Below are 56,032 nucleotides of genomic sequence, written 5' to 3' on the forward strand. Positions count from 1 at the left end.
GGGCACGGTGTCGTCGCGGCGGGACGCGTAGTAGATGCGGACCTCGTCGATCAGTCCGGCGTCGTCGAAGCGGTAGACCTCCGTGCCGCGCAGCACCTTGCCGAGGCGCGGCTTGAAGGCGGTCCACTCGCAGACGGCGGCGCGGGTGTGCTCGTCGGCGTAGACGGCGTCCACGGCCCAGTGGGAGGAGTTGGCGCGTACGTCGGCTCCCCAGCGCCGCACGATGGGGTCGATGCCGTGGACGGGTCCTGCCATGCCGTGGGCGAGGTAGTGCACGACCTGTTCGGACAGGACGCCTGCGAACAGGTCGCGGTCGACTTTGTTGCACGCCTCGAAGTACTGCCGCACGGCGGCTTCCATCGTGGCCCGGTCAAGGCTTGCCATGCCTGCTCGTCTCCTCGTCTGTGGTGCGCGGTGCGTGGTTCACAGCTCCGCGGGCGCGAAGTGCAGCGGGGGCAGCGCGGCGAGCCGCTCCCGGGCGCGCAGGAGTGTGCGCTGGTCGTCCGTGAAGGCGTAGCGATCTCCCTCCGCGCCGGGGCGCAGTTGGGTGCGCACCAGTTCCCTGGCCGCCGTGCGGTACTCCGCGGGCGTTTGGACAGCCGCTTCCATACCCTCGATGGTGTCCACCAACTCCCGCAGCGCGTCGATCACCCGGTCGTGGTCCAGACGCAGCGGACCGGTGCCGTCGGCCACGAGTGCCCCGTGCCCGCGCAGCCAGGAGTAGAGGAAGACTCCGGTGCCCGCGTCGAAGTTGCGGACGGCGTGGGCGTCGAGCGGGTACCGGAACATCCGCTCGAGCAGGATCATGGCGATCTGCTCGTCCGCGTAGGGCACGAGGGCGTCGGTGTGGCAGGCGAGGGCGGTCCTTGCGTCGACCTTCAGTTCTTCGAGGAGGCCGATGAACCAGTTCATCTTGAGTTTGACGTGCCGGTCGAGCGGCCACCGGCCCTGGTGGTGGAAGTAGTCGTGCAGATATCCCCAGACGGAACGGGCCTGATAACACACGTCAGGATCGAGTCCGGCGGAATCCTGGGGCACGCTGTCGGGGGTGAGCACGGCCTGTGCGGACGGCAGTGCGAACCGTTCGTGAATTCTGCGGAATTTGTTGAAGAAGAAGATTGCGTACTTCTGTTCGACCACCTTGTCGTGGGCCGCGACATTCTCCGGGAAGAAGACGATGCAGTTGCCCTCGCGCAGCCCTTCGCTGCCCGCGAGCAGCACGGTGGCCTGGCAGTTGTTCCTGGGGTGCGGATAGTGGACGGCGAGCTCGGGCAGCGCGTCGGGTTCCTTGCGGCGTACGAGGAAGAACTCCAGGCGCCGGCCGACCGGCGGGACGCTGTTGGTGGTCTGCACGGGGGCGAGGAACGCGGCCCAGTCGCCGTCCGCCGGCGCGGCGAGGGCGTCGCGGCTGCGGGCGAAGTGCGGTGGCGTGTCGAGTCCGGCGGCCAGCCAGTCCTCGACGTCGGCGGCGAGCGCGTCGGCCTGCGCGCCCCTGCCGTGGGCGGCGAACCAGTCGGCGGCCTCGTCCTTGAGGGCGGCGAGGCCGCGCCGGTCGGCGTCGTCCGGGTCGGGGACGGTCCCGTCGTCGCGCTGGCGGGCGCGGAAGGCGTCGACGCGCGGCACCAGGGTGCGGCCGAGCCTGGCCGCCTCGTCGAGCATGTCGTCCTCGAGCCGGTAGGCGGCGCGCGTCCCGCGCCGGGCGGTGTCCGTCCGGCTCACCGGTCGCTCTCCCGCACGTGGTGGACGGTGAACACCATGGGCACCTCGCCGTAGCTGCGCAGGATCCGCAGGCCGTGGGCGCGGGCGGCGACGACCGTGGTGACGCAGGCGTCGGCCCTGCCCTCGGCGCAGTCGATGGCCGCCTGCGCGTTGCTGGTCACCAGGCGGCGGGTGCTCGTGGGCGGCACGAGCCCGGCAGGGGCGGGGTGGGTGGCCACGGTCCGGGGTTCGGCGGACGCCCCCGGCGGCACGGCGAACACCATCTCGTGGGTGGGCCACAGGAAGCAGTCCACCATGCGGCAGGTGTGCAGGTTGCCGAAGACGAGGGTGTGCAGCTCGGGGTAGACCGCGCAGGCGAGCAAGGCGTGTTCGCCGGTCCTCGGCACGCTCCCCATGGCCTGTTCGAGTGAGGTGTGCAGCACGACCCGGCCCTCGTCCGCGCGGCCCTGCCTGCGGAACCACAGATGGGCCGCCGACTCCAGGTTGGTGCCGGTGGGGCCCAGGGTGTGCAGGTAGCGGATCTCGTCGGTCGGCGGTGGCGTGTGCAGGGGTGCGGGAATCGGTGCGGGCGACGGCGACAGCGATACGAGACTTGCTGATCCCCCCGTGATCATTTCCACTCCCTCTTGAATTTCCCCCGGAATTGTCCGGACGGGACGATATGGGCGGCGGATGTGACGGCGATGGGGCGGCGTTCGGACGGTGCGCCGCGGAAAAGGGTTCGCGTCGGCGATCCTAGGCGGCGGCGACCCGCTGCGGCCAGGTCGTCCGGTGTTCAAGAGCCGGATTTCCGCAGTCTGGCCATTTCGGCTCGCTCGGCCTTCCGGCCCGACGGCGACAAATGCCGTCGGGCCGGGCGAAAGTCCTGGCGCTTTTATCGCCGCTGGGGGGACGGTGGCGTACGCATCGGGTCACGCCGACCGCATGACGCCGGTGCGGCGCATAATGACCCATGGGTAAATGTGACTGCGGTCACCCTGTCATGAGAGGCGTGGGGCGGCCGAGCCCCCTGAGCGGTTGACGTGAACAGGGTGTGCTCGGGCCTCAAGCACGTTCCCGGTCCCGCGTTCCGAAGATCTTGGTCTGGGCGGAGAAGCCGAGTTCGCCCAGACCGGCCTGCTCGGCCGCCGTCATGGTGTCGATGGCGGCCGCGAGGACGCGCCCGTCGTAGCCGTCCTCCCGCAGGGCGGCCAGAGCGAGGCGTGCCCCTGCGGCGTGCGTGGTGAGGGTCGCCTGGTCCGACTCGTGTTCTCCGCTCACGATCGCCGCGGTGACGCCCCCGACCTCGTGGCGCAGCACCTCGACGGCGGCCGCCGTGACCTCGTCCACGACGGCGGCGGGAATCCCCTTCCGCAGTGCGTAGGTCGCGGCTTCGACGTACGCGGTCATCGCGGTGATGAAGAACTCTCCGACCAGTGCGACGTTCAGCAGGTTCGCGGCGGACGGCTGGTCGGCGACGTGGCTGGAGGCCCCGGCGAGGCTCATGAGGGTCTGTTCGTGTGCCGCCCAGGTGGCGGTCGGTCCCGAGTAGAGGACGACCGCCTCCGGGGAGCCGATGTGCTGGGGGTAGCTCAGGATGACGCCGTCCAGGTAGGCGGCACCGCGCGCCTCGGCCCACCGCTGTGCCTCCTCGGCCTGGCCCGGGGTGCCGCTGCCGAGGACGGCGAGGGTTCTGCCGCGCCAGTCGGTTACGGGTTCGAGCACGCTCAGGGTGGTTTCGTAGGTGGGCAGGCAGGCGATGACCAGGGGCGAGGAGCCCACCGCCGCGGTGAGGGAGTCCGCCGGGGTGATGGAGTCGCCGGCCAGTGCGTGGGCGCGCCCGGGGGTGCGGTTCCAGACGGTGACCGAGGACCCGTTCGCACCGAGTGCGCGGGCCAGGGCGGAGCCCATCAGTCCGCAGCCGATGACCGTGACGTCGTGCGTGGTGGACGAACCGTTGGTGTGTGCCATGGCAGCCTCCGTGGGGACGTAGGGGATCAGGTGACGAAGAGGCCGTCGGCGAGCATCTCGTCGAGGCTCTCCTCGAAGGCGTGCGCGATCCGGTCCAGGTGCTCGGTGGTGTGCGCCGCGCTGAGCAGGAACGCGTGCAGCTCCGGCAGGTGGATCCGGTGCTTGCGCATGTAGTAGGCGAGCGCGATGGTGGCCTTGAAGTTGCTCCCAGCCATGCGTTCTCGGTAGAGCCCTGCTTCGCGGTGGCTGAAGTTGAGGGAGAAGAAGGAGTTGCGGGCGCTGAGCCTGCACGCGATGTCCCGTTTGCCGGTCGCCTCGCGCATCATGGCGGCCAGCTCCTGGGTGTGGTCCTCCAGCTGGGTGTAGAGGTGCGGGTTCTCGTCCAGGTGCCGCAGGGTGGCCAGGCCTGCCGCGCAGGTCAGCGAGTTGCCGCTGAAGGTTCCACCGGCGAAGACCTTGTTCTCGTAGTCGTAGAACGGGTCCTGGGAGCTCTTCGCCATGTCGATCAGGTCCGTGCGGCCCACGACGGCGCCGCACGGCAGCCCTCCGCCGATGACTTTCCCGAGGCAGGTGAGGTCGGGGTGGACGTCGGCCATGATCTGCGCGCCACCGTAGGCGGCGCGGAAGCCGCTGACGACCTCGTCGAAGACGAGCGGGACGCCCAGTTCGGTGCACACCGCCCGCAGCTCGGCGAGGAAGGGCACGTCGAGGCAGACGAGTGAGGTGGGCATCGGCTCCAGCAGGACGCAGGCCAGGTCGTCGGCGTGCTCGCGCAGCCGTGCCAGGCCGGCCGTGTCCCCGTACTGGAGGACGAGGGTGCCGTCGACGGTGCCGGGGTCGGTGCCGAGGCACCCGGCGACGGGCGTCGGGTGGCCCCGGTCGCCGGAGAAGCGGAACCAGGAGCTGACCATGCCCTGATCGGAGAAACCGTGGTAGTGGCCCTCGAACTTGGCGACCACGCTGCGGCGCCGGTGGCCGCGGCACATCCGGACGGCGAGCAGGACGGCCTCGGTTCCCGAGTTGCACAGCAGGGCTTTGTCCGCGGCGGGGAACGCGGCGACGAGGTGTTCGGCGAATTCGACCTCGTGGGTGGTGCCGATGCCGTTGACCAGTCCGCCGCACGCGGCCTCGCGGATGGCCTCGGTGATGACCGGATGCGCGTAGCCGAGGAGGTGGGGGCCGTATCCGCCGTGGAGATCGATGTACTCATTGCCGTCGAAGTCACGCAGCCGGCCGCCGGAGGCCTCCCGGACGAAGACGGGGAAGGTGCTGGGGAAGAAGTAGCGGTCGGTGTGCGTGGGGGCCACCAATGTGCGTGCCGCGCGGTCGCGCAGGTCCAGTGAGGCCGGCATCTGCCGGCTGAAGGCCTTGGTGAACCGGTCCTTGACTTCCGCGCTCATGTAGGGCGAGTACCGGTCGGTGAACTTCCGCGCGTTGCCCCAGATGTCCATGTCGGGGTCCAGTTGGGCGGCGAAGCCCTCACCGGACAGGAACACCAGCTCGACCTTGGTGAAGTTGGCGGTGTAGCGCGCGTGATGGCGGCGCAGCACCTTGTTCACGTCGTTGAAGTAGGCGACGGTCGACCACCGGGTGGTGCTGAGGTCGAAGTGGTGGCGCAGCACCTGGGTCAGCTGCTCGACGTACTCCTCGCTCTCCTCGCTGCGTGTGGCGAGTTCGGGGCCTGCCTCCACGAAGTGGCGGGTGAAGCGGTCGACGGCGACGTCCCACTCCTTGCGGCTACAGGCGTAGTAGAAGGAGGACAGGCCCCACTTCTCGTCCTCGCTCAGCTCCACGGTGATGCCGAAGTCGAGGAGGATCAGCTCACCGTCCGGCGTGAACATGATGTTGCCCGGGTGCGGGTCGCCGTGGCTGACCCCGTGCATGTAGAGCATCGTGTAGACGACGTCCTGCAACCGCTGCGCCAGGCGCTCACGGGGGAAGGCGACCTCCTCCACGCGGGTGCCGGGGACGCCGTCCATGAAGTCCATGACGAGCATCCGGTCGGTGACGAGATCGGTCAGCACGGCGGGCACCCGTACATAGGGGTGCTGGGCGAAGTTGGCATGGATACGCTGCTGTCGGCGTGCCTCCTGCCGCATGTCGGCCTGCGGGCGCAGCAGCCGGGCGACCTCGTCGAAGCGCTTGGGCAGCTCCAGGTCCCGGACCTTGGGCACCAAGCGGTGCACCAGTCGCAGTTGGGCGCCCAGGGAGCGCAGGCTTGCCTCGATCTGCTCGGGCACGCCGTTCTTGACCAGCTTCACCGCCACCGTGCGTCCGTCGTGCAGCTCGGCACGGTGCACCTGCGCCACCGACGCGCTGGCCACCGGCTGCATCTGGAAGGTGCGGAAGGTGTCGTCCAGCGGTCCGCCGAGCTCCCGCTCGACCGCGCGGCGTACCGCGTCCGGCTCCATGTACGGGGCCTGGTCCTGGAGCACCCGCAGCGTGGTGACCCACTCCGGTGGCAGCAGGTCCGACCGGGTGGCGGCTATCTGGCCCAGCTTGATGTAGATCGGGCCCATCCGGGTCAGGAACGTCAGGATGGCTGTGGCCCGGCGCCGGTCGCGGGTCTTGGCATCGCGCTCGCGCAGCGAGGTGACCCCGTAGCGCGCCGCGCCCCGGACTGCGCAGGATGCTGCCTTGACGAAGTGGGTGAGCGTGAGCACGCGCGGCCTCCTGGTGGGTTGTCAGAGGACGAAGGAGAAGGCACCGAAGGACATGCCGGCGCTTCCCACCCAGCCGACGGCGAGCTGGCCGGGCCGCAATCGGTCCTCGGTGAGGGCGGACGCGATGGCCGCGGGCACCGACGCCGACACCACGTTGCCGGTCCGGTCGTAGACGTGATGGATGACGGCTCCGAGTCCGGCCTGGTCGGCCGCCGTCTGCCACCAGCGTTTGCTGGACGCGTGGGTGAACAGCGCGGCCACCTCGCCGGTCGGCGGGTCGAGTTGCCGGAACACCGCTTGTGCCTCGCTGTCGCCGGCCTGGTGCATCGCGGAGCCGAAGGAGGTGAAGACGCCGACGCCGTTGCGGGCCAGCTTGTCGGAGGGGTCGCAGTAGCCCTCGTAGCCCTCGAGGGTGACGTTGCACAGCGGCGCGAGATCCGGACGCGAGATGAAGCGGAACCGCCACGGCTCGCTGTCCTCCGCGGTCAGGACGGTGGCGGTGGCCGCCTCGCCGAGGGTGTAGGCGGGCAGGGTGGATTCGAGTTGTTCGGCACGGTCGAGCCGGAACAGATGGGGGACGACCGGGCCGCCGGGGCGCAGGTTGAACTCCGCGTTCACGATCATGGCGGTGCGGTAGGCGCCGGTGCGGAACAGGGACTCGGTGATCTGGACGGCTCTGGTCCAGCTCATGCAGGCGTCGATGACGTCGAAGCAGTGCGCGTGGTCGAGTCCGAGGGCGTGGGCGGCGTGGTAGGCGCCCCCGGGCTCCAGGAAGCCCCGGCCGATCCCCGTGTAGATCAGGACGTCGATCCGGTCGGCGGTGAGGCCTGCCTGGTCCAGAGCGGTGCGCGCCGCGGTGCGCAACAGGTCGATGGGGCGCTCGCCCTGGTCGAGCCAGTAGCGGGTGGCCGACCCGGTGTAGCGCAGGAAGGCGCCGATCCTGCCCAGGGTGTGGTCCAGGTTTCCTGTGAAGTGACGGGCGCTGTGCTCGCCTATCAGCTCCGTGATGTCGGCGTTGGTGACCTGACGCGAGGGAAGGGCGCAGGAGACCGCGCGGAGTTTCATAGCACTCAGCTCGTTTTCTCTCAGGAGTGACAGGGATGCGTACGAGGCGGGCGGCCCGCCGGCCCCCCTTTGCCGACCCCGGGCTCAGTGGCCTGTCCTCGGCAGTGGCCGCAGGATGATCCGCGCCCCGCGGGCGGGTGCGATGGTGACGCTCTTGCTGACCGCCGCCTCGGGCTTCGGCCTGTCGGTGGTGACCGAACGGCGTGACAGCAGCACCCGCAACACCTCGGCGGACTGCATGACCGACAGATGGGCGCCGATGCAGCGCCGCGCTCCGCCGCCGAAAGGGATGAAGGCGTGGGGCGGGATGTCGTCGTGGAGGAAGCGTTCGGGTCTGAACGCCTCCGGTTGCCGGTAGTGCGCGGGGTCCATGTGCACGACCCCGAGCATCGGCATCAGCGTGGCTCCTTTCCGCACCCGGAAGTCCCCGAGGTCGATGTCCTCGGTCAGGGTCCAGATCGACTCGAAGATTCCCGTGCGCCGCCGCATCGCCTCCTTGACGAGCGCCTCCAGGTAGGCGCTGTCGCCGGAGAGCGCGGCCCGCGCGGCGTGCTCCGCCACCGTGGGGTTACGGGCCAGTTCGTGCAGCGTCCAGGCCAGCGCGGTCGCCGTGGGCTCGTGCCCCGCGAACAGCAGCGTGACCGCCTGGTCGCGGACCTCGACCGGACTCAGCCCTTCCGCTTTGCCCCCGGCGCCGACCAGCTGGGACAGGATGTCGGTACGCTGCCCGAGGTCAGGCGCCGACCCGCGTTCCTCGATGGCGTCGTAGAGCAGCGCGTCGATCCTGGCCAGCAGGTTCGATGCCCGCCGCCACGGCCCGACGCGCCGCGCGCGGGCACTGTTGAGCCCCATCAGTACCGCGACGTCCATCACCGGCAGCCGCTCGAGCAGGCCGCGCAGCTCGACGGACCGCACATCGTGGTCGGGTCCGAAGATCACCCGCCAGATGATGTCCAGGCTCAGCTTCCGGATACGTTCCAGACTCGCGAAGGGGCTACCGACGGGCCACGTCTCCACGTCGCGCTCGGTCAGCTCCCGCACCGCGTCCTGGTACCCGCGCACCGCGGTCTTCCCGAACATCGGCGTCATCAGCCTGCGCAGCCGCCGGTGCTCCTCGCCGTCGCTCGTGAGGAGCCCGTGCTCCCCGAACACGGGGGCGAGGATCCGGTTGCCGCTGCCGGAACGGAACCTCTCCGACGGGGAGGCGAACATGGCCGCGATGTGCTCGGCGTCGTTGACGAGGACCACGCGGCCCCAGGGGTAGACCTTCAGCGCGACCACGTCTCCGTACTTCTGCCGCAGCCGCGCCGCCCATACGTGACGCCACCACGTGAAGATCGCTGTCTGTACCGTTCTCGGCAGCCGTGGCCCGGGCGGAGCCGGTAGTGGGGCGCTCGCGCTGTCGACAGATCTGATCAGCATGGTGCTCCTCTCCTTCTGCCTGGCGGGGAAGGCGGGGCCGCATACGTTCGGCAGCGCTTCAGGGGATGCGGACGGCCTGTCCGGCGTAGGCAAGACCGGCGCCGAATCCGACCAGCACGGCCCACTTGCCGCTCTCCAGCCGCCCGGCGTCCAGCAGGCGGTGCAGGGCAAGGGGCACGGACGCGGAACTGGTGTTGCCGGTGAAGCGCACGTCGTCGGCGACCACGACCTTCTCCGGCAGGCCGAGTCCCTTGGCGACGCGCTGGATCAGCTTCCAGTTGGCCTGGTGCGGAACGAAGGCGGCGACGTCGTCCCAGTCGATCCCGGTCACCGAAAGCACCTCGCGTACGACGGTGGCCACCGTGGCGCACGCCCAGCGGGTGATGGCGAGGCCGTCCATCCGCAGCACGGGCGGCGCGGAGACGCCGCGGGCAGCGCCGAGGACGTGCGGCTGCACCTCCAGCGCCACCGCCCGCTCACCGTCCGACCCCCACACCACCGGGCCGACGCCGGCCGGGCCGTCCGTGGCGGTCACCACCGCCGCGCCCGCGCCGTCGGCGAAGACGGGAGCGGTGGCCTTGTCAGTGGCATCGACCAGGTCCAGCATGCGATCCGCGCCGACGACCAGGACGGTGGTGCAGCTTCCGGCGGCGATCAGTGACCTGGCCACGTTCAGGGCGTAACAGAAACCCGCGCAAGCGACGTTCACGTCGAACGCGGCGACGCCCAGGCCGAGCCCCGAGGCGACCTGCGGGGCGATGGACGGGCAGGGCTGTGGGTTGGTGGATGTCGCCACGATCACGGCGTCGACGCTGTCGGGCCGCAGCTGCGCGCTGTCCAGCGCCTGCCGAGCGGCAGCGAGGGCCATGCGGGCCACGGATTCGGCCGGTGTGGCCACGCACCGCGTCTCCACGCCGGTCCGCGTCACGATCCACTCCCGGCTCTCCCCCAGTGGTACGGCGACGCTGTCCGAGTCCACCGCTGCGGGGCGGTAGGCGCCCACGCCCGCGACGCGGCAGAGTCGTACCGCCGGAGCGCTCACGTACCGCTTTCCGTCTCGTGGTCGGCCACGAACGCCAGGATCTTGCGCGGGGTGGTCAGGGCTGACGCCTGGGCGTCGCTGATCTCGATCCGGTAGGTGTCGCTTATCGCTGTCACCAGCTCTGCTCGGGCCAGCGAGTCCACTTGCAGGTCATCGAACGTGCGGTCCTGAGCGTCCCCCGACAAGATGATGCGCTTGTCGGGGGACGCGTCGTCGCCGTGCACGATCGTCGTCAACATCACTTCCAGCTCAGTGCGAGTCATGACTTCCCTTCGGTGCGGCTACGGAGAGATCACGCCGGCCGGACTGCCACTGCCACTGCCACCGTCCCTACGGGTGGTGGCGGACACGACGTCGCGGTCTGCGAGAGCGGGCAATGCTTCATTGCTCGGTTCCGTGCGGAAGGCGGATGTGTCCAGGAGGTGACGGGTGTGTCTGTGAGGTGAAGGGATTTTTCTCTCCTCGGAGCCCCGATAACCCCGCACGGGAGCAACTGCCGGAGCATTGGAGCGCAAAACGACAAGCGCTGTGCACCATCTGCCTCCGGCGCACGCCCCTTCGCCGTGACCCGCCGACCCCCGTCAGGAGCACCGGCCCCTTACTTGTCCCCAGCAACGACCAGCAACGACCAAGGGCCGGTTTCGGGTGTCCCCGAAACCGGCCCTGATCTGCGACTGTCTCCAGTCGGGACGACAGGATTTGAACCTGCGACCCCTTGACCCCCAGTCAAGTGCGCTACCAAGCTGCGCCACGTCCCGTTGCCCGTATGACCTGGGGTTTCCCCTGGCCGAACGCGCACCGAAACAATACCGCACTCGGAGCGGTGATCGCTCACGCCTTCCTCGCGCTTGACCTCAAGTCCGGTTGAAGTTGCACGCTCCTCGCCATGACGACGACAACGGAGCGCACGTACGCCTACGCCGACCTGCCCCATCTGATGAGCCGCATGTCGGGTGACGAGAAGCACGGCCCCGCGGCGACGTCCACACTCGACGCGCTGTGGGTGCTCTACGACCGGGTACTGAGGGTCACGCCGGAGCGGGTGGACGATCCGGCACGCGACCGGTTCCTGCTGTCCAAGGGGCACGGGCCGATGGCCTACTACGCGGTACTCGCCGCCAAGGGCTTCCTGCCGGTGGACTGGCTCGACGGCTTCGGCTCGTACGACTCGCCGCTCGGCCACCACCCGGACCGGGTGCTCGTACCGGGCGCCGAGATCGGCAGCGGGTCGCTCGGCCACGGCCTTCCGCTGGCGGTGGGCACGGCCCACGGCCTGCGGGCCCAGGGCCTCACGGACCCCAGGGTGTGGGTGCTCGTCGGGGACGCCGAGATGGACGAGGGCAGCAACCACGAGGCCGTCGCCTACGCCGGGCCCGCCGGTCTCGAGCAGCTGCACACCCTGGTGATCGACAACGCCTCGGCGAGCTACTCCCGGCCCGGCGGCATCGCCGCCCGCTTCGAGGCGGCCGGCTGGTCGGCCCGCACCGTCGACGGCCGCGATCACGCCGCGCTGTACGAGGCCTTCACGGCACCGCACCCCGGGCGTCCGCATGTGGTCGTGGCCCGGGTCGAGCCCAAGGAGCACCCGGGCGAGCCCGCCTGATCCCGCCCCCTCCCTCCCACCTCCCTCTGCTGTCACTTGCTTTCGGAAGGAAACCCTCATGGAGACCATGCGCGACCGTTTCGCCCCCGTCATGGAACGACTTCTCGACGAGGACCCCCGGGTGGCCGTGGTGCTCGCCGAGATCGGCAAGGACGCCTTCGAGAAGTCGGCGCGCACCCGTCCCGACCGGGTGATCAACGTCGGCATCAGGGAGCAGCTGCTGGTCGGCGCGGGCGCCGGTCTCGCGCTCACGGGGCTGCGGCCCGTCGTCCACACCTTCGCGAGCTTCCTCGTGGAGCGGCCCTTCGAGCAGATCAAGCTGGACTTCGGGCACCAGGACCTGGGCGGTGTCCTGGTCAGCGCGGCGGCGTCCTTCGACTGGCCGGAGGGCGGCTTCACCCACATGTCGCCGGGCGACGTCGCGCTCCTCGACACCCTCGACGACTGGGCGGTGCACGTCCCCGGCCACCCGGACGAGGCCGAGACGCTGCTGCGGCACGCGGTCGCCCCGAACACCGGCACCGACAGCAAGGCGTACGTGCGCCTGTCGACGCAGGCCAACGCCGAGCCGATGCCGGTGGACGGGGAGCACTTCCTCACCGTGCGGGAGGGCGCTCGCGGAGTCGTGGTCGCCGTCGGACCGCTCCTCGACCAGGTGCTGGCCGCGACGGAGGGCCTGGACGTGACGGTCCTGTACGCGACGACGGTGCGCCCCTTCGACGGGGCGGCCCTGCGGCGGGCGGCGGAGGTCGCCGCGGCGGACGTCGTGCTCGTCGAGCCGTACCTGGCAGGTACGTCGGCGGCCGCCGCCAACGACGCCCTCGTCGATGTCCCGCACCGGGTCCTCGGCCTCGGCGTCGGCCGCCGTGAGCTGCGCCGGTACGGCCGCGTCGACGAGCACGTACGGGCGCACGGCCTCGACGCCGCGTCCCTCCGCGAGCGGATCGGCCGCTTCCTGGGGTGACCGCCCCGGCGGGGAGCGCGGAGCCGCCGGTCAGGAGGAGGGGCAGAAGATGCTCTCCACGGCGTCGTCCACGTCGAGCCGCACGTCGTTGGGCTTGACGCTCAAGGTGAACGACAACGCGAGCTGGCGGCGTCCGTCCGCCGAGTAGAAGGTCAGGGCCACGGAGCCGGGGGCCAGCCCGCCGGTGATGTACAGGTCGTCCCCGCAACCGCTGCTGTCGCCGCTGACGCCGCTGTCGCTTGCGCTGCCGCTGTTGTCGCCGTCGCCCCGCGGGTGTGTGGCGGTGGGCAGGCGGTCGGTCAGGACGCGCTGGAGTTCCGGCGGCAGCAGCTCGCCCCGGGTGAACGCCCGGTTGAAGGCGCTCACGTCGTGGGCGGTGGAGACCACCCCTCCTGCGCCCCCGGTGAGGCCGGCGTTGAACCGGTCCACGTCGCGCGGCCTGCCCTCGGTGTCGGGGTAGTAGCCGTGGCCGTGCGGCCCCTTGACGCCGTCCGGCGGCCTGACCATCAGGTAGGTCCTGGTCATCCCGAGCGGTGCGAAGAGGCGTGTGCGCAGCTCGGTGGCCAGGTCACGCCCGGTCACCTTCTCGACGACCATGCCGAGGAGGGTGTAGTTGGTGTTGGAGTAGGTCCACTTCTCGCCCGGCTCCCCGGTCCGGGGCCGACCGCGGCTCCACCGCACCAGGTCCAGCGGCCGGTAGGGGGTCGTGAAGTCGAACACGTCGAACGAGGGCTCTCCCTCGCTCCCGTCCGGGTTCGGCTTCCCGGCGTACCAGTCGGGGATGCCGGAGGTGTGCCGGAGCATCTGCCGCACCGTGATCTCGTCGGCCCGCGTCACCAGGTCCTGCTCCACCACCTCCGGCAGCAGGTCGCCGAGTGTGTCGTCCACTCCCAACGCGCCCTTCTCGACGAGTTTCAGCACCACGGTGGCCACCATCTGCTTGGTCTGCGACCAGATCCGGAAGCGGGCGTTCGGCGGTATCCTGCCGCCCTCGCCGTCCAGCAGCCGGGAGCCGGCGCTGCCGAGACCGAGGGACTTCCCGTCGACGTAGGCCCCGCCCACGACCCCCACGACCCCGGGAATCCTGGCCAGCTCCTCCACCGCCTCCTGCACGTTCCCGCCACTGCGCGCCGGGGCGGCGGTGGCGGGCTCGGTGGGGGCCACCATCAGCATGGCGACACCGGCGGCCAGCAAGGCCTTCCTCAGCCCCGGACGAACGTTCCCCTGCGACTTCCCGTACGACACGGCACATGCCCTCTCGTGAGCACCTTCCAAAGCCTGGGCAGCACGCCCTCGGCGGGGACCTCTGCGGTCCGTGCCGTCAGGGAAACAGGGGGAGGGTTTCGCCGGCGTATGCGTTTGTCGGTACGCGGGTGCCGAGGGACGTGTCGGGGGTGGCGTCCCGTGCTGGGCGCGGCTCAGTCCGCGGCGGGCAGGCCCAACTCCGGGTGCGAGTCGAGGAGTCGGGTGGGCGCGGCCTGCCGCCAGGAGTCGGCGAGGATGTCCTCCAGCTCCTCCTGGTCCAGGCATCTGAGGCGCACCCGCACCCAGGCGAAGTTCGCCTCGTGCTCCGCGATCCAGAACTTGTCCGGCTCGGCGAGCGCGAGCTCGTCGCGCTCCAGCTTCGGGCAGCGCACCGCGATGGACGTCTCGTCCTCCGGGAGCGTGGCGAACATCTTGCCCGCGACCCTGAAGGTCGGCATGGACCACGCGACCTTCTCCGTGGTGTCCGGAAGGGCGAGCGCGGTGCGGCGTACGTCGTCGGCGTTGACCATGGCCAGAACCGTAGCCAACCCGACTGACAATCGCCCGCGGGGCCGGGTCCCGCCGAGGAGCGGGGTCACGGAATCCGCGCGTCCAGCCAGTCCGTCAGGTCCTGCTGCACCTCGTCCCTGTTCGTCTCGTTGAGGATCTCGTGCCGCGCGCCCTCGTAGCCCTTCCAGGTCAGGTCCCTTACGCCCGCGTACCGGAAGTCCTCGAGGAGTTCGTACACGAGCGTCATCCGCTGGTTGCAGGGGTCCTCGGTGCCGACGGCGATGTGCACGGGCAGGTCGGAGGGGATCCTGGCCAGGTTCCGCGGGTCGTTGACCTTGCGGACGGCGCGCGTCCAGTCCAGCGAGAGGCCCGCGGAGAACGCGAACCCGCACCGCTCGTCGGCCACGTAGGCGTCGACCTCGGCCGCGTCGCGGGAGAGCCACTCGAATCCTGTGCGGTGTTCGAAGGGATCGTTGAAGGAGGCGAACAGTTCCCCCGTGAACGACGAGCGCGCCGCCCTGCCGCCTTTGGCGACCTCCTCGCCGAGCCGTGCCAGCGCCTCGTCGATCTCGGCGCCCGGCAGCGAGCGGAACGTACCGGAGAGGATCAGTCCGGTGAGGGTGTCCGGGTACTCCTGGGCGTAGTCGCGGGCCAGCATCGAGCCCAGGCTGTGGCCGAGCAGGACGACGGGGACGTCCGGGTGCAGGGCGCGGACCTGGTCGCCGATGGCCTTGAGGTCGTCGACGACCGCCCGCCAGCCGTCGGCCCCGGACTCCGGCTCCGCGTCGTCCGTGACCCCGTGGCCGCCCGTGGACCGGGCGGTGGCGCCGTGGCCGCGGTGGTCCGACGCGACCACCCCGTAGCCGTGCCCGACGAGGTGGCGCGCGAACCTGTCGTAGCGCAGACCGTGTTCGGCGGCGCCGTGCGCGATCTGCACGACGGCCCGTGGCCTGGCGTCGGCGGGCAGCCAGGTGTAGGTGGCGACGGGCACGCCGTCCGGCGCGTTCAGCAGGCCCGCGGTGTGGGTGACCCGCGCCCCGGCGGCGTGGTCGTGGTCCGGCATCGGTGTACTCCTCATCCTCGGCCTTCCCGGCACACCCTCCCCCGCACACGTGCGGTCAATCCCCTGGCGGCTGCTCGATGGTTCGGCGGGACCGTGGGCAGTGCTACCCGGCCGCTTCTCCCAGCGCCCCGAGGACGGGGGCGATGAGCGGATGGGCCTCGGCTCCGGTCCGTACGGCCGCGAAGACGCGCCGGGTGGGCGCGCTGCCGTCCACGGGCCGCACCACGGCGCCGGTGACCTCCATGCCCCGCAGCGCCGACCTCGGTACGAGGGCGACGCCCGCGCCCGCGGCGGCCAGCGCGACGACCGCCCGGAAGTCGTCCGAGGTGTGCTCCAGGACCGGCTGGAACCCGGCCTGTTCGCAGGCCAGCACGACCACGTCGTGGCAGGGGTTGCCGGGGAAGGGGCCGATCCACGGGTCCTTGGCCAGCTCGGCGAGGGGCACCCGCTCGCTGCCTGCCGCGCGGTGTCCCCCGGGCAGCACCGCGTCGAACGGCTCCGCGTACAGGGCGACCCGCGTGAGCCGGGAGTCGTCCGCCCCCGGCGCGCCCCGGTACTCCACGGCCACCGCGACGTCCACCTGCCGGTCGAGGACCATCGGCAGGCTGGCGTCGCCCTCGGCGTCCTGGACGCGGACCCGGATGCCGGGCGCGGTCTCGGCGAGCCGGGCGAGGGCGGGCGCGACGACGAGTCCGATGCCGGTGGCGAAGGACGCGAGCGTCACCGTGCCGGCCTCGCCGGAGCTGTACGCGGCCAGCTCGGCCTCCGCACGCTCCAGCTGGGCGAGGACGGCGTTGGTGTGCGCGAGCAGGATCTCGCCGGCGGGGGTGAGGCGCACTCCCCTCGCGGAGCGCTCCACCAGGCGGTGGCCCGTCTCCTGTTCCAGGGCGGTGAGCTGCTGGGAGACCGCGGAGGGGGTGAGGTACAGGGCGGCTGCGGCGGCTGTGACGGTGCGGTGGTCTGCGACCGCGCGCAGGATGTGCAGCCGCCGGGCTTCGATCATGCCGCCTATTCTCCCACCCGACCGCCCTCTCCTGGGGCTTCGCCCCTTGCCCCGCCATCGGCGCTTCACGCCTCGTCCTCAAACGCCGGACGGGCCGGAATTACCTCGGCGAGGATCTCGCGGCTACGCGCCCGCGGACTCCAGCTCGGTCCGCGCCGCCACGAAGGCGTCGACCGCGCGGTCTACGTCCGCCGTGGAGTGCGCGGCGGAGAGCTGGACCCGGATGCGGGCCTGGCCCTGCGGCACCACGGGGTAGGAGAAGCCGATCACGTACACGCCCCGGTCGAGGAGCAGCTCGGCCATGCGGCCTGCCACCGCGGCGTCCCCGATCATGACGGGCGCGATCGCGTGGTCGCCGGGCAGCACGTCGAAGCCCTCGTCGGTCATCCGGGAGCGGAAGAGTGCAGTGTTGGCGGCGAGGCGTTCGCGCAGGTCACCGGCCGACTCAAGGAGGTCGATGACCTTGAGGGAGGCCGCCGCGATCACCGGGGCGAGGGTGTTGGAGAACAGGTAGGGGCGCGAGCGCTGGCGCAGCAGGGCGACGATCTCGGCGCGCGCGGCGACGTACCCGCCGGAGGCACCGCCGAGGGCCTTGCCGAGCGTGCCGGTGATGATGTCGACGCGGTCCATGACGCCGTGCAGCTCGGGCGTGCCGCGGCCGCCGGGGCCGACGAAGCCGACGGCGTGCGAGTCGTCGACCATGACCATGGCGTCGTACCGCTCGGCGAGGTCGCAGATGTCGGCGAGCGGGGCGACGTAGCCGTCCATGGAGAACACGCCGTCGGTGACGATCAGCTTGCGCCGGGCGCCGCCCTCGGTGGCCTCCTTGAGCTGCTTCTCCAGGTCGGCCATGTCGCGGTTGGCGTAGCGGAAGCGGCGGGCCTTGGACAGGCGGATGCCGTCGATGATGGAGGCGTGGTTGAGGGCGTCGGAGACGACCGCGTCCTCGGCGCCGAGGAGGGTCTCGAAGACGCCGCCGTTGGCGTCGAAGCAGGAGGAGTAGAGGATCGTGTCCTCCTGCCCGAGGAACGCCGAGAGCCGCGCCTCCAGTTCCTTGTGCACCTCCTGGGTGCCGCAGATGAAGCGTACGGACGCCATGCCGTAGCCCCAGCGGTCGAGCGCCTCGTGGGCGGCGGCGATCACCTCGGGGTGGTCGGCGAGGCCGAGGTAGTTGTTCGCGCAGAAGTTCAGCACCTCGCCGGGGCGGCCACCCGCGGTGACGGCGACCTTCGCGGACTGCGGGGTGCCGATGACGCGCTCGGGCTTGTGCAGACCGGCGGCGCGGATCTCGTCGAGGGTGGCGGCGAGGTCGTCGCGTACGGAGTCGAACATCGAGGAGTCCTTCGGGAGTTCGGGAGTTCGGGAAGCGGGCGGGAACGGCAGCAGTCACGGGAGCCGCGGGCCGGGGCTGCGGGAGCCCCGAGCTGGGCTGCGGGAGCCGCGGGCCGGGATGCGGGAGCCGCGGGGGGCTCAGGCGGTCCAGTCGAGGATGACCTTGCCGCCGCGGCCGCTCGCCGCGTCGTCGAAGGCCTCCTGGAAGTCGCGGTACCCGTACCGCCCCGTGATCACGGGTGCGAGGTCGAGGCCGCCTTCGAGCAGCACCGACATGGCGTACCAGGTCTCGAACATCTCACGGCCGTAGATGCCCTTGATGGTGATCATCGAGGTGACGATCCGCGCCCAGTCGACGGCGAACTCCTCGGCGGGCAGGCCGAGCATGGCGATCTTGCCGCCGTGGGTCATGTTGGCGACCATGTCGCGCATCGCGCGCGGGTTGCCGGACATCTCCAGGCCGACGTCGAAGCCCTCGCGCAGGCCGAGGGCGCGCTGGCCGTCGGCGATGGTCGCATCGGCGACGTTGAGGGCGAGGCTGACACCGGTCTTGCGGGCGAGTTGCAGGCGCTCCTCGCTGACGTCGGTGACGACGACGTTGCGGGCGCCCGCGTGCTTGGCGACGGCGGCGGCCATCAGACCGATGGGTCCTGCGCCGGTGATCAGTACGTCCTCGCCGACCAGCGGGAAGGACAGCGCGGTGTGCACGGCGTTGCCGAACGGATCGAAGATCGCGGCGACGTCCAGGTCCACCGGCACCCGGTGCACCCACACGTTGGAGGCGGGCAGGGCGACGTACTCGGCGAAGGCTCCGTCGCGGCCGACGCCCAGGCCGACGGTGGCGCGGCACAGATGGCGCCGTCCTGCGAGGCAGTTGCGGCACTTGCCGCAGACCAGGTGGCCCTCGCCGCTGACCAGGTCGCCCGCCGTGACGTCGGCGACGTCACGGCCGGTCTCGACGACTTCGCCGACGAACTCGTGCCCGACCACGAGCGGCGCCGCGATGGTCTGCTGGGCCCAGCCGTCCCAGGCCCTGATGTGCAGGTCGGTGCCGCAGATCCCGGCGCGGAGCACCTTGATCAGCACGTCCCCGTGGCCGATCTGCGGCTCCGGTACCTCCATCAGTCGGAGACCCGGCTCCGCTTTCTCCTTGACCAGCGCTTTCACGCGACGGCTCCTGTCGTGCCTCAGGGGGTCGCCGGCGCTCGTACGACTCGCGTACGTCCCGTACCGGTGGCCCACACCGGTCGCACACCGACGCACAGCAATCTTCCGTACCTCGCGCCCCTGGTCCATCGAGGATTTCTTAAGCGCCGTCGCAGCTTTCCTTCAGACTCACCCTCGCCGCTCTCTTCGCCCTCTTCACTGTCTCCGTCCTCTCCGTCCTCTCCGTCCTCGCCGCTCTCTTCACTGTCTCCGGAACCCGGCGGCCCGCCCGCACGCGGGCCCGCCGGTGGAGCGGGGCGGTCCTAGCGGACCTGGCCGCGGGCGAAGTAGGCGACGAGCTCCGGGGCGAGTTCCGGCACCTCGCGGGGCGTGCCGCCGTCGCGCAGCGACTGCGTGGCCCGTACGCCGGCCGCGACGGCCATGCGCGCGGCCACCGGTGAGGTGTCGGTGGCTCCGCCGTCCCGCGCGAAGCGCACGAACTCCGTGATGAGCAGCGGATCCGCGCCGCCGTGCTCGTCGTCGTCCGGCACGTCCGGCACCGCGTACTCGGCGTCGCCGGTGGCGCGGTGCAGCGAGCGCCGGGTGTTCCAGACCCGCACCACGCCGCCGGGGCCGTCGCCGAAGTTCTCCAGGCGGCCCGCGTCACCGATGACGGTGTAGTTGCGCCAGTAGTCGGGCGTGAAGTGGCACTGCTGGTAGGCCGCGAGGACCCCGTTGTCCAGACGCATGTTGACCAGGGACACGTCCTCGATGTCGATGACGGGGTTGAGGGCGCGCTGGGTGTCGGGCGGCCAGTGCCCGTCCACGGTGTACCAGTCGTCGGCCTTGGGCTCGCCGGGCGCGCGGCGGTGCGGGTTGTCCCCGTAGACCATGAGGTCGCCGAGCGCCTGCACCTGACGGGTGCAGCCGCCCGCGAGCCAGTGCAGCACATCGATGTCGTGCGCGGCCTTCTGCACCAACAGGCCGGTGGTGTACCGCCGTTCGGCGTGCCAGTCCTTGAAGTACCAGTCGCCGCCGTAGCCGACGAAGTGGCGCACCCAGACCGTCTTGACGGCCCCGATCTCGCCGCGCGCGACGATGTCCCGCAGCAGGCGGACGACCGGCATGTGGCGCATGTTGTGCCCGACGTAGAGGCGGGTGCCGCTCTCGTACGCGGCGCGCAGGATCGCGTCGCAGGACTCGATGTCGATGGCGAGCGGCTTCTCCACGAACACGGGCTTGCCCCCGTGCAGCGCCTCGCAGGCGAGTTCGGCGTGGGTGTGGTCGGGTGTGAGGAGGACGAGGGCGTCGACGTCGGGGTCCTCGGACACCTCGCGGTGGTCGGCGGATATCCGGGCTTCGGGGAAGTCCCCGGCGGCCGCGGTGCGGGCCGCGGGGTCGGGGTCGGCGAGGGCGGTGACGCGGGAGCCCGCGCCGGGCCGGTGCGCGGTGCGGGCCAGCGAGCCACGCAGGCCGTAGCCGAGTACGCCGAGACGGAGGTCGGTCATGGGTGCCTTCCCTGTGCGGAGGACGGCTGCACAGCCTCGCCGCAGGACACGCTCGCTGTCCACGGCGCACCGCGTCACAGCGGGGCGCCGGCGTTCCCCTCGTCCTCGCGCCGCTGGATCCGTCCGGTGAGTTCGGCCGCCATCGCCTTGATGGTGTCGAGCCCTTCGCACCCCCAGGGCCGCGGCCGCACGTCGGCGACGCACACCGTGCCGAGCACGAGGCCGGACCGGTCGACGAGCGGCGCGCCCAGGTAGGAGCGGATCCCGAGCTCGTCGACGACCGGGTTGCCCGCGAACCTCGGGAAGTCGCCCACGTCCTCGAGGGCCAGCGCCCTGCCCCGCACCACCACGTGCGGGCAGTAGCCGCGCTCGCGCGCCATGTGCCGTCCCACGACCGCGGTGCCCCGCTCCGCCGCGTCGTCCCGGGGCGCCGCGGGCTCGGGCGTGTGCAGCCCGGCGAAGAACTGCTGTTCCTCACCGATGAAGTTGACCATGGCGTAGGGCGTGTCGAGGACGAGCGCGAGCCGGTCGGCGAACGCGTCGAGCGCGGGTTCGGGCAGCTGCCCGAGGCCAAGCTGCCGCAGCCGCCGCACCCGTGTGGACGCCTGCTTGTCGACCGGGGTGAGCAGCAGCCGTCCGGTCGCTTCGTACGTCATCGGCGTGCTCCCGGGCGTGGGCGTGGTCCCGTCATGGGCGTGCTCCTGGGGTCATGGGGTGCGGGCTCCGTACGTGGGGGTGGCGGGCGCGTGGGCGAGCAGGTGGCGTACGAGGGTGAGGAGCGTCTGCACGCCGGAGCTGGAGATGCGGGCGTCGCACCGCACCACGGGCACCTCCGGGTCGAGGTCGATGGCCGCGCGCACCTCCTCGGGTTCGTAGCGGTAGGCGCCGTCGAACTCGTTGACGGCGATGACGAATCCCATGCCGCGCTGCTCGAAGAAGTCGACGGCGGCGAAGCAGTCCTCCAGGCGGCGGGTGTCCGCGAGGACCACCGCGCCGAGCGCGCCCTCGGACAGCTCGTCCCACATGAACCAGAAGCGTTCCTGCCCTGGTGTCCCGAAGAGGTAGAGCACGTGTTCCGGGTCGAGGGTGATCCGGCCGAAGTCCATGGCGACGGTCGTCGTGGTCTTGTTCTCCACGCCCGACAGGTCGTCGGTGCCCTCGCTGACCGTCGTGAGCAACTCCTCCGTGCTCAGCGGCGCGATCTCGCTCACCGCGCCGACGAAGGTCGTCTTGCCGACCCCGAACCCGCCCGCTACGAGGATCTTCAGCGCGGTGGGGAAGGGGTCAGAGCTGTCGTCGTAATCCATCGAGCACTGCCTCCAACAGGGACCGGTCAGTGGGGTTGTGGTAGTAGTCCGGGGCTCTGGTCGTGATGGCCCCGCAGTCGACGAGGTCGGAGAGGATCACCTTGGTGACCACCGCGGGCAGCTTCAGCTGGGCGGCGATCTCGGCGACGGACGTGGGGGCCTCGCACATGCCGAGCGCCAGCGAGTGCTCGGGCCCCAGATAGCCGACCGGGACGGTGCCTGTCACCCGCACCTGCGACAGCAGATCGAGGTCCGCGGTGGGTCTGGTGCGTCCGTCGCTGACCGTGTAGGGGCGGATGAGCCGTCCCGCCGCGTCGTCGAGCCACGGCCCGTCGTGCGGGGCCCCCACGCTCAGGTCCTCATCGAGGCGGGTGCGGCGGCGCTCTGCCGCGGCGCCGTGACCAGGTAGGGCCTGACGCTCTTCACGAGCATCGCCATCTCGTACCCGAGCACGGCGGCGTCCGCGTCGCGTCCCGCGAGCACGGCGAGACAGGTGCCGGACCCCGCGGTGGACACGAACAGGAGCGTCGAGTCCAGTTCCACGACCACTTGGCGCACGTCCCCGCCGTCCCCGAAGCGCAGGCCCGCGCTGCGCCCCAGCGAATAGAGCCCCGACGCGAGGGCCGCCATGTGGTCGGCGCTGTCCGGGTCGAGGCCGTGGACCGACTTCACCAGTCCGTCGCAGGAGAGCAGGACGGCGCTCCGGGTGTGCGGCACGCGCTGCACGAGTCCGCTCATCAGCCAGTCGAGATCGGATACCTGGCCGGTCGGCGCATCGCTCGCCATGGTGGATCGACTCCTTGAAGTACGGGGGGTTCTCGATATCTCGGCGTTGTCGGGCCTCGTCGGCGTGCACGGGGGTGCGGGGCGGCGTCGAGGTCAGCCGCCCCGGTCGCTGCGGGCGGCCGGGGCGGCGCGCGGCACGGCCGCCTGGGCGAGGCCGATACCGCGCTGGAAGGCGGCCATCAGGCCCGGGTCGTGGCCCACGTGGTCGTCCTGGGGGCGGGGGGCGCGCAGGTCGCGCAACTGGGGCGCGAGGTGTTCCTGGGCGCGCCGCCGGGGAAGCTGCGGCCTGCCGACCCGCCCGCGCACGGGCCCGCTGAGGGGCACCGGCAGGGCTTCGGTGTGCTCGATGGCGCTCTGCCGGTCCTCGGCACGGATGCCCGGCACCGCTTCGGCGGGAGTGGGCCGGTCGTCCCGGGGCTCCCTGACGGGCAGGGGGGCGGGCGGGGCGCCGCCACCCGCCGGGGCCGGGGTGCCGTTCACGGCTGCGGAGTACGGGTACGGGGGGTGGGGTCCGGGCGGGACGGGCGCCGGGTCGGTGACGTACGGGGAGGGCGGCGGGGCGGTGCCCGGGGCGCCGTACGGGGAAGGCGGCGAGGCCGCATCGGGGACCCCGTACGAGGTCGGCCGCGAGGCCGTATCCGAGACCGCGTACGAGGACGGCGGCAAGGCGGGATCCGCGGTCCCGTACGGGGAAGGCGGCGAGGCCGCGTCCGGGACCCCGTACGAGGACGGCCCCGAGGCCGCGTCCGGGCCCCCGTACGGCGAGGGGGTCGCGGTGGCGGGGAGTGCGGGTTCCTGGCGCGGGCCCGGTACGAGGCCGTTCGCGGCGCTCGGCCCCGCCGCGGCGCCGGCTCGGGCCGTGGCCGGGGCGTCGTCCGGTGCGGCGCCGAGGAGGTCCTGGGGCACGATCAGGACGGCCTGCACCCCGCCGTAGATGTTGGTCTGAAGGCGCACCGCGATGCCGTGCCTGCGGGCGAGCGCGGAGACGACGAAGAGGCCGATGCGCCCGTCCTGGAGCAGGCTCGCGACGTTGACCTGGTCGGGGTCGGCGAGCAGGCGGTTCATCCGGCTCTGCTCGGTGAGGGGCATGCCGAGTCCGCGGTCCTCGACCTCGACGGCGAGCCCGGCGGTCACGAGGTTGGCGCGCAGCAGGACCTGGGTGTGCGGGGCGGAGAACACGGTGGCGTTCTCGACGAGTTCGGCGAGCAGGTGGATGACGTCGGCGACGGCGTGCCCGCGCAGGGTGCCCTCGATCGGCGGCACCAGCTTGACCCGGGAGTACTGCTCCACCTCCGCGATCGAGGACCGCAGGACCTCCGTCATGGTCACCGGCCTGCTCCACTGGCGCCGGGACATGGCACCGCCGAGCACGGCGAGGTTCTCCGCGTGCCGCCGGATGCGGGTGGCGAGGTGGTCGATGTGGAAGAGGCCCTTGAGCAGTTCGGGGTCCTCGACGGTGTTCTCCAGGTCGTCGAGGAGCGAGATCTCGCGGTGCACGAGGGACTGCAACCTCCGGGCGAGGTTGACGAAGACCTCCACCTTCTGCTCGCTGCCCGTCCGGCTGGAGAGCTGCGCGGCCTGCACGACGGCGGTGACGGCGCCGTCGTGGGCCAGGGACATCTCCTCGGCGAGCAGCCCGAGCCCGTCCCCGGCGCCCCCGCCCGGGACGGCGTGCCGGGCGGGCTCCTGGCCGCGCGCGGACGGTGTGTCGCCGCGGCGCAGCTGTTCGACGAGTTCGCACAGGTCCGCCTGGCCGCGCGCGGTGGCGCGGCGCAGCGCGAGGACGCGGTCGCGCAGCGACCTGGCGGCCCGCTCCGCGGCGACGGCGGCGATCGCGACGCAGCCGAGCCCGAGGACCGCGGCGGCGGCGAGCGCCCCCAGCAGCGGCGGCGCCGGGCGGGTTCCGTCGGCGCGGAGCAGCGCGAGCACGGCGGCCGTGCCGCACAGCCCCACCGCGACGGCGGGCAGCACGGCGAGGCGCAGGAGCTGGGGCCGTATGCGGGTCTCGGGCAGCGGCGGCGCGGCGCGGCTCCCGGATCTGCCGTGCCGGCCGCCCTCACGGCGGTCTGCGCGTGCTGCCGGTGCGCGAAGGTGAGACATCAGCGTCCTCGGTACGTTGCGACGGACGCCGCGGCGGTCCGCTGCGGCGCGTCGTCGATGGCATCGCGATGCCGGCCGGCAGGCCCCGATGTGATCCCTGCGTCGTCCGACGACCACTCACGGTAGTCGTCGACGCGGGAGGTGCGGTGGGCAGTTGACCAACTCCGGCGGGCAGCGTCCCGCTCTGGTATGACGCCTCGCACGGTTGCCCGAAAGTAATCAAACGGCCGAGCGACGTGGGGGGCGTACGTCCGTTCCCCACATCGCTCGGCCGGTGCCGTACCGCGCTTCGTACCCGCGGTCGGGCCGCGGGTCAGCCCACTCCGGCGACCTCGGGCCCGGGAGTGTTGGGCCTGGGCTTGCGCCGGTCCGCGCCCGGTTCGCCGTCGGTGGCGTCCTGCGCGATGCTCTGCCGGGCGCTCGCGGCCTCCGTTGCGGCCGGGGGCTCGGGGGCGGCCGGGGCCTCGGGGGCGGCTTCGTGGGCCGTCGCCGCGTCCCCCGCGAAGGCCCGCCACCACGGCAGGTCGGGCACCGAGCCGGACCCCGGTTCGAAGGGCTCGCCGGGGATCGGCAGGGCGACCGGGGCGCCCTCGGCGCGGGCCGCGGCGAGCGTGCTCTCGGCCGGCTCGGCCCAGGGGTGCGGGGCGAGGTTGAACGTGCCCCAGTGGATGGGCAGGAGCACGCCCCGCGCCCGGCCGCCCTGGAGGTCGAGGTGGGCGCGCATGCCCTCGTCGGGACGCATGTGGATGTCGGGCCAGAACTCCGAGTAGGCGCCGATCTGGATCATCGTGGCGTCGAACGGGCCGTACGCGGCACCGATGTCCGCGAAGCCGGGGAAGTAGCCGGTGTCACCGCTGTGGAAGACGCGGTGCTCGGGGCCGCGCACGCACCAGGACGCCCATAGCGTGTGCTGCTGGTTGCGCAGGCCGCGGCCGCAGAAGTGCCGCGCGGGCGTCGCCGTGAGGGTCAGACCGCCGACCTCGGTGGACTCGTGCCAGTCCAGCTCGCGCAGCCGGCCGGCGGGCACGCCCCAGTGCTCCAGGTGCGCGCCGACGCCGAGCGGCACCGCGAAGACCGTGTCCGTGCCGGCCAGGGCCTTGATGGTCGGCATGTCCAGGTGGTCGTAGTGGTCGTGCGAGATGACGACCGCGTCGACGGGGCCGAGCGCCGCCAGCGGCACCGGCACCGGATGCAGCCGCTTCGGCCCGGCGAAGGGGAACGGCGAGCAGCGCTCGCCCCACACGGGGTCGAAGAGCACCCGGTGCCCGTCAATCTCCGCGAGGACGGTGGAGTGCCCCATCCAGGTGAGCCGGAGCCCGCCGGCCGGGGGCACGGCGAGGTCGGCGAGGGTCGTCGCGTGCACCGGCACCGGGTGGGCCGGCGCACGGCGGGCCCGCTGCTCCTTGCGGAAGTAGCCCTTCGCGAACTCGAGGGCGGACCCGGACGGCCTGGTCCGGGCCCCCACCGGGTTCTGGAACGAGCCGTCGGCGAAGTTCGGCGAGCGGCGGATGCGCGCGAGGCGCGCGCCCGCGGGATCCGCACCGAACGCGGCGGACCGCAGCGAACGCAGCCGGGAGCTCGAGAACCGGGACACGGCACCTCCAGAAACAGGTTTGCTCGGGCTCCCCCATTATGTGCTCCCCCTCCGCGGACGCTCGTCGGGCCCGTGCCCGGCCCCGGGCAGGGCGGTGGTGGCCCGCGCGGTCACCCGGCACGACGTGCGTCGTCGCTGCGGGACGCGCGTAGCCGCGTAGGTAGGGTGCACGGCGTGACAAGAGTGCGGTTGAGCGTGGCGGAGCGGCGGGCCGAGCTGCTGACCGCCACCGTCGAGCAGATCGAGGTGCGCGGTGTGGCCGCCGTGCGCATCGCGGACGTCGCGGACGTGCTCGGCGTGAGCAACGCCCTGGTCCTCTACCACTTCTCCACCAAGGACGAACTCGTCGCCGCCGCGTTCGCGCACGCCGCCGAGACCGACCTGGCCCAGCTGCACAAGCTCCTCGGGCGGCGCACCTCGGCGGCGCGCCGACTGCGTGCGGCCGTGCGCTGGTACGCGCCGACGGGCCAGGCCAAGGGGTGGCGGCTGTGGATAGAGGGGTGGGCGTCGGCGCTGCGTGAGCCCGCGCTGCGGTCGGTCACCCATGATCTCGACCGCCGGTGGAAGGCGGCGCTCGCCGAGGTCATCGCGGAGGGCGTGGCCGCAGGTGAGTTCCGCTGCCCCGACCCCGCGGGCGCGGCCCTGCGCCTGACCGCCTTCCTCGACGGCCTCGCCGTCCAGATGACGGCCTACCCGGGCGCGGTGTCCCGCGCCCGGACCCGCTCCTGGGCGGACGAGGCACTGGCCCGTGAGCTCGGCCTGACCCCGGCGGACTTCCGGCGCTGAGCCGCCCCGCCGACTGCGACGGCGACTGCGAACCCGCCGGGGCCGAGGTCGCCGCCATCGCCGCCGTCGCCGTCATCGCCACCGCCGCCGTCCCGCCGTCGACGTCGCCGGGCCGCGCTCCCCCGCGCTCACTGCAACTCGTACACCGCCACCACCGACACCGTGTCCTCGATCTCCCCCGGCGCCAGCGGTACCCCGTCCTGCTTGGCGAAGGCCGCCGGGGACACCGCGAGGGGGCGTGGCGCGCTCGTCCCGGCCTCGTTGAGGGAGACCAGGCGGCCGAGGCGGCGGCCGGTCAGCCGCGCGTAGTGCTCGGCCTTGGCGCGGGCGTCCTCGTGCGCGGCCTGGCGGGACCGCGCACGCAGGGGGCGGGCGTCGGCGAGGTCGAAGGACACGCCGGTGATGCGCACGGCGTCCCCCGCGGAGCCCGCCGCCGCCTCGATGACCCGGCCGGTGCGGTGCAGCTCGCGGACCTTGACGCTGAAGCCCTGCGCGGCCCGGTACCCGCTCAGCTTGGACACCCCGCCGCGGTCCTCGTACACGGCCGAGAGCTCCAGGCTGTCGGTGCGGATGTCCCGGTCGGCGACGCGGTGCCCGCGCAGCGCGCCGAGCAGCGCGTCGGCGGCGGCGTGCTGGGCGGCGAGTGCCTTCTCCGCCGTCGGCGCGGTGGCCTCGACGGCCACGCCGACCACGGCCAGATCGGGCGCTGCGCTCGCGGAGCCCGTGCCGGTGACGGTCACCGTGGCCGGGGCGGGCTCGGGGCTGGTGGCCGCGGGTGCCCCGGCCGGGGCGGACACCGCGGGCGCCGCGTCGGCGGCGGCGGGCCCGGCGAGGGCAGCGGGCAGGCCGAGGGCGGCGAGCGCGAGGAGGGCGGCGGTGAGCGCGCGCACGGGCGGGAGCACGCGCACGGGCGGCAGCACGCGTACGGCACGGTGGGCCCGCGGGGCCGGGTGCGGTACGGGGGCGGCGGCAGCGGGCGTACGAGGGGCTCGGGTGGGCGGGCGCGGGGCTGCGGGCATGGGCGGGAGTCCTTCCGCTGTGGCGGTCCTCCGCCCCCACGGGGACGGCTGGCCGACATCCCAGCACCCGGGCGCCCGCGCACGGCTCCGCCACTCCCGCCCTGTCACCTCACCGGTCGCATCAGTGGTCCGCCGAGACTGCGGCGTCCGGTCGGCGGCACCGGGTCGGCGGCACCGGGGCACCCGTACCGAGCCGGCCGTCTCGGGGCAGCCGAGACGAGCGGCCGAGCTGAAGCACCCGTACCGAGCAGCCAAGACGAGCGGCCGAGACGAAGCGGCCGAGACGTGTCAGAGCAGCGGCATCAGATCGGGTCGCTTCGCCGCGACATGGTCCCCGGACGACTGGCCCCGCAGCCTCCGGCCGATCCACGGCACCAGGTGTTCGCGCGCCCACTGGACGTCGTCGCGCCGCCCCTCCAGGGGACCGCGCGGCGGCAGCGGCGGCCAGGGCTGCTCCGGGTCGGCCGGCACCTCGATGCCGAGCACCTGTCCGGCCCGCATGGCCACGCGGGTGTGCCCCTCGGGCGACAGGTGCAGACGGTCGGTGTCCCAGGCGCGCCGGTCCTGTACGGACTTCAGCGACCACAGGTCGAGTACCGGGCAGCCGTAGCGGTCGGCGACCGCGCGGACATGGCCGTTGTACGTGGCTATCTTGCCGCGCAGGTGCTTGAGGAGCGGCACGCGCCGGGTGTCGAAGCCCGTGGTGACGACGACGGTGCCGACGGCGGACGCGAGGTCCGCGACGGCTCTCTCGAAGCGCTCGGCGACCTCGTCCGGGTCGGTGCCCGGACGGATGATGTCGTTGCCGCCCGCGGCGAACGTGACCACGTCGGGGCCGAGTTCCTTGGCCCGCGGGACCTGGTCCGCGACGATCTGGTCGAGGAGCTTGCCGCGCACGGCGAGGTTCGCGTACCGGAAGGAGTGCTCGGGCACGCGGTCGTCGAGCAGGACGGCGAGCCGGTCGGCCCAGCCGACGAAGGTGCCGTCGGGTCCGGGGTCCCCCACCCCTTCGGTGAAGCTGTCGCCGACCGCTGCGTAGGAAGTGAAGGTGTCCGGGATGGCGTACGTGCTGAAGATTGTCGACTCTCCTGTCACGTCGTCACATCTTTCCTTCAGCCAAGTGACCTACGCCACCGTAATAAGGGGTTGACGGGGGGTGAGATAAGCCACCGGTCAAGATTGCACCAACCCGGAATACGTGCGGACCCCTACCCCCGCGTGCGCGGTGCCCGCACGCCCCGCGAGGGCCTCAGGGCACCCCTGCGGCACGACTGATTGCCTCAGGAACCCATGTCGTATCGTCGAAGGCCAACCATCCGCCGCAGACCGCAACCGTCGGCGCGTGCCGCCCCCAGCAGGAGGAGACCCCGTGACGCAGCAGGTCCCGTCGACCGAGCCCGATCTTGCGGGCGTGCGCAACTTCCGTGACGTGGGCGGCCTTCCGACGGTGGACGGTCGCCGGGTGCGGCACGGCGTGCTGTTCCGCAGCGGTCACCTCGCGCACGCCACCGCGGCCGACGCGGCGTTCCTCGCCTCCCTCGGCCTGCACACGGTCTTCGACTTCCGCAACGCCGCCGACCAGCGCCTGGAGGGGCCGGACGTGGAGCTGCCCGGCGTGCGGAACGTGAACCTGCCGCTGTCGGACCCGGCGGACGGCGCCGAGTTCTGGAGGATGGTCCGCGACGGAGACCTCGACCAGCTGCGCGCGGCGCTGTCCGACGGGCGGGCCGCCGGCCGGATGTCCTCCTCGTACCGCATGATCATCAAGGAGCGCACGGCCGAGCACGGCCAGGTGCTGCGCGCGCTCGCCGAGGACAGCGTTCCCGCGCTCATGCACTGCGCGGCGGGCAAGGACCGGGCGGGCCTCTCGATAGCGGTGACGCTCCTCGCGGTCGGTGTGGAGCGCGACGCGATCCTGGCGGACTACCTGAAGTCGAACGCCGCGCACCGCCGCTACAAGGTGCGCCGCGGCAGCTCGTCGGCGGACGCGATGGCCCCCGAGGTCCTGGAGCTCCTGAGCCCGCTGTTCGACGCCCGCGCCGAGTATCTGGCGGCGGCCTTCGAAACCGTCGAGCAGCTGTGGGGCGACACCGAGACCTATCTGGCGCGCGGCCTCGGCCTCACGCCGGAGACCCGGGACCGGCTGCGCGAGCGGCTCCTGGACTGACGGCGGGCGACGGCCGCCGCCGGTTCACTGGTTCTGGCCGCCGAGCACGAAGAGCAGATAGACGAAGAACGCGAACACGTGCCCCACGGCCACGTAGATGATCAGCCGGACCCACAGGGCGCGGGGGAACTTCTCCTCCATCACCATCCGGCGCCGGGGCTCGTGCGGCTCAGATTCCGTCATGTCTGCCTCCCTGGGTGGTGCCGCCGAGACACAGCGCGGTGGCGGGGCTCTGCAACAAGGTGTGGACGAAGAGGAAGTCGGCCCCGCCGGGGTCCGCTGCGGCGATCCGGTGCGGGGTCAGCGAGTCGAAGTGCGCGCTGTCCCCGGGCGCGAGTGTGTACGCGGTGTCGCCGAGCCTGAGCCGCAGCCGCCCCTCGATGACGTACAGCCACTCCTCGCCCGCGTGCACCCGCACGATGTCGCCCTGCGCGCCGTGCGGGACGTGCACGCGCAGCGCCTGCATGCCCCGTCCCGGTGCGCCCGCCTGCCAGTACGTCCAGCCGCCTGCCGCGGTGGGTTCCATGTCCGGTGCGCGGACGACGGCGTCCCGGTCGGCGGGCGTCTCGCCGAGCAGCTCGGAGACCGTCGTACCGTAGGTACGGGCCAGCGCGAGGAGCATGGGCAGCGACGGCTGGCGCTGTCCGGTCTCCAGGCGGGAGAGGTGCGCCGGTGAGAGACCGGCCGCGCGGGCCGCCGCCTCCAGGGTGAGGGCGGCGCGGCGGCGCAGCTCCCTGAGCTGGGGGGCGACGGCGGGCAGGGCGTCCACCGCCGGTGCCGCCTCGACGGCGTCGGGGGCGGTGTCGGCCTCGGCGGGGTTCATGCTTCGATTCAGCCAGAACATTGCCTCTGGGGCAACTTTATTGCCCCGGAGGCAAAACCCCAGGGCGGCCTGGCTGACGGCGACCGTCCGCTCGGCGGTGACCGCCTACTCGTAGGGGACCGCCCATTCGCAGAAGACCGCCTACTTGTTGGCGACCGCCTGCTTCACCAGTGTCTTGCCGAAGTCCCACATCAGTCCGCCGCCGCCGTGCGCGTCGTCCATCACGGCGGTGAAGGCCTCGACGAACCGGTCGACCTCCCGCTCCCCCACCGTGAGCGGCGGGATCAGCTTGATGACCTCAAGGTGGTCGCCGGAGACCTGGGTGAGGATCCGGTGCTTCTGCAACAGCGGCACGACCACCATCTGAGCGAACAGGCCCTTGCGCGCCGCCTGGAGCATCGTCCAGCGGCTGCGCAGCTTCAGCGACCGCGGTCTGCCGAACTCGATGCCGACCATGAGGCCACGGCCACGCACCTCGCTCAGCAGCTCGTAGCGGTCGACGAGGGCGGCGAGCCGGGACTTCAGGAGCTCCCCCGTCACCCGCGCGTTCTCGACGACCCCCTCGTCCCGCATGACCGCGAGGACGGCGAGTCCCGCCGCCATGGCCTGCGCGTTCGACCCGAAGCTCGCCGAGTGCACGAGGACGCGGTCCATCGACGAGTAGACATTCTTGAAGATCCAGTCCTTGCCGAGGGTCGCGCCGACCGGCACATAGCCTCCGGACAGCGCCTTGGCCACGCACACCAGGTCGGGCTCGACGCCCTCCTCGTGCTGGTAGGCGTAGAAGGCGCCGGTCCTGCCGAGGCCCGTCTGCACCTCGTCGGCGATCAGGAGCGCCTTGTGCCGGTGCAGCAGTTCCTGGGCGGCGCGCAGATAGCCGGGCGGTGGCTCGTGGACGCCCTTGCCCTGGACGGGCTCGACGATCAGCGCGGCGACGTCGCCCCGCGCCAGCTCCTTGCGCAGCGCGTCGAGGTCGCCGAGCGGTACGGCCGTGTCGGGCAGGAGCGGGGCGAAGCCGTCCCGGAACCCGGTCTCGCCGTTGACCGAGAGCGATCCCGTGGTCAGGCCGTGGAAGGCGTGCGCGCAGTACAGGACGCGGGGTCTGCCGGTCGCGTAGCGGGCGAACTTCAGGGCCGTCTCCACGGCCTCGGTGCCGCTGTTGCCGAAGAAGACGCGGTCCAGGTGCGGGCTGTGGGTGAGCAGCTGCTCGGCGAGCAGGCCCGGCAGCGGCTGGCAGTCGAAGCGGGTGAGATCGGCGAGGGAGGCGTCGAGGACGTCGTGCAGGGCCTTGCGGACGACGGGGTGGTGCCGGCCGAGGCCCATGACGCCGAACCCGGCGAGCATGTCCAGGTAGTCGTTGCCGTCGGCGTCCCAGAAGTACGCGCCCTCGGCCCGCTCGTAGACCTTGTCGAAGCCGATGGTGTGCAGCATGCGCGGCAGTTGATGATTGAGATGGCGGGCGTGCAGCTCGTACCGCTCGCCACTGCGCTCGGCGAGCAGCCTGCCGAGGTCGAACCCCTTGCTCATGCCAGTCATCCCCGCATCCCCCCTCTTCGGCTCACGCGCGCCAAGCCCGGCCCTCCTCGGCCCACACTCCCCAGGCCCGGCCCTCGCCCCGCACGCCACCTCATGCTCAGCCCTCCTCGGCGGGCGCGTCGGCCCTCTTGCGGCGGTTCGCGGCGGGCTTCCTCCGGCCCCCGGGGGCGGTCTTCTCCCGGCCGGGCGGCCCCGCCTGCCCCCCTACGCCCGCGACCCCGGTCGCGTCCTTGCGTGCGAGCGTCGCGCCGATGCTCCCGGCGATCTCCACGGGGGTGAGCCCCAGGTCCGCGAGCACCTCGCTGCGCTTGGCGTGCGCCAGGAACTGGTCGGGCACACCGAAGCGGCGTACGGGTACGTCCACCTCGGCCTCGCCGAGTGCCAGCGCGACCGCCGAGCCGACCCCGGCCGCCTTGCTGTTGTCCTCGACGACCGCGACGAGCCGGTGGCGCGCCGCCAGCGGGGGCAGCTCCGGGTCGACGGGCTTCACCCAGCGCGGGTCGACCACCGTGCAGCCGATGCCGCGCTCCGCGAGGAGGTCCGCCGCCTGGAGGCACACGGGCGCCATCACGCCCACGGCGACGAGCAGCACGTCGGCGGCGTCGACCCCCACGGCCTCGCCGACTCCGGCAGCCCCAGCCCCGGCGCCGGCGCCGGACGCGAGGCCACCGCGCAGCACATCCATGCCCCCAACCCGCCCCACGGCGGGAATCGCCGGGCCCACCGACTCCTTCGGGAAGCGCAGCAGCGTCGGCGCGTCGTCGACGGCGACGGCCTCGCGCAGCTGGGCCCGGAGCTGGTCGGCGTCGCGGGGCGCGGCGATCCTGAGGCCGGGGACGACCTGGAGGACGGACAAATCCCACATGCCGTTGTGGGAGGCGCCGTCGACGCCGGTGATCCCCGCCCGGTCGAGCACGAACGTGACTCCGCACCGGTGCAGCGCGACATCCATCAGGAGCTGGTCGAAGGCGCGGTTGAGGAAGGTGGCGTAGACGGCGACGACGGGGTGGAGGCCGCCCGTGGCGAGTCCGGCGGCGGCCACGGCGGCGTGCTGTTCGGCGATGCCCACGTCCCACACCCGGTCCGGGTAGGCCGCGGCGAAGCCCGTGAGCCCCACCGGGTGCAGCATGGCCGCCGTGATCGCCACGACGTCCTCGCGCTCGGCACCGATCCGTACGATCTCCTCGCCGAACACCGAGGTCCAGGAGGGCCCGCCGGACGGCGTGAGCGGCTCGCAGGTGAGCGGGTCCATGACGCCGACGGTGTGGAAGCGGTCCGCTTCGTCGGCGAGGGCGGGTTCGTAGCCGCGGCCCTTCTCGGTCAGGCAGTGCACGATGACCGGGCCGTGAAAGCGTTTCGCGCGCCGCAGCGCCGACTCGACGGCCCGGGTGTCGTGGCCGTCGATCGGCCCGACGTACTTCAGGCCGAGGTCCTCGAACATGCCCTGCGGCGCGAAGGCGTCCTTGAAGCCCTTCTTGGCGCCGTGCAGCGACTCGTACAGGGTGCGCCCGATCAGGGGCGTGCGCTGGAGGACGTCCTTGCCCCAGGCGAGGACCTGTTCATAGCCGTCGGTGGTGCGCAGGGTGGCCAGGTGGTCGGCGAGGCCGCCGATGGTGGGGGCGTAGGACCGCTCGTTGTCGTTCACGACGATGATCAGCGGCCGGTCCTTCGCGGCGGCGATGTTGTTCAGCGCCTCCCAGGCCATCCCGCCGGTGAGCGCCCCGTCCCCGATGACGGCCACCACGTGCCCGTGCTCGCCGAGTACCTGATGGGCCTTGGCGAGGCCGTCCGCCCAGCCGAGCGCGGTCGAGGCGTGGCTGTTCTCGACGATGTCGTGCACCGACTCCGCGCGCGAGGGGTAGCCGGAGAGACCGCCCTTGCCGCGCAGCTTCGAGAAGTCCTGCCGCCCGGTCAGCAACTTGTGCACGTAGCTCTGGTGGCCGGTGTCCCACACGATGCGGTCGACCGGCGACTCGAAGACCCGGTGCAGGGCGATGGTGAGCTCCACCACGCCCAGGTTGGGCCCGAGATGGCCGCCGGTCCTCGCGACCGCGTGGACCAGGAACTGCCGGATCTCCTCCGCCAGTTCGGCGAGGTCGGACTCGGACAGCGCCTTCAGGTCGCGCGGCCCCCTGATCGTCTCCAGGATGGTCATGCTCGGGCCCCCTTACTGGTTGTTCCACTCACCGTCTTACCGGTCGTGCGACTCGCTCCCGTGCTCGTACCTGTCGTGTGGACCCGGCTCTCACCCGCGGTTGCTGGCGACGGTCTCGCGCATGGCCCGCAGGGACTCCTTGAGGGAGCCCATGGTGGCGAGCACGGCCGTCGGCTCGTAGCCGCAGTGCGCCATGCAGTTGGCGCACCGGTCGTCCTTGCCGCGGCCGTACTTGGACCAGTCGGTCTCCTCGATCAGCTCCCGGTACGTCGGGACGTAGCCGTCGCTCATCAGGTAGCAGGGGCGCTGCCAGCCGAAGAGCGAGTAGTTGGGGATCGCCCACGCCGTGCACGGGAAGTCGACCTTGCCCTCCAGGAAGTCGAGGAACAGCGGCGAGTGGTTCAGCCGCCAGCGCCGCCGGTTGCCGCCGGCGAAGGTCTTCCTGAACAGTTCACGGGTCTGTTCGACACCCAGGAAGTGCTCCTGGTCGGGTGCCTTCTCGTAGGCGTAGGCGGGCGACAGCATCATCTCGTCGACCTTCAGTTCGTCATTGAGGAAGTTCAGGACCTCGATGATCGTCTGCGGGGTGTCGGTGTTGAAGAAGGTCGAGTTGGTGGTCACCCGGAAGCCGCGCCGCTTGGCCTCCTTGATGGCCTCGACCGCCTCGTCGAACACCCCCTCCTTCGCCACCGACTCGTCGTGCCGTTCCCGCATCCCGTCGATGTGCACGGCGAACGCGAAATAGGGCGAGGGCGTGAACTTTTCCATCTTCTTGCGCAGCAACATGGCATTGGTGCAAAGGAAAACGTACTTCTTCTTGGCGACGAGCTGCCGCACGATCTCATCGATCTGCGGGTGCATCAACGGCTCGCCACCGGCGATCGACACCATCGGCGCGCCCGACTCGAGAACGGCGCCCACGGCCTGCGCCACCGGCATGCGCTGCTTGAGCACACCGGCCGGGTGCTGGATCTTGCCGCAGCCCTCACACTTCAAATTGCACGCGAAAAGCGGTTCCAACTCGACGATCAGCGGGAACTTGTCCCGCTTGCGCAGCTTCTGTTCCATGAGATACGTCGCGACCTTGATGGACTGGCGCAGCGGCATGGCCATCTGGCTCACCTCCGGGGGAGCAGCGAAGAACGGTGCCATTCGAAGAAAGCGGGAAGCACGGCACGGAGAACGCGGAAGGCCGATATTCCACCGCGCACCGTGCCGATACGTACGAGTTCGTGCTGTGGGGCGTCCACGACCACCCGGACGGCCGCAACCGGCCGGGTTCCCGCCGTCACGGCGCTGTGCAGCGTGACGGCGGACTCCATGTCCACCGCGATGGCGCCGGTGGCGAGGAGCGCGGCGCGTTCGTGGCCGCGCACGACGTGGTCGGAACCGGTGAGCGGACCGGTGTGGACGGTGCGGCGGGGCAGCGCGCGCCCCAGCTCCCGCACCAGCGTCCCGGTGCCGACACAAGGGGTGCGGCCGCCGTCGTGCCGGGTCTCCTCGGCGACGACCAGGTCGCCGGGGTGCATGCCGGGTGCGAGACCGGCGCAGAAGCCCGTGGCCACGACGGCCGCGTCGTGCAGGGCGGGCGTGCCGAGCGCCTTGGCGACGGCGCGCTCGGCGGCCTTGGGGCCCATGCCCGTCCGCAGCACGGTCATGGCTCCGCCCGTGCCGCCCCGGTCGCCGGTGCGCAGGGCGAGGTGCTCGATGCCGAGCGCGCAGGCGATCAGGAGGGGCGCCGGGTCCGGCCCGGCCGGGGTCCGGACCATCAGCTTCCCTTGCCGGAGGCACGGGGGGCGCCGGGGACGCCGGGGACACCGGGGGTGCCGGAGACACCGGCGACACCGGCGAACGGTTCGCCGTTGACGTACCGGCCGAGGGCCGTCAGCGGGAACACCTGCCGGTAGAGATGGTAGTTGATGGAGAAGTCCCAGGGGAAGCCGGTGCCGGTGAAGTACGGCTCGTCCCAGGAGCCGTCGTCCCGCTGTGTCCTGGCGAGCCACTCGACGCCGCGCTCCACCGCCCTGGAGTCCCGCTCCCCGGCCGCGAGCAGGCCGAGCAGCGCCCAGGCGGTCTGCGAGGCGGTGGAGGCGCCGTGCCCGATCCACTGCTCCTCGCGGTAGGAGCGCAGGTCCTCGCCCCAGCCGCCGTCGTCGTTCTGCACCGACTCCAGCCAGGCGACCGCACGCCGGATCGCCGGGTGCGAGCCGGGCATCCCGACGGCGGTGAGGGCGGGCAGGACCGACCCCGTGCCGTAGACGTAGTTGACGCCCCAGCGCCCGAACCAGCCGCCGAACGCCTCCTGTTCGGCGAGCAGCCACTCGACGCCGCGCCGGGTGCGCGGGTCGTCGGCCAGACCCTCGTAGGCAGCCATCTCCACCACGTGCGCGGTGACGTCGGCGGAGGGCGGGTCGATGACCTCGCCGAAGTCGCAGAACGGCAGGCGGTTGGGGAAGGGGCTGGTGTTGTCGACGTCGAAGGCGGCCCAGGCGCCGTTCTTCGACTGCATGCCGAGGTTCCAGCGCACCCCGCGGGCGATGGCGTGCTCCATGCGCGCCCGGTCGGGGTGCTCGACCCGGCGCAGCGCGAGGACGACCTCCGCGGTGTCGTCGATGTCGGGGTAGTTGTCGTTGTGGAACTCGAAGGCCCAGCCGCCGGGGGTGAGGCCAGGCCTGCGCACCGACCAGTCGCCGGGCCGCACGATCTGCTCGCCCAGCATCCAGTCCGCGGCCCGCACCAGCTGCGGGTGGTCGGCGGGCACCCCGGCGTCGGCGAGCGCGATCGTGGCGAGGCAGGTGTCCCACACCGGCGACTGACAGGCCTCGATCATGCGTGCGCCGTCCTCGCGCCACACGGCGAACCGGTCGAGGGACTCGAGCCCGGCCTTCAGGACGGGGTGGTCCAGGTCGTACCCGAGCAGGTGCAGGGCGATGACGGAGTACACGGCGGGCGGCTGGATGCCGCCCCAGCAGCCGTCGTTCTCCTGCCGCTCGATGATCCAGCGGGCCGCGCGGTTCATGGCGGCCCTGCGCACTCCGCGCGGCGCGAACTTGTGGTAGACGTGCAGCGCCTTGTCGAGGCGCTGGAAGACTCCGTCCCAACTCGCCACGGGGGCCGGCGGTCCGACCGGGTTGGGAAGCCGGGGGTCGGTGTGCAGCTCGTCCAGCGGGAAGGGCGCGGGACGTACGGGGCGCTTGGCGGAGACGATGGTCAGCGGCACTATCGTCTGCCGCGCCCAGCACCCGAAGTCATAGATGTTGAGCGGGAACCACTTGGGGAAGTAGAGCAGCTCGGGCGGCAGTTCGGGCAGGTCGTCCCACTTCCACCAGCCGAAGAGGGCCAGCCAGATGCGGGTGAAGACCCGGGCGGACGCGATGCCGCCCCGCTCCCTGATCCAGGCGGACGCCCTGGCCATGTGCGGTTCGTCGGGGGCGTCCCCCGCGAGCCGCAGCGCGACGTACGCCTCGATGGTGACGGAGAGCTCGCCGGGGCCGCCGTGGAAACTGGCCCAGGTGCCGTCCTCGCGCTGCTCGCCGCGGATGAAGAGCCCGGCGGCGCGGCTGGTCGCCTCGTCCTGGACCCCCAGGAACTGGCGGAGCAGCAGATCCTCGGCGTCCATGGTCACATTGGTGGCCAGGTCGCCCTTCCACCATCCCTGGGCGTCCTGGCGGGACAGCAGGAAATCGATGGAGCCCCGTATGGCGCGGGCCGCGGCGTCCAGTGTCCCGATCGCCGCGGGGGTGGTGTCGGTCGTTCCGGTGGCCGAGGCTGCCCGGGGCGTCACCGCTCCGGTGCTTCCGTCGGTCGTCGCTGTCATGGCTTCCCCTTCTCCGCAGTGCTTGGTGTCTGCCGGGTCCGCCGTCGGCCGGGGCCCTGGGGGGACACCGGCCGGCGACTGCGAGTCAGTTGGGGCCGATAGGGATCATCTCTTCCGTACGACGACGAAGTCGGCGAGCGCGCTGAGCTGCGCCCGCACCCGGTCCGGCATCTGGACCTCGTCCAGCGCCTCGATGGCGACGGCGTGCTGCCGCCGCGCCTCCTCGGCGGTCCACTCGCGGCCGCCGGCCTCCTCGATCAGGGCGGCGCGCGCGGCGAACTCTTCCTCGGAGAAGCTGTCGAAGTCGTTGCTCTTGGCGTCGGCGGCGAGCAGCTCGCCGAGCCGTTCGGAGGCCGGGCCGCCCGCGGCGAGGGCGGCGACCACGGGCAGGGACTTCTTGCGCTGGCGCAGATCGCTCCACGTCTGCTTGCCGGTGGCCTCCGGGTCGCCCCAGATGCCGAGCAGGTCGTCGACGGCCTGGAAGGCGAGTCCGAGGTGGTAGCCGTACCGCTCCAGGGTGTCGGCGGTGGCGTCGTCGGCGCCGCCGAGCACCGCGCCGATGGAGACCGCGCAGGCGAGCAGGGCGCCGGTCTTGTTGCCCTCCATCTCCAGGCACTCCTCGACGGTGACCCGCTCGCGGTGCTCGTAGGAGATGTCCTGCGCCTGGCCGTCGATGAGGGCGCGTGTCGCGGTGGTCAGACGGCGCGTGGCGCGGCCCGCCTCGACGGTGCCGAGTTCGAGGAGCACCTCGTTGGCGAGGGCGAACAGGGCGTCGCCGACGAGGATCGCCTGGGCGGGGCCGTGCACCTTCCAGACGGTGTCGCGGTGGCGGCGCTGCTCGTCGCCGTCCATCAGGTCGTCGTGCAGGAGCGAGAAGTTGTGCACCAGCTCGACGGCGACCGCGCCGGGCACGCCGGTCTCCGGGGTGGCGCCCGCTGCCTCCGCGGACAGCAGGGCGAGCGCCGGGCGCACGGCCTTGCCCCCGTCGCCGACGGCCGGGTTGCCGTCGGCGTCGATCCAGCCGAAGTGGTAGGCGGCGACGGTGTCCATGGGCGGCGCGAGGCGGTCCACCGCGGACCGCAGCACCGGGGTGGCCAGTGTCCGGCCGCGCTCGAGGAGCGCAGTCACGTCCACGGCGGCCGGTTCGGCCGAGGGCACAGTCGGCACGGTCTCTCCTCTGATTCCGGTGCGGGGTTCGTGGGGCGGGGGCCCCAGCAGGTCGAGCGTCACGCCGCCTCCTCGAAGAGATGGTCATGGGGGCGGTCGAGGGCGGTGAGGGCGGCCCGCGCCGCGGTGATCCCGCTGCGTACAGCGCCTTCCATCGTCGCGGGCCAGCCGGTGGCGGTCCACGCGCCCGCCAGGTGGAGGCCGGGCGCGTGGGTGTGCGCGCCCGGGCGCAGGCGCCCGACGCCCGGTGTCGGCGCGAAAGTGGCCGCGCGCTCCCGGGTCACGAAGAAGTCGAGCACCCGTGCGCCGTGCGCGGCGGGCAGCAGGCGCTCGAGCTCCGGCAGATAGCGCTCTCTGAGCGCCGCCACGGGCGCGTCGATCTCCCCGTGGGCCGCGGACTGGGACAGCGCGAGGTACTGGCCGGTGCGCAGCCCCGAGGCCTCGGTCCGGTCGAAGACCCACTGCACGGGCGTGCCGAGCGCGGCGAAGAAGGGCCGCTTGAGCACCTTCCTGTCGTACACGACGTGGACGTTGAGGATCGGCGCGCTGTCGATGGCGAGGAGCCGGTCGGGGTCGTCGAGGGCGCCGTCGGGGAGCAGGTCGTGCGCCTCCGCCTGGGGCACGGCGAGCACCACGGAGTCCGCCTGGACGACCTCACCGGGAACTTCCACGCGCCAACTCCCGTTCTCCTGACGGGAGAGGGAGGTGACACGTGTTCGCAGTTCGGTGCGCACACCCGCCGAGTCGAGCGCCTTGCGGGCGAGCCCGTCGTGCAGGTCACCGAGGGGCACCCGCGCCCAGCCGATGTCGGCGGCGCCCGGCTCGGAGAGCAGTCCGGTCCTGAACACCATCGCGGCGAGCCCGAGCGAGGCGTCGCCCGCGACGGCGTTGAGGGTGGCCACCCCGACGAGGTCCCACAGCGCCTCGATGGCGCGCTTCGACTGACCGCGGGCGGCAAGCCAGCTGCCGAAGTCCTGGTTGTCGAGCGCCGGGTCGGCCGGGTCGAGTCCCTTGAGGGCGAGCGCGGCGCGGCCGACGGCGGCGCGCTCGGCGATCGACAGATGCGGATAGGTGGCGAGGCTCGCGGCCAGGTGCAGCGGCACGGGCAGCGCGGTGCGGCGCAGCCGCCCGAGACGGTGCCGATGGGCGTCGAGCACGGGTACGTCGAGACGGTCCTGGAGCGGCGCCAGGTGGGCGCCTTCGACGCGGTCGAGGAACCAGCGGTAGGCCGTGCAGCAGCGCAGGTAGACGTGCTGGCCGTTGTCGACGGTCAGCTCGCCGCGCTGGAAGGAGAAGGCGAGTCCGCCGAGGCGCGGGCGCCCTTCGAGCAGGGTGACCTCGACGCCCGCGTCGGCGAGTGCGAGGGCGGAGGTGACACCGGCCAGGCCGCCGCCCACGACGACGGCCGACGGGCGTCGACCTGCGCTGTCGGCCTCCTGCGCGGAGCGGCTGTCGTCCTGCCTCATGCGTCCTCACTTTCGGCGGTTGCAGTCTGGGACGCCGAGGCCATGCGGAGGGTTGCCCGCCGCTCGGGACGACACGCCGTCCGCGCTGCGGCTTCACCGGGCACGCGGATCACGTACGCCTCCTGACGGCGCCCCGGGAGACGCTGCGCGCGTCGAGCCCGGACAGACCGCGCACGGCGACGTACGCCTTCTCGCGTCCCGGCAGGGAGACGCGGCCCCGCAGGACCGCTTCCGGTTCCCTCTCGATGCGGTCGAGCAACCGGCGGTAGATGCCCGCCATCGCCGCCACACAGGCACCGCTGCGCCGGTCGAGCATCGGCAGGAGGCGGTAGCCCTCGGCGAACAGGGCCCGCGCGCGGCGGACTTCGAAGTGCACGAGCCCCGCGAAGTCCGACCCGGGCGGCGGCTCGGCCCTGGAGAACCCGTCGGCGCAGCCGAACTTGGCGAGGTCGTCGGCGGGGAGGTAGGTACGGCCCTCCAGCGCGTCCTCGCGAACGTCGCGGAGGATGTTGGTGAGTTGCAGCGCGAGCCCGAGCGTGTCGGCGTACTCGGGGGCGCGCTCCGCGTTCGGCGCGCCCGGTTCGGTGCCGAAGACGCCGAGGGAGAGCCGCCCGATGGCGCCGGCCACGCAGCGGCAGTAGCCCTTCAGGTCCTCCCAGGTCTCGTACGTCTCGCCGCGCACGTCCATCAGGACGCCGTCGATCAGCTCGTCGAGGCCGCCGAGCGGGATGGGGAAGTGCCCGGCCGCATGGCTGAGCGCCACCGCGACGGGGTCGGTGTCGTCCTCCGCCACGCCGCCGTCGCGCACCCGGGTCAGCAGGGCCCGGGTGTCGTCGAGGCGCGCCTGCTTCACCTGTGGCGCGAGGGCGCCGTCGCCGATGTCGTCCACGCGCCGGGAGAACGCGTAGAGCGCGGACATCGCCCGCCGCTTGGGCGTCGGCAGCAACCTGATGCCGTACGCGAAATTGCGTGCCTGCTGCCCCGTGACGGTCTCGCAATAGCTGTATGCGGCGAGTACCGGCGCGGACACGCGAGGTTCTGACTCCACGGTCCGGCTCACCCCTCTCCTCGCAGAACCGCTCCCACCTCGCGCAGCAAACGCGGCTTCGTGGGTTTGGGCGGCCTGGAAACGACGTCGTACCCGGCGGCGGCGATCGCGTGGACGGTCGCCCTTCCCCCTGCCACGAACCCGGCAAGCAGCAGCTTCAGCCTGCCGTGGACGCTACCCACGAGGGGGGTGCCTTCATTCAGGAGGCGGTGGGCGCGTTCCGCTTCATAGGCGACCAGTGCGCGCACCGATGCGCCTGCCGTGGGTGCGGCCAGATCCCGTTCCCGGACGTGGAAGCGCGACATGTCCTGTGCCGGGAGGTAGACGCGGTCGCGTTCCAGGTCCTCGCGCACGTCCTGGAGGTGCTCCACGACCTGGAGCGCGGTGCACACCGAGTCCGACAGGCGGACGCGCTCGGGGGTCGCGGTGCCGGTGATGGCGAGGACGAGGCGGCCCACGGGGTTCGCGGACAGCTCGCAGTAGGCCACCAGGTCCTCGAAGGTCTCGTACCGCTTGACGAGCTGGTCCTGGCGGTTGGCGGCGATCAGGCCGAGGAAGGGCTCGGGAGTCAGACCGCGTCGGCGCACGGTGGGCACGAGGGCCTGAAGGAGCGGGTGGCCGGGGTCCCGGCCCGCGGTGAAGACCCTCCGCAGATCGGCCTCGAAGGCGTCGAGGAGGGCGAGCGGGTCATCGGCGGCGGCCGGGTCGGCGCCGAGGTAGCGGGCGTGCGCGGCGCCCCGGTCCAGGTCGGCGTCCCCGATGTCGTCGACCAGACGGGCGTAGCCGTACACGGCCATGAGGTCCTCGCGCCAGGCGCGCGGGAGGAAGAACGGGGCCACGGGAAAGTTCTCGTCCGCGGCTTTGTCGAGGACGGCGGACGCATCGCGGAGCCGGAGATCGTCCGTAGCCATTGCCGTCACATCTCCCGTTCTACACTGCTGACCTAAAACATCCTATTTCGGACACGCCGCCCTGCCCCCGCGCGGCGGACGGTGCCCTGTGCCCCGGTGCCGCGCGAAATCTCCCCACTTGCCGCTATTCAGCACCGGTACAGCTTACGTTGTACAACGCACGCCGAGTCGTCGGGGTGTTTCGCGCATCACAACAACGCACCGATTGGCTTCAGTCTTCCCCGAACTCCCGTGACGCGCGGGGCTTTTGATGTCCGCGGACGGAGCAGGGCCCCGCCGGGGTGTCCCGGCGGGGCCCTGCTCCGTTCGGCCGTGACGGGCGTACCGCCATCCGGCTGCCTCCCGGTGAACGGCTGCCTTCCCATGAACGGCTACCGGCCGGTGGACCGCTGCCGGCCGGTGAACCGCTACCGGCCGGTGAACTTCTCGTACTCCTTGATGACCTCGTCGGTCGGCCCGTCCATCCGCAGCTCGCCGCGCTCCAGCCAGAGCACGCGGTCGCAGGTGTCACGGATCGACTTGTTGTTGTGGCTGACCAGGAAGACCGTGCCGGCCTCCTTGCGCAGCTCACGGATGCGGGCCTCGGAGCGCTTCTGGAACTTGCGGTCGCCGGTGGCGAGCGCCTCGTCGATCATCAGCACGTCGTGGTCCTTGGCGGCCGCGATGGAGAAGCGCAGGCGGGCGGCCATGCCGGAGGAGTAGGTGCGCATCGGCAGGGTGATGAAGTCACCCTTCTCGTTGATCCCGGAGAAGTCGACGATGTCCTGGTAGCGGGCCCTGATCTGCTCCCTGCTCATGCCCATGGCGAGACCGCCGAGGATCACGTTGCGCTCGCCGGTCAGGTCGTTCATCAGGGCCGCGTTGACGCCGAGCAGCGAGGGCTGACCGTCGGTGTAGACCTTGCCGCGCTCGGCGGGGAGCAGGCCCGCGATGGCCCGCAGGAGCGTGGACTTGCCGGAGCCGTTCGAGCCGATCAGGCCGATCGCCTCGCCGCGGTAGGACGTGAAGCTGACGCCGCGCACGGCGTGCACCTTGCGGACGCCGCGCTCCTCGCCGCGCCGCAGGATGCGGCTCAGGGCGGAGGTGGCGCTGCCCTTGCCCGTCTTCGCGCCGTTCACGCGGTAGACGATGTGCAGCTCGTCCGCGATGACCGTGGGGACGTGCGTGCGGCCGCCGGTTCCTGCGTTGTTGTCGTCAGCCACGGCCGTACCTCTCCTCCGCCTTCCAGAAGTACACGAAACCGCCCACCGCCACGAGCAGGGCCCAGCCGGCCGCGACCGCCCAGACGTGCGGCGGCAGGTTCTCGGAGCCGTAGCCGTCGATGAGCGCAAAGCGCATCAGGTCCATGTAGATGGCGGCCGGGTTCCACTGGAGGATGTCCCCGATCCACGCCGGGTGCTCCTTCAGCATCACCGGGATGGAGAACATCACGCCGGACGCGTACATCCAGGTGCGCATCACGAACGGCATCAGCTGCGCGAGGTCGGGGGTCTTGCTGCCGAGCCGCGCCATGACGAGCGCGAGGCCGGTGTTGAAGAGGAACTGGAGGGCGAGCACCGGCACGATGAGGAGCCACGACAGGCGCGGGTAGCTGCCGAAGCCGACCGCCACCACGAACAGCACGATCATCGAGAAGAGCAGTTGCTGGAGCTGCTGGAGCGAGAAGGAGACGGGCAGCGAGGCACGCGGGAAGTGCAGCGCGCGGACCAGGCCGAGGTTGCCCGAGATGGCCCGCACACCCGCCATCACCGAACTCTGGGTGAAGGTGAAGACGAAGACACCGGTGACCAGGAACGGGATGTAGACCTCACGGGACATGCCCCGGTCGGCCTTGAGGATGAGGCCGAAGATGAGGAAGTAGACGAGCGCGTTGAGCAGCGGTGTCGCCACCTGCCAGAGCTGGCCGAGCTTGGCCTGGCTGTACTGGGCGGTGAGCTTGGCCTGGGAGAAGGCGAGGATGAAGTGGCGCCGGCCCCAGAGCTGGCTGACGTACTCGAAAAGACCGGGACGGGCGCCGCTGACGGACAGGCCGTACTTGGCCGCAAGCTCCGCGGGGGGCAGCCCGTCGTCGGGCGACGGTGGCGCGGTCACCGCGACTCCACCGTCCTGCGTTGTCTCACTCACGAGGGGAAACTTTCGTCTTCAGATGCGCGGCCGGTCGGGCGTAGGCGAGGGCCAGGGACCGGGATACGGCCCGAATGTTCTCAGACCCGAGCTTGTCAGATGACAGGAGGTCGGCCCAGCCGTGTCAGGCGCCACACCGTACGCCACTTCATGGGGCGGCGGGGTCCGCACGAACTCGTCCAGCCCTCCTTGAAACCGCCGAACCAGGCCTTCAGGGCGGGCCGCGTGGGGCGCCGGGCCAGGGTGAGCAGGAGCCACACGCCGAGGTACGCGGGCACCAGGGCGGCGGGCAGGTTGCGGCGGGCCAGCCAGACGCGGTTGCGGGCCACCATGCGGTGGTAGACGGCGTGCCGCGAGGGGGCCGTGGTGGGGTGGAAGAGCACCATGTCGGCGCGGTAGTCGATCATCCAGCCCGCGTCCAGGGCGCGCCAGGCGAGGTCGGTCTCCTCGTGCGCGTAGAAGAAGGCGTCGGGCAGGCCCCCGACCTCTTCGACGACCTCGGCGCGGACGGCGCTCGCACCGCCGAGGAAGGTCGTCACGCGTGAGGACCGCATCGGGTCGGAGGCGCGCAGCCGGGGGACGTGGCGGCGCTGGGTGACGCCGGTGTCGGGGTCGGCGATGCGGAAGGAGATGATCCCGAGTTCCGGGTCCGCGGCGAAGGCCTCGCGGCACAGTTCGGCGGTGTCGGTGTGGGCGAGCAGCCCGTCGTCGTCGAGGAAGAGCAGGATGTCCACGCCGGTGCCGTCGGCGGCGCCGGACGAGAAGGCCTCGATGCCCGCGTTGCGCCCGCCGGGGATGCCCAGGTTCTCGGGCAGTTCCACGGTGCGCACGCCCTCGGGGACGTCGGGCACGGGGGCGCCGTTGCCGACGACGACCACCTCGATCCGGTCGCCGTCCTGCTTGGCGACCGAGTCGAGGAGGGCGCGCAGCTCCTGCGGGCGGTTGCCCATGGTGATGACGACCGCGCCGACCCTGAGCGGCGCGGTCGCCCTCCCCGGCGTGCCCGACGGGCTCGGCGTACTCACTTCAGCCTGCTCGACACGAGAATGGACACGAGGTGGAGCAGGGTCTGCAAGAGCGCGATGCCCGCGAGGACGGCGACCCCGAGCCGGGAGAAGAACAGGTCGTCCCTGGCCGCGTCCACGATCGCGAGGACCAGGATGAGCAGCGACGCCTCGATGCCGAGGATGAGGCGGTGGAACTTCAGCGCGGCGGCGGCCTTGCGGGCGAGGGCCATGCCGGCGGCGCGCGGCTCGGACGCCGACTCCTTGACCGGGGCCAGGCCCTGCTGGTGGCGGGCGACGCCGACCAGGTCGGTCTCGGCCTTGATCAGGATGGCGCCGAGGGCGGCGAGGGTGCCGAGGAAGGCCCACAGCCAGTCGATGCGGCCCGGTCCCCACAGGTCGGCGGCGCGCAGACCGAAGCCGACGAGCACCGCGGCGTCGCACAGATAGGCGCCGACCCGGTCCAGGTAGACGCCGCCGAGCGAGAACTGCCGGCGCCAGCGGGCGATCTCGCCGTCGACGCAGTCGAGCAGCAGATAGAGCTGGACCGCGACCACGCCGAGGACGGCGCCCCAGATGCCCGGCACCAGCAGGGCCGGGGCCGCGAGGACGCCCGCGACGGTCATCAGGTAGGTCAGCTGGTTGGGCGTGACCCTGGTGTTCACCAGGTAGCGGTCGCAGCGCAGCGAGATCTCGCGCATGTACAGGCGTCCCGCCCAGTGCTCACCGCTGCGCCGGTCCTTCACTCCCGCGGGGTGGACGACGGGGCGGAGTTCAGCTACCGATGGCCTTGGCATAGTCGGCGTATGCGTCCTTGATCTGGTCGGTGTTCAGATGGAGGTGCTCGAGGATCGTGTAGCGGCCCGGCCTGGTCTGCGGGGCGTACGCGACGACCTGGACGAACTCGTCCACGGTGAACCCGATCTCCTCGGGGAGCACGGGCAGGCCGTGGCGGCGCAGGACCTCGGCCATGTACGCCGACTCCTCGTGGGCGCCGCGCAGGTGCATGGCGAAGGCGGCGCCGAGGCCGCACTGCTCGCCGTGGCTGGCGGCGCGCTTGGGGAAGAGCAGGTCGAAGGCGTGGTTGATCTCGTGGCAGGCACCCGACGCGGGGCGGGAGTCGCCCGAGACGGACATCGCGATGCCGGTGAGGACCAGGCCCTCGGCGAGCACCTGGAGGAAGCCGTCGTCGCCGACGCCGCCGGGGTGGCGCAGGACCGCCTCGCCTGCCTGGCGCGCCATCGCGGCGGCGAGGCCGTCGATGTCCTCGCCGCGCTCGCGGGCGGCGAGCTCCCAGTCGCGGATCGCGGAGATGTTGGAGAGGGCGTCGCCGATGCCGGAGCGCACGAAGCGGACCGGGGCCTCCCGGATGACGTCGAGGTCGATGACGACCGCGATGGGGTTGGGCACGCCGTACGAGCCGCGGCCCGCGTCGTTGTCGAGGGTGGCGACCGGCGAGCACAGGCCGTCGTGCGACAGGTTCGTCGCGACGGCGACCAGCGGCAGGCCGACGCGCGCTGCGGCGTACTTGGCGCAGTCGATGATCTTGCCGCCGCCGAGGCCCACGACCGCGTCGTAGCGGCCCTTCTTCATGGCGTCGGCGAGCTCGATGGCGTCGTCGAGCGTGCCGCCGCCCACCTCGAACCAGTCGGCGCCGGGCAGCGAGGGCGAGAGCCGTTCGCGCAGGACCGCGCCCGAGCCGCCGCTGATGGCGACCGCGAGCTTGCCGGTCGACGAGCAGATCCGCTGGTCGGCGAGGACCCCGGCCAGGTCGTTCAACGCCCCCGGCCGGATGTCCACGACGACCGGCGAGGGGATGAGCCTCGTCAGTACAGGCACGCGATCTCCCGCCCCTTGGCCAGGTCGTCGTGGTTGTCGATCTCCACCCACTTGACGTCGCCGATGGGGGCGACGTCGACCTTGAAGCCGCGGTTGACGAGCTCCTGGTAGCCGTCCTCGTAGTAGAGGTCGGGGTCGCGCTCGAAGGTGGTCCTCAGGGCGTCGGCGAGCTCGTCGGCCGCGGAGCCCTCGATGAGGGTGACGCCGATGTACTCACCGGTGGCCTCGGCCGGGTCCATCAGCTTGGTGATCTTCTGGACGCCCTGCTCGGGGTCCACGACGACCTTCATCTCCTCGTCGGCGAGCTGCTTCACCGTGTCGAGGGCGAGGATGATCTTCCGGCCTTCGCCGCGGGCGGCGAGCAGCGTCCTCTCGACGGAGACCGGGTGCACGGTGTCGCCGTTGGCGAGGATCACATCGTGCTTGATGGCGTCACGCCCGCACCACAGGGAGTAGGCGTTGTTCCACTCCTCGGCCTTGTCGTTGTCGATGAGGGTCAGCTTGAGGCCGTACTTCGCCTCCAGGGCCGCCTTGCGCTCGTAGACGGCCTCCTTCCGGTACCCGACGATGATCGCGACCTCGGTGAGACCGATCTCGGCGAAGTTGCCGAGCGTCAGGTCGAGGACGGTGGTGTCACCGTCGACGGGCACCAGGGCCTTGGGCAGGGTGTCCGTGTAAGGACGCAGACGCCGTCCGGCGCCTGCCGCAAGGACGAGGCCGATCATGCGGGTTCTCCTTCATCGTGTACGGCGGGTGCGCCACGCTGGTGAGCGGTCACCCAGAAGCGGATGCTCTCGACGAGCACCACCAGTGCCACGGCCACGGCGAGGGCCGTGAGCGCGACGGTGAAATCTGTGTCGTGCAGTACGGCGGCGGCCAGCGCGACCGCCAGGGTCCTGCCTTCTTGGCCGCCGATCGTCCGCACCAGCCAGCGCGGGGGCGCGCCGGTGCCGCCCTTGATGCGGTACACCGTGTCGTAGTGATGGTAGGCGACCGCGGCCACCAGGCCGAAAGCCGCCGGTAGGCAGCCGTTCACGTCGGCTTTGGCCGCCAGTACGAGAACGGTCCCGTATTCGGCCACGCGGAAGAACGGCGGAACCAGCCAGTCGAGGGCGCCCTTGAGGGGGCGGGCGAGAGCCAGGCCCGAAAGGACGACGTACGCCACGGCGCCGACGACCACCCAAGGGCTGCCCCAGGAGCCGAGGAGCGCGGCGCCGAGCACCGCGGCGCCGCCTGCGAGGGCGAGGGCGGGCGCGGGCAGCGCGATGCGGGGCCGCAGGGCGGCGAAGGCCGAGCCCAGGGGGCCGTTGTCGGCGAGGTCGTCGAGTGCCCGCGCGGCGCGGTCGGTGCGGGTGGCCCTGCGGGTCAGCGAGCGCAGGACGCGTCCCGCGGTGGTGTAGCAGGCGGCGAGGGCGCAGCCGACGAGGAGGACGACCAGGGTGACGCGGGGCGTGGTCAGGGCGGTGAGCACGGCGATCAGGGCCCAGCGCTCGCCGATGGGCAGCACGATCATGCGGCGCAGCCAGACCGTCCACCCGACGCTGTCGAGCCGGTCGGAGAGGGCGGCGGTGGGGCTGGTGTTGCCGGTCGCGTCGTGATTGGCCTCGTTGAAGGAGAAGTCGACGACGTGCCGACAGGTCTGGAGGACCATCGCGCCGAGCGCGAGCGCCCACACGTCGTCGCCACCGCGGGCGGCACCGAGCGCGAGGCCCGCGTAGTACGCGTACTCCTTGGCGCGGTCGAAGGTCGCGTCCAGCCACGCGCCGAGGGTGGAGTACTGGAGCGAGTAGCGGGCGAGCTGGCCGTCCGTGCAGTCGAGGACGAAGGAGAGGAGGAGCAGAAGTCCCGCGGCGACGAAGCCGCCGCGGGTGCCGGTGGCCGCGCAACCCGCCGCGATCAGGGCGGTGAGCAGCGAGGCGGTGGTGACCTGGTTCGGGGTGAGGCTGCGGCGTGCGCTCCAGCGGGCGAGGTGGCGCGAGTACGGGCTGACGCAGTACGTCGTGAAGAAGCCGTCGCGGGCCTTCACCGCGCCGCGCAGGCGCACGGCCTCGTCGTCGACGGCGGCGACGGCCTGGCGCGCTGCGTTGCGGGCCTGCGGGTCGTCGGCCACGGTCGCCACGAGCGTGCCGAGCTCGGGCCTGTGCACGGCGGTGCCGGTGCTCTCCAGGGCGGCGGCGAGGCGGTCGGGCACGGAGGGCTCGGCCGCGTCGAGGGCGTGGGGCGCCCCGGCGGCGGGGGTGGCCGACGCCCGCAGGGCGCGCGTGAGCTCCCCGCGCGCCCCGGCTTGCGCCGTCACCGCGCCGGGCACGGCGGCGACGGGGAAGCGCGGGTCGGTCAGGCCGAGGCGCAGGGCGTGGACGTGGCCGACGAAGCGGTGGTCGACGACGGCGACGCGCTCACCCGCGGGCAGGTCGCGCAGCAGGGTCTCGAGCTCGTCGGCGGACGCCGTCGCGGGGGCGGTCCGCACGTCGAAGCCCAGGGACCGCAGATCGCCCTCGAGCGGCGAACCGGGCACCGGCAGGCCGGTGAGGATGGCGGTCGACAGACGAACTCACTCCTTGATTCCCGGCGCGGCTCGCGCGGGCACGTGCGTGACGGGGGCGCTCCGGCCACGAGGCGGCCGGGCGGCATGTCGGCAGAGGCTATCGGATGAATGGAAGCGGGCGTTCACCGCCCGTTCACGCCCCGATCAGCAGGGTCTGCGGGGTCCTGGCCGACGCGATCATCATGGTCGAAAGCAGCCCGCGGTCACAAACCGCGGGGCCCACACCCGCCCAAGCCCCCCCAAGGCGGACGCCCCAGGCCCCCTAAGGTGGACGACCATGACATGGCTGATCACAGGTGGGGCGGGATATATCGGGGCGCATGTGGCGCGGGTCATGGCCGGCGCCGGGGAGCGCGTGGTCGTCCTCGACGACGTCTCCTCCGGGGTGCCCGACCGGCTGCCCGCGGACATCCCGCTGGTACGGGGCACTTCGCTCGACGGGGGCCTGGTGCGGCGGGTGCTCGCCGAGCACGGGGTGACGGGTGTGGTGCACCTCGCGGCCCGCAAGCAGGTCGGTGAGTCGGTGGAGCAGCCCCTGCGCTACTACCGGGAGAACGTCGGGGGTCTCGCGACCCTCCTCCAGGAAGTGGTGGACGCGGGGGTCACCCGGTTCGTCTTCTCCTCGTCGGCGGCCGTGTACGGCAATCCCCCCGGCACCGGCGTGGTGACCGAGGACACGCCCTGCGCGCCGGTCAGCCCCTACGGCGAGACGAAGCTGGCGGGCGAGTGGCTGGTCCGGGCGGCCGGGCGGGCGCACGGGATCACCACCACCTGCCTGCGGTACTTCAACGTGGCGGGCGCCGCGCGGCCCGAGCTCGCGGACACCGGGGTCTTCAACGTGATCCCGATGGTCTTCGACCGCCTCACCCGCGACGAGGCCCCGCGCGTCTTCGGCACCGACCACCCCACGCCCGACGGCACCTGCGTACGCGACTACGTCCACGTCAGCGATCTCGCCGAGGCCCACCTCGCGGCCGCCCGCAGGACCGCGGGGCCCGGCACCGATCTGACGGTGAACATCGGCCGCGGCACCGGAGTTTCCGTACGCGAACTGCTCGCCGTGATCGCGGACGTCACCGGGGACCGGCGCGCGCCGGTCGTCGAGCCGCGCCGCGCGGGGGACGCGCCGCGCGCGGTGGCGGACGCGGGCCTGGCCGCGAAGGAGCTGGGCTTCGTCGCGCGGCGCGGCGTCGAGGAGATGGTGGCGTCCGCGTGGGCGGGCTGGTGCCTGCGTCACCCGGAGGCCAGGCGCCGCCGAGACCCCGGCCGCCTCACTCCGTAACCCTCTGACCTGCATCCCATTTACGCAGGTCAGAGCATATGACAACGGTTCTCAAGACCGTGTTGCACATACCCCCCACCCGTAGTTCACTGGTGATCGCGACCGGGACCCGGACGCCGCCGGACGACCACGGAGGACCGCCTCATGGGGGCACGGAACGGCCACGACCACAGCCACGCACCGCCCGCGGAGGGGACGGCGACGGCCGCCTACCGGGGTCGGTTGCGGGTCGCCCTCGCCATCACGCTCACCGTCATGGTGGTGGAGATCGTCGGCGGCATCGTCGCCGACTCCCTCGCGCTGATCGCGGATGCGACGCACATGGCGACGGACGCCCTCGGCCTCGGCATGGCGCTGCTCGCCATCCACTTCGCGAACCGGCCACCGAGCGGGAACCGCACCTACGGCTACGCGCGCGCCGAGATCCTGGCCGCGCTCGCCAACTGCCTGCTGCTGTTCGGCGTCGGCGGGTACGTCCTGTACGAGGCGATCCAGCGCTTCGTCACCCCCGCCGAGACCGCGGGCGGCCCGACCATCGTCTTCGGCCTCATCGGCCTGGCCGCGAACCTGGTCTCGCTCACGCTCCTGATGCGTGGCCAGAAGGACAGCCTGAACGTGCGCGGCGCGTTCCTCGAGGTCCTCGCGGACGCGCTCGGTTCGGTCGCGGTCCTGGTGTCGGCGGCCATCATCCTCGCGACGGGCTGGCAGACGGCGGACCCCATCGCCTCCGTCGTCATCGGCCTCATGATCGTCCCGCGTACGTGGAAGCTGCTGCGGGAGACCCTGAACGTGCTGCTCGAGTCCGCGCCCAAGGGCGTCGACATGGCCGAGGTGCGCGCCCACATGCTGGCCCTGCCCGGAGTGCGGGACGTACACGACCTGCACGCCTGGACGATCACGTCGGGGATGCCGGTGCTCTCCGCGCACGTCGTCGTGAGCTCGAGGACGCTGACCGCCGTCGGACACGAGAAGATGCTGCACGACTTGCAGAACTGCCTCGGCGACCACTTCGACGTCGAGCACTGCACGTTCCAACTGGAACCGAGCGGCCACGCGGAGCACGAACCGCGGCTGTGCCACTGAGGTAGACTTGGCGACGATCTTTGAGGACACCTGTGCGGGAGGTGGGTCGATGACTGTCGCGGCTGACGCTGCCACGCGTAGCGACACGTGCATCCCCACACTCCGGGCCCACGGCTGACGTTCCGTACGTCTGCGTCTGCTGGCGCGTACGTCACGGCCGGGCCCGCTCACTCAAAGGGTTTCCTCCGTTGACTCAGCATTCCGAGAACGCGATCACCGACGCCTTCTTCGCCCTGCACCACGGCCTGCCGCGGCAGGGCCCCGGCTCCGACGCGACGACGCGGGCGCTGCTCGCCCTCGCCGGCGAGCTGCCCGCCCGTCCGCGCGTGCTCGACCTCGGCTGCGGCCCCGGCCGTTCCGCGCTGCTGCTCGCCGCCGAGGCCGGTGCCGTCGTGACGGCCGTCGACCTGCACGAACCGTTCCTCGCCGAGCTGCGCGCCGCCGCCGAAGCCCGCGGCCTCGCGGACTCGGTGCGCACCGTCCACGCCGACATGGGCGACCTGCCCTACCCCGACGGGTCGTTCGACGTCATCTGGGCGGAGAGCTCCGCGTACAGCATCGGCTTCGACACCGCACTCGCCTCCTGGCGGCGGCTGCTCGCGCCCGGCGGGACGCTCGTCCTCACCGAGTGCGAGTGGACGGCCGCCGAGCCGTCCGCCGAGGCGCGCGCCTTCTGGGACGCGCACTATCCGCTGCGCACCGCGCGGCGCAACACCCGCGCCGCGCTCGCCGCGGGGTACGCGGTGCTCGGCACCGTGCCGCAGCCGGAGTCCGACTGGGACGAGTACTACGGCCCGCTCGGCGACCGCGCCGACGCGGCCGACCCGGGGGCCCCCGGCATGGCCGAGGCCCTCGCCGCCACCCGCGCCGAGCTCGCGATGCGGCGCGACCACGGCACGGAGTACGGGTACACCGGCTATGTCCTTCGTCCCGCGGACGGTGCCTGGCGCACCCGGCCGGAGGCGATGTCCGGCGCCGACCGGGCGGCCGTGCGCGCCGTGCACGCCGCCGCGTTCCCGACCGTCGCGGAGGCCGACCTGGTCGACGCGCTGCGCGAGGATCCGGGCGCCTGGCTGGAGGGCCTGTCGTACGTCGCCGAGGCTCCCGGAGCGACCGGCACGACCGGAGCGACCGGCACGACCGGCACAGCCAACGCGACCGGCGCGACCGGCGCGACCGAAGCACCCGTCGGGACCGGCAGCCCCGGCGACCCCGGCGACACCGCCGGGGAAGTCGTGGCGCACGCCCTCCTCACCCGCTGCCAGGTGGACGGCGCCCCGGCGCTCTGCCTGGCGCCGGTGGCCGTGCACCCCGCGCATCAGGGAACGGGCGCCGGTTCGGCCGTCGTGCGCGCCGTGCTGCACGCCGCGCGCGCCCGTGGCGAGCAACTGGTCCTGGTGCTCGGCCACCCGGACTACTATCCGCGGTTCGGTTTCCGCCCGGCGTCGGGTTACGGAATCCGGCCAAGTTTCGACGTCCCCGACGGGGCCCTGATGGCCCTGGTCCTGGACGGAGCACCTGGAACGGACGGTTCCGCGCCCGTGCCGCGGGGCACGATCACCTATCCGGCGGCCTTCGGGGTCTGACCCCGGCGGCGTCCGCGCGTCCCGTCCCCGGCGTCGGGGACGGGACATGCGGGACTCCCGGAGTGCGGGGAGTGCCGGTGCCGTACGGCAGACTTGAGGGTCCGAGACCGAAGCGAAGGATGGGTATGCCGATCACACCTGCCACCGCGGCGAACAGTTCGCCGAACGGCACCGGAGAGACAATCCTGCTGGAACTCGTCGACGAGGACGGCAGGACGATCGGCACGGCGGAGAAGCTCGCCGCCCATCAGGCGCCCGGGCAGCTGCACCGCGCGTTCTCCGTCTTCCTCTTCGACGAGCAGGGCCGGCTCCTCCTCCAGCAGCGGGCGCTCGGCAAGTACCACTCCCCCGGTGTCTGGTCCAACACCTGCTGCGGCCACCCGTATCCGGGCGAGGCGCCGTTCGCGGCCGCCGCGCGGCGCACCTTCGAGGAGCTCGGCGTCTCGCCGTCGCTGCTCGCCGAGGCGGGCACGGTGCGCTACAACCACCCGGACCCGGACTCGGGCCTGGTGGAACAGGAGTTCAACCACCTGTTCGTGGGGATGGTGCAGGCGGAGCTGCGCCCGGACCCCGCGGAGGTGGGCGACACGGCGTTCGTCACGGCCGCGGAGCTGGCGGAGCGGCACGCGCGGGGCACGTTCTCCGCGTGGTTCATGACGGTCCTGGACGCGGCACGGCCCGCGGTCAGGGAGCTGACGGGTCCCGGCGCGGGCTGGTAGCACCGCGCGCCGGGGCCGCTCAGACCCCGTTCGGTTTCAGGGGCAGGGCCGCCCAGATGACCTTGCCCCCGTCGGCCGTGTGCTCGGCGTCGCAGGTGCCGCCCGCCTCCAGGGCGATCTCACGGACCAGGAGCAGCCCCCGACCGCCGGTCTGGCCGTAGTCGGCGAACAGCGCCGTGGGCCGGTAGGGGTGGTTGTCCTCCACGGACACCCGCACCCACTCCGCTCCCACCGCGACCTCCACGGCGAGCGTCGGGGAGAGCAGCGCCGCGTGCCGTACCGCGTTGGTGACGAGCTCGGAGACGATGAGCAGCAGTCCCTGGACCAGCTCGTCCGGCGCCGGTACGCCCTGGCGCGCGAGCAGGTCGCGCACCGCGTGCCGTGCCTGGGGCACCGACGCGTCGACGGCGGGGGCGGTGAACCGCCACACGCCCTCGTACGGCACACGCCCCTCGCCCCTTGGGAGTGGGTCCGGCCCTCTCCCGTCGTTCCCCATCGCCCGGTCCCCGCCCTCGCACTCGATTGTCACCACACGTCGAGTGTTGGGAACGCACCGGTCCGTGCCGCACCACTGACCAGAAGTCAGCCACTATCGACATGATTTGATCGCGCCCGTATGGCGCCGTCAGTTGCGCGACTGCTCCTGCCCTTCTTCTGCTGCCTTCCAGGGTTCTTCAGGTTGTACGGCTTCACGGCTGACCATGCTGATGAGCCGTCGGCCGCCGATGCCCGTGGCGATGAGCCCGAGGCCGTCGAAGAGCAGCGCGAGGGAGAAGAAGGTGCCGATGACGTACTGGCTGCTGCTCGGCCAGCCGCCGAGCACGAGCACGCCGAGCAGCACCCCGAACGCGCCCTGGAGCAGCGTCACCGCCATCTGCGGCCCCCGCACCACCAGGCTGCCGACGAGCCGGAACACCCCGCCGGTGAGGAAGA

52 protein-coding genes and 1 tRNA gene (2 of these 53 running past the window's edge) are annotated in these 56,032 nt (G+C 72.1%); 8 read left to right on the forward strand and 45 right to left on the reverse strand.

Going from position 1 to position 56,032, the window contains the following annotated elements:
- From ACH4DX_RS08525 to ACH4DX_RS08570, 10 genes are all read right to left on the reverse strand, one after another.
- On the reverse strand, window positions 1-384 hold the 5' portion of the coding sequence (locus ACH4DX_RS08525; protein WP_398154520.1) for a nuclear transport factor 2 family protein. The gene continues 51 nt to the left of window position 1, outside the view; 384 of the gene's 435 nt are visible here — the first part of the coding sequence; the start codon lies at window positions 382-384; its stop codon lies off the left edge, out of view.
- A gap of 39 nt (window positions 385-423) precedes the next feature.
- Window positions 424-1,719 carry a DUF6421 family protein gene (locus ACH4DX_RS08530; RefSeq protein ID WP_398154521.1) on the reverse strand — a complete coding sequence of 432 codons (1,296 nt, stop codon included), beginning with the start codon at window positions 1,717-1,719 and terminating at the stop codon, window positions 424-426.
- Window positions 1,716-2,333, reverse strand: a complete 618-nt coding sequence (locus tag ACH4DX_RS08535; protein ID WP_398114625.1) for a bacilysin biosynthesis protein BacA — start codon at window positions 2,331-2,333, stop codon at window positions 1,716-1,718. Before ACH4DX_RS08535 ends, ACH4DX_RS08530 begins: the two co-directional genes overlap by 4 nt.
- Before the next feature lie 430 nt (window positions 2,334-2,763).
- Window positions 2,764-3,669: an NAD(P)-dependent oxidoreductase gene (locus tag ACH4DX_RS08540; RefSeq protein ID WP_398154522.1), complete on the reverse strand. Its 906-nt coding sequence runs from the start codon at window positions 3,667-3,669 to the stop codon at window positions 2,764-2,766.
- A 26-nt stretch (window positions 3,670-3,695) separates the two neighbouring features.
- Window positions 3,696-6,332 (reverse strand): aminotransferase class III-fold pyridoxal phosphate-dependent enzyme, encoded by a 2,637-nt coding sequence (locus ACH4DX_RS08545; RefSeq protein WP_398154523.1) that lies wholly within the window; start codon window positions 6,330-6,332, stop codon window positions 3,696-3,698.
- Between the two features lie 21 nt (window positions 6,333-6,353).
- A complete protein-coding gene (locus tag ACH4DX_RS08550) occupies window positions 6,354-7,397 on the reverse strand; it encodes a 3-oxoacyl-[acyl-carrier-protein] synthase III C-terminal domain-containing protein (protein WP_398154524.1) in 1,044 nt (347 codons plus the stop codon).
- An 84-nt stretch (window positions 7,398-7,481) separates the two neighbouring features.
- Window positions 7,482-8,819: a cytochrome P450 gene (locus ACH4DX_RS08555; RefSeq protein ID WP_398154525.1), complete on the reverse strand. Its 1,338-nt coding sequence runs from the start codon at window positions 8,817-8,819 to the stop codon at window positions 7,482-7,484.
- A gap of 58 nt (window positions 8,820-8,877) precedes the next feature.
- Window positions 8,878-9,861 (reverse strand): beta-ketoacyl-ACP synthase 3, encoded by a 984-nt coding sequence (locus ACH4DX_RS08560; protein ID WP_398154526.1) that lies wholly within the window; start codon window positions 9,859-9,861, stop codon window positions 8,878-8,880.
- Entirely contained in the window at window positions 9,858-10,124 is a 267-nt protein-coding gene (locus ACH4DX_RS08565; protein WP_398114637.1) for an acyl carrier protein, read from the reverse strand. Before ACH4DX_RS08565 ends, ACH4DX_RS08560 begins: the two co-directional genes overlap by 4 nt.
- Window positions 10,125-10,545: 421 nt before the next feature.
- Window positions 10,546-10,619 (reverse strand) — tRNA-Pro (locus ACH4DX_RS08570).
- Window positions 10,620-10,747: 128 nt separating this feature from the next.
- Between ACH4DX_RS08570 and ACH4DX_RS08575 the strand changes: the two genes are divergently transcribed.
- A complete protein-coding gene (locus tag ACH4DX_RS08575) occupies window positions 10,748-11,464 on the forward strand; it encodes a transketolase (RefSeq protein WP_398114639.1) in 717 nt (238 codons plus the stop codon).
- Window positions 11,465-11,522: 58 nt separating this feature from the next.
- Entirely contained in the window at window positions 11,523-12,428 is a 906-nt protein-coding gene (locus ACH4DX_RS08580) for a transketolase family protein (protein WP_398154527.1), read from the forward strand.
- Window positions 12,429-12,458: 30 nt separating this feature from the next.
- Here the strand turns inward: ACH4DX_RS08580 and ACH4DX_RS08585 are convergent, their stop codons facing one another.
- The 13 genes from ACH4DX_RS08585 to ACH4DX_RS08645 form a co-directional block, all read right to left on the reverse strand.
- A complete protein-coding gene (locus tag ACH4DX_RS08585) occupies window positions 12,459-13,622 on the reverse strand; it encodes a serine hydrolase domain-containing protein (protein ID WP_398154528.1) in 1,164 nt (387 codons plus the stop codon).
- Between the two features lie 224 nt (window positions 13,623-13,846).
- Complete coding sequence (locus ACH4DX_RS08590) at window positions 13,847-14,203, reverse strand: MmcQ/YjbR family DNA-binding protein (protein WP_398154529.1); 357 nt, start codon at window positions 14,201-14,203, stop codon at window positions 13,847-13,849.
- 65 nt (window positions 14,204-14,268) lie between these two features.
- The gene (locus tag ACH4DX_RS08595) at window positions 14,269-15,246 is read right to left on the reverse strand and encodes an alpha/beta fold hydrolase (RefSeq protein WP_398154530.1); all 978 of its coding nucleotides are present in this window, start codon (window positions 15,244-15,246) and stop codon (window positions 14,269-14,271) included.
- 103 nt (window positions 15,247-15,349) lie between these two features.
- Window positions 15,350-16,249, reverse strand: coding sequence for a LysR family transcriptional regulator (locus ACH4DX_RS08600; RefSeq protein WP_398114649.1), 900 nt, complete (start codon window positions 16,247-16,249; stop codon window positions 15,350-15,352).
- 123 nt (window positions 16,250-16,372) lie between these two features.
- On the reverse strand, window positions 16,373-17,581 hold the full coding sequence (locus ACH4DX_RS08605) for a glycine C-acetyltransferase (protein ID WP_398154531.1): 1,209 nt from the start codon (window positions 17,579-17,581) through the stop codon (window positions 16,373-16,375).
- Window positions 17,582-17,719: 138 nt separating this feature from the next.
- Window positions 17,720-18,748: an L-threonine 3-dehydrogenase gene (gene tdh / locus ACH4DX_RS08610; RefSeq protein WP_398154532.1), complete on the reverse strand. Its 1,029-nt coding sequence runs from the start codon at window positions 18,746-18,748 to the stop codon at window positions 17,720-17,722.
- A gap of 302 nt (window positions 18,749-19,050) precedes the next feature.
- Window positions 19,051-20,235 carry a Gfo/Idh/MocA family protein gene (locus tag ACH4DX_RS08615; RefSeq protein ID WP_398154533.1) on the reverse strand — a complete coding sequence of 395 codons (1,185 nt, stop codon included), beginning with the start codon at window positions 20,233-20,235 and terminating at the stop codon, window positions 19,051-19,053.
- 74 nt (window positions 20,236-20,309) lie between these two features.
- Entirely contained in the window at window positions 20,310-20,891 is a 582-nt protein-coding gene (locus tag ACH4DX_RS08620; RefSeq protein ID WP_398154534.1) for a GAF domain-containing protein, read from the reverse strand.
- Window positions 20,892-20,942: 51 nt separating this feature from the next.
- Complete coding sequence (locus ACH4DX_RS08625) at window positions 20,943-21,542, reverse strand: GTP-binding protein (protein ID WP_398154535.1); 600 nt, start codon at window positions 21,540-21,542, stop codon at window positions 20,943-20,945.
- Window positions 21,520-21,891, reverse strand: coding sequence for a DUF742 domain-containing protein (locus tag ACH4DX_RS08630; RefSeq protein WP_398114660.1), 372 nt, complete (start codon window positions 21,889-21,891; stop codon window positions 21,520-21,522). The genes ACH4DX_RS08625 and ACH4DX_RS08630 overlap by 23 nt, the downstream gene beginning before the upstream one ends.
- Window positions 21,892-21,893: 2 nt before the next feature.
- Entirely contained in the window at window positions 21,894-22,328 is a 435-nt protein-coding gene (locus tag ACH4DX_RS08635; RefSeq protein WP_398114662.1) for a roadblock/LC7 domain-containing protein, read from the reverse strand.
- A 93-nt stretch (window positions 22,329-22,421) separates the two neighbouring features.
- Window positions 22,422-24,428 carry an ATP-binding protein gene (locus ACH4DX_RS08640; RefSeq protein ID WP_398154536.1) on the reverse strand — a complete coding sequence of 669 codons (2,007 nt, stop codon included), beginning with the start codon at window positions 24,426-24,428 and terminating at the stop codon, window positions 22,422-22,424.
- 313 nt (window positions 24,429-24,741) lie between these two features.
- Complete coding sequence (locus tag ACH4DX_RS08645; protein ID WP_398154537.1) at window positions 24,742-26,022, reverse strand: MBL fold metallo-hydrolase; 1,281 nt, start codon at window positions 26,020-26,022, stop codon at window positions 24,742-24,744.
- 174 nt (window positions 26,023-26,196) lie between these two features.
- Between ACH4DX_RS08645 and ACH4DX_RS08650 the strand changes: the two genes are divergently transcribed.
- Window positions 26,197-26,808, forward strand: a complete 612-nt coding sequence (locus ACH4DX_RS08650) for a TetR family transcriptional regulator C-terminal domain-containing protein (RefSeq protein ID WP_398154538.1) — start codon at window positions 26,197-26,199, stop codon at window positions 26,806-26,808.
- A 128-nt stretch (window positions 26,809-26,936) separates the two neighbouring features.
- Here the strand turns inward: ACH4DX_RS08650 and ACH4DX_RS08655 are convergent, their stop codons facing one another.
- On the reverse strand, window positions 26,937-27,827 hold the full coding sequence (locus ACH4DX_RS08655; RefSeq protein ID WP_398154539.1) for an SIMPL domain-containing protein: 891 nt from the start codon (window positions 27,825-27,827) through the stop codon (window positions 26,937-26,939).
- A gap of 288 nt (window positions 27,828-28,115) precedes the next feature.
- On the reverse strand, window positions 28,116-28,922 hold the full coding sequence (locus ACH4DX_RS08660; protein WP_398154540.1) for an SGNH/GDSL hydrolase family protein: 807 nt from the start codon (window positions 28,920-28,922) through the stop codon (window positions 28,116-28,118).
- 274 nt (window positions 28,923-29,196) lie between these two features.
- Here ACH4DX_RS08660 and ACH4DX_RS08665 point away from each other — a divergent pair, with 274 nt between their 5' ends.
- Window positions 29,197-29,994 (forward strand): tyrosine-protein phosphatase, encoded by a 798-nt coding sequence (locus ACH4DX_RS08665; protein WP_398114673.1) that lies wholly within the window; start codon window positions 29,197-29,199, stop codon window positions 29,992-29,994.
- Between the two features lie 24 nt (window positions 29,995-30,018).
- On the opposite strand, the gene ACH4DX_RS08670 is transcribed toward ACH4DX_RS08665, so the two are convergent.
- The 18 genes from ACH4DX_RS08670 to ACH4DX_RS08755 form a co-directional block, all read right to left on the reverse strand.
- Window positions 30,019-30,135: a DUF6126 family protein gene (locus tag ACH4DX_RS08670; RefSeq protein ID WP_398116037.1), complete on the reverse strand. Its 117-nt coding sequence runs from the start codon at window positions 30,133-30,135 to the stop codon at window positions 30,019-30,021.
- A gap of 28 nt (window positions 30,136-30,163) precedes the next feature.
- Window positions 30,164-30,817, reverse strand: a complete 654-nt coding sequence (locus tag ACH4DX_RS08675; protein WP_398114675.1) for a helix-turn-helix domain-containing protein — start codon at window positions 30,815-30,817, stop codon at window positions 30,164-30,166.
- Window positions 30,818-30,958: 141 nt separating this feature from the next.
- Entirely contained in the window at window positions 30,959-32,353 is a 1,395-nt protein-coding gene (locus ACH4DX_RS08680; protein ID WP_398154541.1) for an aspartate aminotransferase family protein, read from the reverse strand.
- A gap of 97 nt (window positions 32,354-32,450) precedes the next feature.
- Window positions 32,451-34,508 (reverse strand): 1-deoxy-D-xylulose-5-phosphate synthase, encoded by a 2,058-nt coding sequence (gene dxs, locus ACH4DX_RS08685; protein ID WP_398154542.1) that lies wholly within the window; start codon window positions 34,506-34,508, stop codon window positions 32,451-32,453.
- Between the two features lie 90 nt (window positions 34,509-34,598).
- Window positions 34,599-35,621: an adenosyl-hopene transferase HpnH gene (hpnH, locus tag ACH4DX_RS08690; protein ID WP_398154543.1), complete on the reverse strand. Its 1,023-nt coding sequence runs from the start codon at window positions 35,619-35,621 to the stop codon at window positions 34,599-34,601.
- A gap of 5 nt (window positions 35,622-35,626) precedes the next feature.
- Complete coding sequence (locus ACH4DX_RS08695; RefSeq protein WP_398154544.1) at window positions 35,627-36,277, reverse strand: 1-hydroxy-2-methyl-2-butenyl 4-diphosphate reductase; 651 nt, start codon at window positions 36,275-36,277, stop codon at window positions 35,627-35,629.
- Window positions 36,277-38,325 (reverse strand): squalene--hopene cyclase, encoded by a 2,049-nt coding sequence (shc, locus tag ACH4DX_RS08700; RefSeq protein WP_398154545.1) that lies wholly within the window; start codon window positions 38,323-38,325, stop codon window positions 36,277-36,279. Before shc ends, ACH4DX_RS08695 begins: the two co-directional genes overlap by 1 nt.
- Before the next feature lie 105 nt (window positions 38,326-38,430).
- Entirely contained in the window at window positions 38,431-39,555 is a 1,125-nt protein-coding gene (locus ACH4DX_RS08705; protein ID WP_398114686.1) for a polyprenyl synthetase family protein, read from the reverse strand.
- A complete protein-coding gene (gene hpnE, locus ACH4DX_RS08710; RefSeq protein ID WP_398154546.1) occupies window positions 39,552-40,958 on the reverse strand; it encodes a hydroxysqualene dehydroxylase HpnE in 1,407 nt (468 codons plus the stop codon). Before hpnE ends, ACH4DX_RS08705 begins: the two co-directional genes overlap by 4 nt.
- Window positions 40,959-41,067: 109 nt before the next feature.
- A complete protein-coding gene (hpnD, locus tag ACH4DX_RS08715) occupies window positions 41,068-42,018 on the reverse strand; it encodes a presqualene diphosphate synthase HpnD (protein WP_398154547.1) in 951 nt (316 codons plus the stop codon).
- Window positions 42,015-42,917 (reverse strand): squalene synthase HpnC, encoded by a 903-nt coding sequence (hpnC, locus tag ACH4DX_RS08720; protein WP_398114692.1) that lies wholly within the window; start codon window positions 42,915-42,917, stop codon window positions 42,015-42,017. Before hpnC ends, hpnD begins: the two co-directional genes overlap by 4 nt.
- A gap of 407 nt (window positions 42,918-43,324) precedes the next feature.
- Window positions 43,325-44,119 carry an ABC transporter ATP-binding protein gene (locus ACH4DX_RS08725; RefSeq protein WP_398154548.1) on the reverse strand — a complete coding sequence of 265 codons (795 nt, stop codon included), beginning with the start codon at window positions 44,117-44,119 and terminating at the stop codon, window positions 43,325-43,327.
- Window positions 44,112-45,041: an ABC transporter permease gene (locus ACH4DX_RS08730; protein WP_398114696.1), complete on the reverse strand. Its 930-nt coding sequence runs from the start codon at window positions 45,039-45,041 to the stop codon at window positions 44,112-44,114. The genes ACH4DX_RS08725 and ACH4DX_RS08730 overlap by 8 nt, the downstream gene beginning before the upstream one ends.
- 95 nt (window positions 45,042-45,136) lie before the next feature.
- The gene (locus tag ACH4DX_RS08735; RefSeq protein ID WP_398116039.1) at window positions 45,137-45,991 is read right to left on the reverse strand and encodes a glycosyltransferase family 2 protein; all 855 of its coding nucleotides are present in this window, start codon (window positions 45,989-45,991) and stop codon (window positions 45,137-45,139) included.
- 71 nt (window positions 45,992-46,062) lie between these two features.
- Window positions 46,063-46,842 (reverse strand): CDP-alcohol phosphatidyltransferase family protein, encoded by a 780-nt coding sequence (locus tag ACH4DX_RS08740; protein ID WP_398154549.1) that lies wholly within the window; start codon window positions 46,840-46,842, stop codon window positions 46,063-46,065.
- Window positions 46,820-47,884: an iron-containing alcohol dehydrogenase family protein gene (locus ACH4DX_RS08745; RefSeq protein ID WP_398114700.1), complete on the reverse strand. Its 1,065-nt coding sequence runs from the start codon at window positions 47,882-47,884 to the stop codon at window positions 46,820-46,822. The genes ACH4DX_RS08740 and ACH4DX_RS08745 overlap by 23 nt, the downstream gene beginning before the upstream one ends.
- Window positions 47,872-48,609 carry a sugar phosphate nucleotidyltransferase gene (locus ACH4DX_RS08750; protein ID WP_398114702.1) on the reverse strand — a complete coding sequence of 246 codons (738 nt, stop codon included), beginning with the start codon at window positions 48,607-48,609 and terminating at the stop codon, window positions 47,872-47,874. Before ACH4DX_RS08750 ends, ACH4DX_RS08745 begins: the two co-directional genes overlap by 13 nt.
- Entirely contained in the window at window positions 48,606-50,429 is a 1,824-nt protein-coding gene (locus ACH4DX_RS08755; RefSeq protein WP_398154761.1) for a DUF5941 domain-containing protein, read from the reverse strand. The genes ACH4DX_RS08750 and ACH4DX_RS08755 overlap by 4 nt, the downstream gene beginning before the upstream one ends.
- Window positions 50,430-50,706: 277 nt before the next feature.
- Here ACH4DX_RS08755 and galE point away from each other — a divergent pair, with 277 nt between their 5' ends.
- The 4 genes from galE to idi all read left to right on the forward strand — a co-directional run bounded on the left by galE (window position 50,707) and on the right by idi (window position 55,099).
- Window positions 50,707-51,711, forward strand: coding sequence for a UDP-glucose 4-epimerase GalE (galE, locus tag ACH4DX_RS08760; protein ID WP_398154550.1), 1,005 nt, complete (start codon window positions 50,707-50,709; stop codon window positions 51,709-51,711).
- A 144-nt stretch (window positions 51,712-51,855) separates the two neighbouring features.
- Window positions 51,856-52,794, forward strand: coding sequence for a cation diffusion facilitator family transporter (locus ACH4DX_RS08765; RefSeq protein WP_398154551.1), 939 nt, complete (start codon window positions 51,856-51,858; stop codon window positions 52,792-52,794).
- Window positions 52,795-52,982: 188 nt separating this feature from the next.
- Complete coding sequence (locus tag ACH4DX_RS08770) at window positions 52,983-54,380, forward strand: GNAT family N-acetyltransferase (RefSeq protein ID WP_398154552.1); 1,398 nt, start codon at window positions 52,983-52,985, stop codon at window positions 54,378-54,380.
- A gap of 125 nt (window positions 54,381-54,505) precedes the next feature.
- On the forward strand, window positions 54,506-55,099 hold the full coding sequence (gene idi / locus ACH4DX_RS08775; RefSeq protein ID WP_398114709.1) for an isopentenyl-diphosphate Delta-isomerase: 594 nt from the start codon (window positions 54,506-54,508) through the stop codon (window positions 55,097-55,099).
- A 19-nt stretch (window positions 55,100-55,118) separates the two neighbouring features.
- Here idi and ACH4DX_RS08780 read toward each other — a convergent pair whose 3' ends face one another.
- Window positions 55,119-55,595, reverse strand: a complete 477-nt coding sequence (locus ACH4DX_RS08780) for an ATP-binding protein (protein ID WP_398116043.1) — start codon at window positions 55,593-55,595, stop codon at window positions 55,119-55,121.
- A gap of 129 nt (window positions 55,596-55,724) precedes the next feature.
- A protein-coding gene (locus ACH4DX_RS08785) for an HdeD family acid-resistance protein (protein ID WP_398154553.1) crosses the window boundary here: on the reverse strand, window positions 55,725-56,032 show its end. It continues 376 nt past the right edge of the window; only the last 308 of its 684 coding nucleotides appear in the window; its start codon lies beyond the right edge, outside the window; the stop codon is at window positions 55,725-55,727.

It is taken from the genome of Streptomyces sp. NPDC017940, from assembly GCF_044328435.1.
GTDB lineage: Bacteria > Actinomycetota > Actinomycetes > Streptomycetales > Streptomycetaceae > Streptomyces.

Coding starts and splice junctions, on each gene's coding strand:
- ACH4DX_RS08535 (WP_398114625.1), bottom strand. CDS start 2,333: ATGATCACGGGGGGATCAGCAAGTCTCGTATCGCTGTCGCCGTCGCCC.
- ACH4DX_RS08540 (WP_398154522.1), bottom strand. CDS start 3,669: ATGGCACACACCAACGGTTCGTCCACCACGCACGACGTCACGGTCATC.
- ACH4DX_RS08550 (WP_398154524.1), bottom strand. CDS start 7,397: ATGAAACTCCGCGCGGTCTCCTGCGCCCTTCCCTCGCGTCAGGTCACC.
- ACH4DX_RS08555 (WP_398154525.1), bottom strand. CDS start 8,819: ATGCTGATCAGATCTGTCGACAGCGCGAGCGCCCCACTACCGGCTCCG.
- ACH4DX_RS08565 (WP_398114637.1), bottom strand. CDS start 10,124: ATGACTCGCACTGAGCTGGAAGTGATGTTGACGACGATCGTGCACGGC.
- ACH4DX_RS08575 (WP_398114639.1), top strand. CDS start 10,748: ATGACGACGACAACGGAGCGCACGTACGCCTACGCCGACCTGCCCCAT.
- ACH4DX_RS08580 (WP_398154527.1), top strand. CDS start 11,523: ATGGAGACCATGCGCGACCGTTTCGCCCCCGTCATGGAACGACTTCTC.
- ACH4DX_RS08590 (WP_398154529.1), bottom strand. CDS start 14,203: ATGGTCAACGCCGACGACGTACGCCGCACCGCGCTCGCCCTTCCGGAC.
- ACH4DX_RS08595 (WP_398154530.1), bottom strand. CDS start 15,246: ATGCCGGACCACGACCACGCCGCCGGGGCGCGGGTCACCCACACCGCG.
- ACH4DX_RS08600 (WP_398114649.1), bottom strand. CDS start 16,249: ATGATCGAAGCCCGGCGGCTGCACATCCTGCGCGCGGTCGCAGACCAC.
- ACH4DX_RS08605 (WP_398154531.1), bottom strand. CDS start 17,581: ATGTTCGACTCCGTACGCGACGACCTCGCCGCCACCCTCGACGAGATC.
- ACH4DX_RS08615 (WP_398154533.1), bottom strand. CDS start 20,235: ATGACCGACCTCCGTCTCGGCGTACTCGGCTACGGCCTGCGTGGCTCG.
- ACH4DX_RS08620 (WP_398154534.1), bottom strand. CDS start 20,891: ATGACGTACGAAGCGACCGGACGGCTGCTGCTCACCCCGGTCGACAAG.
- ACH4DX_RS08625 (WP_398154535.1), bottom strand. CDS start 21,542: ATGGATTACGACGACAGCTCTGACCCCTTCCCCACCGCGCTGAAGATC.
- ACH4DX_RS08635 (WP_398114662.1), bottom strand. CDS start 22,328: ATGGCGAGCGATGCGCCGACCGGCCAGGTATCCGATCTCGACTGGCTG.
- ACH4DX_RS08640 (WP_398154536.1), bottom strand. CDS start 24,428: ATGTCTCACCTTCGCGCACCGGCAGCACGCGCAGACCGCCGTGAGGGC.
- ACH4DX_RS08655 (WP_398154539.1), bottom strand. CDS start 27,827: ATGCCCGCAGCCCCGCGCCCGCCCACCCGAGCCCCTCGTACGCCCGCT.
- ACH4DX_RS08670 (WP_398116037.1), bottom strand. CDS start 30,135: ATGGAGGAGAAGTTCCCCCGCGCCCTGTGGGTCCGGCTGATCATCTAC.
- ACH4DX_RS08675 (WP_398114675.1), bottom strand. CDS start 30,817: ATGAACCCCGCCGAGGCCGACACCGCCCCCGACGCCGTCGAGGCGGCA.
- ACH4DX_RS08680 (WP_398154541.1), bottom strand. CDS start 32,353: ATGACTGGCATGAGCAAGGGGTTCGACCTCGGCAGGCTGCTCGCCGAG.
- dxs (WP_398154542.1), bottom strand. CDS start 34,508: ATGACCATCCTGGAGACGATCAGGGGGCCGCGCGACCTGAAGGCGCTG.
- hpnH (WP_398154543.1), bottom strand. CDS start 35,621: ATGGCCATGCCGCTGCGCCAGTCCATCAAGGTCGCGACGTATCTCATG.
- ACH4DX_RS08695 (WP_398154544.1), bottom strand. CDS start 36,277: ATGGTCCGGACCCCGGCCGGGCCGGACCCGGCGCCCCTCCTGATCGCC.
- shc (WP_398154545.1), bottom strand. CDS start 38,325: ATGACAGCGACGACCGACGGAAGCACCGGAGCGGTGACGCCCCGGGCA.
- hpnE (WP_398154546.1), bottom strand. CDS start 40,958: ATGAGGCAGGACGACAGCCGCTCCGCGCAGGAGGCCGACAGCGCAGGT.
- hpnC (WP_398114692.1), bottom strand. CDS start 42,917: ATGGCTACGGACGATCTCCGGCTCCGCGATGCGTCCGCCGTCCTCGAC.
- ACH4DX_RS08735 (WP_398116039.1), bottom strand. CDS start 45,991: ATGGGCAACCGCCCGCAGGAGCTGCGCGCCCTCCTCGACTCGGTCGCC.
- ACH4DX_RS08740 (WP_398154549.1), bottom strand. CDS start 46,842: ATGCCAAGGCCATCGGTAGCTGAACTCCGCCCCGTCGTCCACCCCGCG.
- ACH4DX_RS08750 (WP_398114702.1), bottom strand. CDS start 48,609: ATGATCGGCCTCGTCCTTGCGGCAGGCGCCGGACGGCGTCTGCGTCCT.
- galE (WP_398154550.1), top strand. CDS start 50,707: ATGACATGGCTGATCACAGGTGGGGCGGGATATATCGGGGCGCATGTG.
- ACH4DX_RS08765 (WP_398154551.1), top strand. CDS start 51,856: ATGGGGGCACGGAACGGCCACGACCACAGCCACGCACCGCCCGCGGAG.
- idi (WP_398114709.1), top strand. CDS start 54,506: ATGCCGATCACACCTGCCACCGCGGCGAACAGTTCGCCGAACGGCACC.
- ACH4DX_RS08780 (WP_398116043.1), bottom strand. CDS start 55,595: ATGGGGAACGACGGGAGAGGGCCGGACCCACTCCCAAGGGGCGAGGGG.